Raw genomic sequence first — 55,973 nt, 5'->3', positions numbered from 1 at the left:
TCAAAGCCGGCACCGTCGGACGGAGCAGCAGCCGTGTTGCGGCGCCCCGGCCGGGGGACGACGCCGTCGGCGTCACCGACCGCGAAGCCGCCGGCGGCAGCGTCCTTGGCCCTGCCGGCGAGTTCGAAACGGTGCCCGAAACGCGCCGCGGCCGCCGGGCCGCAGCCCGGGACTGAGCCCGCTTATCCACATAGCCGGCCCGGATCCGGCCGATTTGCCCGGCTTTGAGACAATGGTCGGGTGACTGTTGTAGCAACGCCTCCCGCCCCCAAGCTGGAACTCCCGCCCCTGAAGCTGGGCCCCCTCACGGTGGACACCCCCGTGATCCTGGCTCCCATGGCGGGCATCACCAACTCCGCCTTCCGCAGGCTCTGCCGCGAATACGGCGGCGGCCTGTACGTCGCGGAGATGGTGACCTCGCGCGCGCTGGTGGAACGCACGCCGGAATCGCTGCGGATCATCGCGCACGACGACGACGAAAAGGTCCGCTCCGTCCAGCTCTACGGCGTGGACCCGGTGACCGTCGGTGCGGCCGTGCGGATGCTCGTCGAGGAGGACCGTGCGGACCACATCGACCTCAACTTCGGCTGCCCCGTTCCCAAGGTGACCCGGCGCGGCGGCGGCTCGGCCCTGCCCTGGAAGACCGACCTCTTCACCTCGATCGTCCGGACCGCGGTCAAGGAAGCCTCCCAGGGCAACATCCCGCTGACCATCAAGATGCGCAAGGGCATCGACGAGGACCACCTGACGTACCTCGACGCCGGCCGGATCGCCCGCGATGCCGGCGTCGCCGCCGTCGCGCTCCACGGCCGCACCGCCGCCCAGTTCTATTCCGGCCAGGCCGACTGGTCCGCCATCGCCCGGCTGCGCGAAGCCCTGCCGGACATCCCGGTGCTCGGCAACGGCGACATCTGGTCCGCGGAGGACGCGGTCCGGATGGTCCGCGAAACCGGGGTGGACGGCGTCGTGGTGGGGCGCGGCTGCCAGGGCCGGCCGTGGCTGTTCGGGGACCTCATGGCGGCGTTCGAAGGCAGCGACGTCCGGCACAAGCCGGACCTCCGCCAGGTGGCCGAGAGCGTCTACCGGCACGCCGAACTCATGGTCGAAACCTTCGGCGACGAGGGCAAGGCCCTGCGCGAGATCCGCAAGCACATCGCCTGGTACTTCAAGGGCTACGTCGTGGGCAGCGAACTGCGGACCAGGCTGGCGCTCGTGACGAGCCTTGAGGTGCTGCGCGGGACGCTGGACCAGCTGGACCTGGATTCGCCGTATCCCGGAGCCGACGCCGAGGGCCCCCGGGGCCGGGCGGGCTCGCCCAAGAAGCCCGCGCTGCCCAAGGACTGGCTGCTGGACCGCACGATGGACGCCGAGCAGTCACGCGAGATCTGCCACGCCGAGCTGGACGTCTCCGGTGGCTGAGACCAGGACCACCGCCCCGGTGCTGGACGGCTACGTGGCCCGCGATTCCGCCCGCTGGGTGGAGGAGCCGCCCAAGTCCACCTACCGCTCGGACTTCGAGCGCGACCGTGCCCGCGTCCTGCACTCCTCGGCCCTGCGCCGGCTCGGAGCCAAGACCCAGGTGGTGGCGCCGGACACCGACGACTTCGTCCGCACCCGGCTCACCCACAGCCTCGAAGTGGCGCAGGTGGGCCGGGAACTCGGCCACGCCCTGGGCTGCGACCCCGACGTCGTGGACACCGCCTGCCTCAGCCATGACCTCGGCCATCCGCCCTTCGGGCACAACGGCGAGTCGGCCCTGAACGAGGTCGCGCACGCGATCGGCGGCTTCGAAGGCAACGCCCAGACCCTGCGCCTGCTCACCCGGCTCGAACCCAAGGTCCTGGCCCCGGACGGGCGCCCGGCCGGGCTGAACCTGACCCGCGCTAGCCTCGACGCCGCCGCGAAGTACCCGTGGACGGCCCAGGACGCCCCCGTCATCAACGGCCGGCGGACCAGCAAGTTCGGCGCCTACGAGGACGATCTGCCGATCTTCGGCTGGATCCGGGAGGGCGCCCCGGAACGCCGGTCCTGCCTCGAAGCGCAGGTCATGGACCTCGCGGACGACATCTCCTATTCCGTGCACGACGTCGAGGACGCCATCGTCGCCGGCCACTTCCAGCTGCGCTGGATGGACAACCCGGACCACCGCGCCCGGGTCGTGGGCTACGCCAAGCAGTGGTACCTGCCGCAGCAGGATCCCGCCGCGATCGACGCCGCCCTGGCCCGGCTGGAGGCCACCAGGGTGTGGGTGCGCGAGGCGGACGGCAGCCGCAAGTCCATGGCCGCGCTGAAGGACATGACCAGCCAGCTCATCGGACGGTTCTGCCAGAGCGCCCTGGAGGCCACCCGCGCCGTCTACGGACCGGAGAACCTCACGCGCTACCACGCGGAGCTGATCGTCCCGGAGGAGACGGTGATGGAAATCGCCGTGATGAAGGGCCTGGCCACCACCTTCGTGATGACCACCGAACACCGGCAGCCCATCTACGAACGCCAGCGCGAGGTCCTGCATGCACTGGTCACCGCCCTGAACGCCACCGGGGACCGCCACCTGGAGCCGATGTTCGCCGCGGACTGGCGGGACGCCGGGGACGACGGCGCGCGGCTGCGCGTCGTGATCGACCAGGTCGCGTCGCTCACCGACGGCTCCGCGCTGGCCCTGTATGAACGGCTTGTCGGCAGCCTGCCGTCGCTCTGGTGACTAGGATGGCACTGTGGCCGGCCTGATCAAACGCGAAGATATCGACGAAGTACGCCAGCGTACGGACATCAAGGAAGTCGTCGACGGCTACGTGACCCTCAAGGGTGCGGGGCTGGGATCCTTCAAGGGCCTGTGTCCCTTCCACGACGAGCGCTCGCCGTCCTTCACGGTCCGCCCGCAGGCGGGCAGGTACCACTGCTTCGGCTGCGGCGAGGACGGCGACGTCATCTCCTTCGTGCAGAAACTGGACCACACCTCGTTCCAGGAGGCGGTGGAAAAACTGGCGTCCAGGATCGGCTTCGAGCTCCGTTACGAGGACGGCGGCTCCGGCCCCAACCGGGACGAGATCGGCCGTCGCCAGCGGCTGCTGGACGCCCACAAGGTGGCCGACGAATTCTTCCGCGCCCAGCTGCTGACCCCGGCGGCCGCGGAGGGCCGCAACTTCCTGCACGGCCGCGGCTTCGACCGCACCGCCTCTGAACAGTTCGGCGTCGGCTACGCCCCGCAGGGCTGGGATTCGCTGCTCAAGCACCTCCGCGGCCGCGGCTACACGGACCCCGAACTGAAGCTGACGGGGATGTTTTCCGAAGGCGGCCGGGGGATTTACGACCGCTTCCGGGGCCGGCTGGTCTGGCCCATCCGGGACATCGCCGGGGACACGATCGGCTTCGGCGCCCGCAAGCTCTACGAGGACGACCAGGGCCCCAAGTACCTGAACACCCCGGAGACCGCGCTCTACAAAAAGTCCCAGGTCCTGTACGGCATCGACCTCGCCAAGCGGAACATCGCCAGGGAACGCCAGCTCGTGGTGGTGGAGGGCTATACCGACGTCATGGCCTGCCACCTGGCCGGTATCACGACGGCGGTCGCGACCTGCGGCACCGCATTCGGCACCGAGCACATCAAGATCGCCCGCCGGCTGCTGTCCGACGACGGTAGCGGCGGAGAGGTCATCTTCACGTTCGACGGCGACGCCGCCGGCCAGAAGGCGGCGCTGCGCGCCTTCGAGGAGGACCAGCGCTTCGTGGCGCAGACCTACGTCGCCGTCGAACCCAACGGCGCCGACCCCTGCGACCTCCGCCAGGCCAAGGGCGATTCCGCCGTCCGGGACCTGATCAGCACCCGCCGCCCGCTGTTTGAATTTGCGATCCGCGCCGCCCTGAAGCGCCACAACCTGGACACCGTCGAGGGCCGGATTGCAGCCCTGCGGGAATCCGCGCCCGTCGTGGCGCAGATCCGCGATGCGGGCATCCGTCCGGGCTACGCCCGCGAGCTGGCCGGGTGGCTGGGAATGCCCGTCGAGGAGGTCAGCCGGGCCGTCGGCGCGGCCGCGAAGCGCGCTGTCCGGCCGGGAGCCGCCGGGCAGGGCCACGGGGGATCCGCACCGGGAGTGGCGCCCTTGCCGCCGTCGCCCGCCCTGCCGTCCTTCAACCGGCCCGATCCGCGGGACCCGGTAGCGGCGATGGAGCGCCAGTCGCTCGAGGTTGCCCTCCAGGAGCCGTCGCTGCTGGAAGGCGAGACATGGGAGCGCTTCTCCGGGGCGCGCTTCTCGACGCCGGCCTACCTCGCCATCCACGAGGCCATCCGGGCCACCGGCCTCGGCTTCGCCGGGAATCCGGTGGGCTGGGTCGAGCAGGTCCTGCAGGAGGTCCCCGAGCCGCTGCGGCCGCTCGTGTCCGAACTCGCCGTCGTGCCCCTGCCGGCCAACACCGCCGAGGGCGTGCTGCGGTACTGCCGGGACATCCTGGCGCGGCTGTTCGAGCTGCAGATCACCAGGGTCAAGGCGGACAAGATGGGCCAGCTGCAGCGGCTGGATGCCTCGGCCGATCCGGAGGAGTTCCAGCGGCTGAACCGGGAGCTGATGCAGCTGGAGATGGAGCGCCGGGCGCTGCGTTCGGATGCCTGAGGATCCGGTTCCGGGTGGTCAATTTCGCTTCCCGGGCGGGTGTTTGCTAGGCTTATAGCCGCTTCATTCCTCCTTAGCTCAATTGGCAGAGCATTCGACTGTTAATCGAAGGGTTGCTGGTTCAAGTCCAGCAGGAGGAGCGCGCAGTCCCCGTTCCGGGTCACCGGGACGGGGACTTTTTTCATACCCTCTGGGGGTATTTGTGGTGTTCCGCCTGAACTCCCCCTGAACGGGGGGCCGCCGATTTCCTATGCGGCGAAACGTTTGCTAATGTCATACCTGCTTCATTCCTCCTTAGCTCAATTGGCAGAGCATTCGACTGTTAATCGAAGGGTTGCTGGTTCAAGTCCAGCAGGAGGAGCGGACAGGTCCCGCAGCCGGTTGTTCACCGGCTGCGGGACCTTTTTTATGCGCTCTTGCGTGTTGGTGCGCGGAAGCTTGCGTGCGGATTCCTCAGGCTCAGGGGACCTCAGACTCAGGAGGCCTCAGACGAAGTCCATCTCGACGTGGAGGAAGCGCTCGGCTTCGGCCACGGCGGCCAGGAACGCTTCATTCTCAGTGGGGGACTGCCGGGGCTCACGCGGATGCCACTCGTGCGGAGCCGAATGCACCCGGGTGAAGCCACCGCCGGGCGGGGCATAGAAAATGCCGAACCGCTGCACGGGCCATTCCGGAGAGGTCTCGGGCGCGACCAGCAGGGCCGAGTCGTGCGCCCGGTTGTGCCACTGGGCGATCGGACGGCGCCGGTCCTCCGTGAACAGGCCTCCCGCATATAAGGCCGCCGACTGCGGGCTGGTCTGGCTGCACAACCGCTCCCACCACAGAGGCAGGATCGCGGAGTCGTAACGCTGCCACGCGGCCGGTAGGGGTGGAGGGTCCCGCCAGGCGGACATACAGCAACTTTATCGCCAGCCGTGGATCGGGAACAGGGCAGCCGGGCCACCGGACGGTGCCCCGGATCTGGACATGTCCCATGCCGGAGCGGACATGTCCCGCGCCGGGGTTGGCGCGAGGACATATTCCCGTTATGCCCGGTCCTCGGCGCGAGGACTGGACATGTCCCCCGGCACGGGGAGGTGCGGCAAGGTCCGGGGAGCCCCGCCGGAAGCAGCCGGGTGCCGGCGAGGCGCGGCTACTGGATCGAGGGGACGGTGCGGGGCCGGACGATGAGCCACAGGGCTGCGGCGGCGACCAGGATGCAGGCGGCCTGGACGGCGCCCATAGGCGTGGCGGATCCGATGCCGAGCCAGCCGACCACGGGCGAGATGAGCCCCGCCATCAGGAACGTCGCCGCGCCGAGCAGGGAGGCCGCGGTCCCGGCCTGGGCGCCGTGCTTGGCCAGGGCCAGCACCTGGACGGTCGGGAACGTGAAGCCGGCGCCCATGATGTAGAACCAGAGCGGCACCAACACCCCCCACAGCCCGAAGCCCAGCCGGTCGAAGATGACAATCAGCACGGCCATCACGAACATCCAGGCCGTGGAGCAGGCCAGGATCCACTGGGGCGGGACGCGCCGGATGAGCCTGGAACTTATCTGGACGCCGGCGACGATGCCGAGCGAGTTGACGCCGAAGAGCAGGCCGTACTGCTGCGGGGTGAAGCCGTAGACGCCCTGGAACAGGAAGGGCGACGCCGAGAGATAGGTGAAGAGTCCGGCGAAGTTCATTCCGCCCAGCAGCAACAGGCCAACGAAGATCCTGTCGGCAAACAGCATCTGGTACCGCTGCCGCGCGGTCATCCCGGTCTTCCCGCGCAGTTCCCGCGGGAGGGTCTCCCGCACGACAAAGACTGCCGCGATAATGACGCACGATCCGTAGCCTGCCAGGAAGACGAAAATGCCGGGCCAGGCCATCCACAGGAGCAGCTGGGACCCGATCACCGGCGCCACGATCGGGGCCAGGCCATTAACCAGGGCCATCCTGGAAAACATCCGCACCATGGCGTAGCCGCTGAACAGGTCCCGGACCATGGCCATCGCCACGACGCCGCCGCCCGCGGCGCCGATGCCCATCAGGACCCGGAACAGGCCCAGCGTGGCGATATCCGTGGACAGGGCAGCGCCCAGGGAAGCTGCGATATGCACCGCCGTCGCCAGGATCAGCGGTGTCCGCCGGCCGAACTTGTCACTCAGCGGGCCCACCACGAGCTGCCCGAGTGCGAAGCCGAGAGTGGTTCCGGTCAGCGTGAGCTGCACGGCCGCCGGGGAGACGCCGAGGCTTGCTTCCAGGGCCGGAAACGCCGGCAGGTAGAGGTCCACGGTGAAGGGTCCGAGCGCGGTCAGGGCGCCGAGCATCAGAATGTACAGGAGCTTGCGGCGGCGGCTCAGGGAATCGCCGGGATTCGCGGGTGTGATCACAGAGGCAATCCTAGGGCCAGGCCGCTCCTCCACCGGGCCGGCACCGGGCCGGTGCCGGGCCGCGCCACACCCCGCCGCCAAAGCCCGGCCCGGACCCTGAATGGTACTTTTGACACCGAGGTGCGTGCGAAACAGCACAGACCCGGCCAATCCGTGGACACGGAATGACAGATGGAACCAGTTAGGCGGGACCGATGAGCGGGCGTCACAGCGGCGGGACAAACGGCAGGCCGCGCATTTCCGCGCTGCCCAGGACCCTGAAACTGATCTTCAGGCTGGCGCCACGGCAACTCAATGACGAGATTGCCCTCGCCAAGATCGAAATCAAGCGCAAGGGCATCCAGCTCGGTGTTGCCGCCGCCTTCTTCGCCGTCGCCCTGGTGTTCATCGCCTTCCTCGTGACCGGTCTCATCGTTGCCGCCATCATGGGTCTGGCCACGATCATGCCGGCGTGGCTCGCGGCCCTCCTGGTCTGCGGCGTGTTCCTCGTCATTGCCCTGATCGTCGCCCTCGTGGGCTACCGGAAGTTCAAGAAGGTCATGCCGCTGGTCCCCGAGGAGACGCTCCGCGGCCTCAAGTACGACCTTGGCATCGCCAAGAAAGGTTCCGCTTTCGACGCCGCCGTCCTGGACCCCGATTCCGCGCAGTACAAGGCCGACAAGGCCGCTAAAGCCGAGGCCGCCGCCAAGGCGAAAGCCGACAAGGCAGCCAAAGCCGCTGCCCGGCCGGAGTTCGGCCCGCCGCCGAGCGAAGCCGAACTCCGGCGCCGCCTGGATCAGCGCCGCACCCACCTCACCGGGGTGCGGGATGAGCTCGATGCGGAGCTCGACGTCAAGCCCCAGGCCCAGGCCCTGCTGGCCGCAGCCCAGGTACGCCTGCAGGACGGCAAGGAACAGCTCAGCGGCAAGGTCGCCGGCTTCCGCAGCACCGCCGCCAGCAAAGCCCGCAGCTCCGCCGGGACGGCAAGTACCGCCGGGACGGCAAGCACCGCCAACCCCGCAGGAATGGCCGAAAAGCTCAGCCGGCGCTGGAAGCCGCTCGCCGCGCTCACCGCCTCGACAGCCGCGCTGGTGTACCTGCTGCGCAGGCTGGTCAAGGGCTAGGCACCCGCTGAGCTGCCGCGCACAATCGTTGTGAACTCCCGCGCTCAATCGTTGCCGGCCATGGAAAGGGGGGACGGATGAAGTTCATCGGCGCTGGTGCCAGACCGGACCAGCCACTGGTGCACCACGACACGGTCTTCACGCTCCCCAACATCCTGACAGTGGTCCGCTTCCTCGGTGTCCCGCTCTTCATCTGGCTGGTCCTGGGGCCGAAGGAATACGGCTACGGCGCCCTGGTCCTGGTCATCATGGCGGGCACCGACTGGGTGGACGGCTACATCGCCCGCCGGTTCAACCAGATGTCCAACCTCGGCCGGGTCATGGATCCGATCGCGGACCGGCTCTCGCTGATCGCCGTCGCCGTGACCCTCGTGATCGCCGGCGTCGTCGCGTGGTGGTACCTGGCCGCACTGCTGGTACCGGACGCCATCCTGCTCGCACTCTCGCTGTACTACTTCCGCGGCCACCCCGACCTGCCGGTGAGCCGCATCGGCAAGATCCGGACGGGGCTGCTGCTGGTCGGAACGCCGCTGCTGGTGCTCTCCAAGCTGCCTGTCCCGGGGACGGAGGCCTACCTCGTGGTCGCCTGGACCTTCCTGGGCCTGGGCCTCGTGGGGCACTGGATCGCGGGCTACAACTATTTCCGGGCCATCATCCGCAAAGGCAAAAAGCTCAAAAATCATAAAGACGACGACGACGGCGGCCTCGGCTGATGGTCTGGCTTGCGGTACTGCTGGCGGTCCTTGGCGCCTTTTTCCTGGCCATCGGAGCCCAGCGCCAGGGCAGCGCGGTCAAGGCCGACACCGGCGGGCTGGCGCTCAGCAGCCACGGCCTGCTGCGGCTGGTCCGCAACCCCCGCTGGGTCCTGGGGCTGCTGCTGCTGGCGGCCGGGATGGCGATGAACGCCGTCGCGCTGGTCACGGCGCCGCTCACCGTGGTCCAGCCGATCGGGGCGATCGCGCTCGTCATCACCACAATCGTCAACGCCAAGGACCAGGGGCTGAGCATCAACCGGGCCACGGTCGTGGCCATCTCCGCCTGCGTCACCGGATCGGCGCTGTTCGTGGTGCTGGCCATCACCGCGACGCAGGAAAACCATCACGTCAGCTACTCGGACGAGCTGACCGTTGTGCTCCTGCTGGCCCTTGCCGTCGGCCTCTTCGGCACGCTCGCCGTGCTCTTCAAGCACCGCGTGAGTGCCTTCATCTACATCCTCGGCGCGGGTGTCCTGTTCGGCTTCGTGGCCGTCCTGACCCGCATTATCGGCAAGCACCTGCTGGATCCGAACGGGCTGGGCCTGCTGAACGTGCAGTGGTATTCGGTGGTCGCCATCGTGGCCGCGGGCGGACTCGGATCGTGGTTCGTCCAGAGCGCCTACTCCGGCGGCCCTCCGGACCTGGTGATTGCCGGGCTGACCGTGATTGACCCGATCGTGGGCATCGCGATCGGCATCACGATCCTCGGCGAACTGCGTCCCGACGTCCACGCCGTGACGGCGGTTGCGATGGGGACGGCCGCAACCCTTGCTATCGTGGGAGTGATAGCCCTTTCCAGACACCACCCCGAGGTCATCAAGCGAAAGAAGGACGCCCGGAAGGCCGCGGGCCGGTTGACCTAGGGCATCAGTTCGGACTTCAGCAGTACAGCAGCAGGCCCGGCGCCTTGCGCCGACGGCCGGCAGGCGACCACAGACCCAGCTGCCCGCATCGTGACTACCAGGAGCTTCCCACGTGACCATGCCTGACAACCAGAAACCGCTGACCATCCTGATTGCCGCGGACACGTACCCGCCCCACCTCAACGGCGCCGCCATGTTCGGCTACCGGCTGGCCGGGGGAATGACCGCCCGCGGACACGACGTGCACGTCCTGGCCTGCCGTCCGGGCAAGGGCCCGAGCTTCAGCGAGTTCCGCGACGAAGCCACGGTGCACCGGATCCGCTCCCACTCAGTGCCGACGCACGAATACTTCCGGATCACTTTTCCGTGGGAGATCAAGAAGGAAATCAGCCTGCTCTTCGACCGGATCCAGCCGGACGTGGTCCACATCCAGAGCCACTACATGATCGGCGAGCACGTCCTGTACGAGGCCGTGAAACGCGGCATCAGGGTCGTGGCCACCAACCACTTCATGCCCGAGAACCTGAACCCCTTCCTGCCCTTCCCGCAGTGGTTCAAGGACATCGTGGGCCGCATTTCCTGGAAGGACATGGGCAAGGTCATGGGCCAGGCCGACGTCGTGACCACCCCCACGCCGCTGGCCGCCAAGGCCATGCACCAGCATGCCTTCCTGCGCAAGGTCCTTCCCCTCTCCAACGGCATCGACGCCGCGGCCTACGAGCCCAGGCCCGGCGAGACGGTTGAGCGGCACGCAAGCCCCACCGTGCTGTTCGTCGGCCGGCTCGCCGAGGAAAAACACGTCGACGTGCTGATCGACGCGGTCTCCAAGACCCCCGCGGACCTGGACATCCACCTCGAGATTATCGGCGGCGGCGAAGTCCGGCCTGCCCTCGAGGCGCGGGTTGCCCGGCTCTGCCTGCAGGACCGGATCAAGTTCCTGGGCCTGGCCAGCGACGCCGAGCTCCGCAGGGCCTACCTCGCGGCGGACCTGTTCTGCATGCCCGGCACGGCCGAACTCCAGTCCCTGGTCACCCTGGAGGCGATGTCCGCCTCCACGCCGGTGCTGCTGGCGGACGCCATGGCCCTGCCGCACCTGGTGCGCGACGGCGAGAACGGCTACCTGTTCACCCCCAACGACAGCGACGACCTGGCCGCCAAAATGGTCCGGGTGCTCACCCTTCCGGCCGGCGAACTCGAGGCCATGGGCAAGGGAAGCCGGGGCATCGTGGAGAGCCACAGCCTCGAACGCACCCTGCAGACCTTCGAGGACATCTACCGCGGCGCCAGCTACGACGACCTCGTCGTCTGACCCTGCCGTTGACCGGGCAGGGTGGTAGCGCCGCCTTGCAAGGCCGCGCGTCACCCGCCGCGCGTCACCCGCCGCGCGGCACGGCCGCGTGCACGTCATGGACGACTACTATTGTTAGAGTGTTTTTGCCCGGAAGCAGTCCGGCCCCGCACGGGCCGCCACGGTTTCCGGGCGCGGGGGGCTATAGCTCAGCTGGTTAGAGCGCGGGACTCATAATCCTAAGGTCCTCGGTTCAAGTCCGAGTAGCCCTACAGCTAGATTCCGGGGGTTTCAGCCTGTTTCAGGGGGAGCCGAAAGAATCTCATGTCACTACGGTGTCACTACCGGTAGTTATCCACAGGTTTCGAACATATATTTGAGCCGGGATTACTATTGACGTGTGAACAGAATTGACATAATGGAGTACGAACGACGGGCACTTGATGGTGACTGGCGAGCAGCGGTAACGATCTTGTCACGAGCGTCATTGAAACCATAGGTTCGAGCAGCACTCCAGTCAGCCAACGCCCATGACGAGGTTAGGTTGGCTCTTGCCATGAGGTCGGATGTGACTCCCGAGGAGCTGGTCTGGTGTGCGCAGACCGAAAACACTTTCATGCTGAATCGCTTGGTGAGTCACCCGAAGACTCCCCTTGCCACCGTCAAAGCCATCAGGGACCGTTCAGCGGGTCGCGGCGGGGAAGTCTGGGAAATGCTCCACGCCTACGCCGAACGGACAGTAGAAGGCATCGTGCGCGAGGCTGGAGGGCTTCACAGTGGACAGTGATGCGGGTGGTCGGGAAGTCGCCCGGTAGCCTGACCCCATGACTGATATTGGGGGAGCGGCTGAGAAAGACCAGCCCAAAAAGAGGAAATCCGGTTGCGGCTTGTTCGCGCTGGCCGTCGTACTGCTGTTTGTCGTCCTTATTGTCGTGAGTTGCGTCAACAATGCCAACACTCCGAAGGCGAACCCGTATCAGTTCACGCCCTCCGCAACGGCTACGGCCCCGTCAGTGGATGCTGCGACGATGAGCAAGGTGAAGTCCGCCTGCGAAGCCCAGCTAAAGGCAGTTGCAGCAAACAGCGGACGAGCGATAGCCAACGTCGCCCCAAAGCCATACAGCATCGTGAGCGTGACCTTCACCGGGGAAGTCAAGCAGGTTGACCTGCCCTACAAGGAAATCGCGTGGGAGGTTCCCGTCACGTGGGTCAGCAAGGTCGCTGACGGCAGCAACCTAACAACCAGCCAGACGTGCCAGTTCCGCAAGTTGCAGGACGACGCCCGGTATCTCCCATGAGCGCTGGGGGAAACTTGTTTGGTTCGGGGATCGTCTGGATGCGCATTGTGGCTATCGCCGTGGTCTTCGCGGCGTGGTCCCAGATCGCTAGCTGCAACGCGAATGCAAAAGCCAAAGATGAGGCTGACTACAACGTCGCCATGGCAACGTCCGATGGGGCGATTGAGTACTGCAAGAAATCGCTCCGATTTCTAGAGGGCGATCGAGAGCGCTTTGAGGTCACCGGTACTAATGCCGTGCGTAGGTCCAGTACCAGCACTGCCTACGATGTCACCCTTGGCTACAAGTACTTGGACGGGTATCGGAGGGCAATGACTACCAGCACGTTCAACTGCGCCACGCTGTACATGGGTAGCGACCGTGGCTGGGAGACTGCCCGAAGGTAGCGACCCCTTAAACAAAAAAGAACCCCCGCTCACCTGTGAAGGTAAACGGGGGTTCTTTAGATACATCCGATGCTTTTAGGTCGGATGGTGTCAGCCTACTTTTCTCCGGAGTGCCGGAGCGAGTCACGGCGCGAAGGCTCGAATGAAAGCATCGACCGCCGGGAGAGCCATCACGCGGGTGATAGCTAGGTGCCGGGGCAGTTTCCTACGCGGCTTAGAACGCTCTCAGGTGGTTAGTCGTCGCAGTTCTGCAAGACCCAGTTCTGAGCGCGCCAGATGACGTTGTAGAGGTTGTAGGGCGCTACATCATAGGTGTCCCACTTCTGGCCGACGCGAGCGGTCCAGTTGGGAATGTGGCCACAGCAGACACGGTGTCCGAAGATATAGAACAGTGCATGTGGCAGAGCGCGCTTCATCATGGAAGGCCTTTCCATTGTCGCTGGCCCCCGATTGGGGCTAGCGTAGCTGCGCGCTCATAGCGTTCATGGTAGCTGACCATCGCCCTATCGTTTGCCCGTGAACATCGCGGACACTTCCCCCAGGGACGCGGCTGCGGTGAGGTCGGCGGCAAGCGGGAGCGCGTCGGCCGCCCCCATGTTTGAGTCGTCCTCATACCAGCGGTCACCGAAGATGCGCTCCAGGTCCGCCAGGAGCTCCGGAGCCGTCATGCCCAGCTGTTCGGCCATGTCTCCGAGCCCTCGCACGGGAGCGTGACCCGGACGCCGCGGTTGGTGGGTCCGGGAGCGGGAAGAACGCCGCCGAGAACTGGCCCCTGACCCCGATCCGGGACCCGCAGCCACGGGAGCCGTGGCCGATGTCCGACGTCGGCCCGGCTCCTTCTGTCTGCCCGCCCCCTTCCCGCCCCGGTCAGCTGCTTCCGCGTCCCTTCCCGCCCCTTCACCGGACGTCCCGTCACTTGCGGGGCCCAGCACCCTGCGGTAAGTTACTCATCAGTAACATCAGGCCGGCGCGAGGCCTACGTCCTTTTGGTCGCCGCTGAGCACGAGTGAAGGAATCCCATGTCCAAAGCTGAAATCGATATTAACAACCTCCCGTACGCCGATGGTGACTTCTTCGCCTTCGAGCAGCTGCTCAGCGGTAAGGAGCAGGACCGTCTGGCGGAAGTCCGGGAGTTCCTGGCCCGCGAGGTCAAGCCGATCGCCGTCGACTGCTGGAACCGCGGGGAATTCCCGATGGAGCTCATCCCGATGCTGGCCGAGATCGACCTGGTCAGCCCGGTCAGGAGGCAGGGCTATTCCAACCTCTTCGCCGGAATCCTGCACGCCGAAGCAACCCGCGCGGACACCTCGATCGCCACCTTCATGGGTGTCCACGACGGACTCTTCACGGGCTCGATCGAGGCCCTCGCCTCCCAGGAGCAGCAGGAGGCCTGGCTGCCGGACATCTACTCGCTGAAGAAGATCGGCGCCTTCGGCCTGACCGAACCCCTCGGCGGCTCCGACGTCGCGGGCGGAACCCGGACCACCGCGCGCCGTGAGGGCGGCAACTGGATCCTCAACGGCGCCAAGCGCTGGATCGGCAACGCCACCTTCTCCGACTGGGTGGTCATCTACGCCCGGGACCTGGCCGACAACCAGGTCAAGGGTTTTCTCGTGGACACCAGGACCGAGGGGTACAGCGCCACCAAAATCGAGAACAAGATCTCGCTGCGCACCGTGCAGAACGCCGACATCACGCTGGACAACGTCCTGGTGCCGGACTTCTTCAAGCTCGCCCATGCCAACAGCTTCCGGGACACCAACAAGGTCCTCAAGGTCACCCGGCTCGCGGTCGCCTGGCAGGCCGTGGGCCAGCAGCTCGCCGCTTTCGACGTCGCCCGCCGCTACGCCGTCGAGCGCAGCCAGTTCGGACGCCCCATCGCCTCCTTCCAGCTGGTCCAGCACCAGCTGGTGCAGATCCTCGGCAACGCCGTCAGCTCCATGGGCATGATGGTCCGCCTGTCCCAGCTGGAGGACGCCGGCCAGGCCAAGGACGAGCAGTCCGCCCTGGCCAAGGCCTTCACCACCGCCCGGATGCGGGAGAGCGTGGCCCTGGGCCGCGGCATCCTCGGCGGCAACGGGATCGTGACGGACTACGAGATGGCCAAGGTCTTCGCCGACGCGGAAGCCATCTACTCCTACGAGGGCACGCACGAGATCAACACCCTCGTCACCGGACGGGCCATCACCGGCATCTCCGCCATCGTCTGACCGGCCGCTGTCCGCGCTCCGGGGGCGGGGCGTCCGCAGGCGCAGGAGCCGGCCCGCACGGGTGCACCGTCAGCCCGGACCGGGCTCGAGGGGGAGCAGCACCGAAGGCCGCAGGTCCATCACGAACGCCAGCGGATTGAGGTACTCCCCGCCGCGGCGCACGCCCCAGTGGATGCAGGGAACCGGGCCGCAGTGTCCGGGGCGCGACGACCCCAGGACGCCGCCCTTCGAGACGGCCGCGCCGGGAAGGAGTTCGCTCTGGACGGGTTCGAAACTGCTCCTCAGTCCGTTGCCGTGATCGATGGTGATGACGGGCCGGTCGACGACGACGCCGACGAAGCTCACGGTGCCGGCCGCCGGCGAGGTGACGGGGGCGCCGTCGTGCGCTGCCCGCAGGTCCACGCCCCGGTGGCCGCTCAGCCACGGCTTGGCCGGCGGATGGAAGGCGCGCAGCACATCGGGCCTGGGATCCAGCGGCCAGCTCCATCCCGCCGGGGCGGGAATTGCCGTCCGTGCCAGCGCAACTCCGGCCACCGCTGCGGCCGTAGCCGCCCCTGCCGGCGCAACTCCGCCCGCCGGTCCGGCCGCGCCTGCCGCGGCGGGGGATAGTGCCAGGAACAGGACCGCGAGGAGCGCCGGGATCTTCATCCGGCCAGCCTGCCGCCCGACGCCTGCCGGGCGGAAGCAGCGGCACGCGCCATGTGGAAAAGGTCCGGGATGCGGCCGCCGCCGGCACACCGGCAGCGCCCGCGGCAGCACGCCCGGCCGAACACGCACCGGTCCGCATGGCGGAACCCGGAGCCTGCCGAAAGCGGTCCGGCGGGCGGGCCCCCTGTAGTACACTTGGTGGAGCAGTTTGCTGTGCCCTCACGCTCGTTCGATCTAGGTTCAATTTAGGTTCAATCTAGATTGTCAAAGCCGGTACGTCTCATTCAGAGGTGCGGGGGAGCAGTGGCTGACTACGCGTATCCAGCCCTCCTCATTCGAAGCTTCAACTCTTCAATGTGTGGAGGACTGCGCTTCCTGCGGTCCGGACCTCCTGGTCCGGATAGGGAGTGCGGTGGATGCCAGGAGCAGCGCCCGCCTGGGTGTTGCTGAACAACCGTCAACTATTGGCAGGGTAAGACAGCCTGAGGGCTCTCTCATGAATGACCTGCCGGAAGGAGCGCCGGCATGCCCGTCGTAACTATGCGCCAGCTGCTTGACAGCGGCGTCCACTTTGGACACCAGACCCGCCGTTGGAACCCGAAGATGAAGCGGTTCATCTTCACGGAGCGCAACGGTATCTACATCATTGACCTGCAGCAGTCGCTGTCCTACATCGACCGCGCCTACGAGTTCGTGAAGGCCACCGTTGCTCACGGCGGCACCGTGCTCTTCGTCGGCACCAAGAAGCAGGCCCAGGAATCAATCGCCGAGCAGGCCACCCGTGTTGGCCAGCCGTACGTCAACCAGCGTTGGCTCGGCGGCATGCTGACCAACTTCCAGACGGTCTCCAAGCGCATCCAGCGCATGAAGGAACTCGAAGAGATCGACTTCGACGACGTCGCCGGTTCCGCTTACACCAAGAAGGAACTGCTGCTCCTTCGCCGCGAACTCACCAAGCTGGCCACCAACCTCGGTGGTATCCGCAACCTCACGAAGGCGCCCTCCGCCCTGTGGATCGTTGACACCAAGAAGGAACACCTTGCTGTCGACGAAGCCAAGAAGCTGAACATCCCGGTTGTTGCCATCCTGGACACCAACTGCGATCCCGACGAAGTCGACTTCCCGATCCCGGGCAACGACGACGCCATCCGCTCCGTCAACCTGCTGACCCGCGTTGTTGCCGACGCCGTTGCCGAGGGCCTCATCGCCCGCCACAACCGCGCCACCGGCACCACGGAAGCTCCGGAAGAGCCGATGGCCGAGTGGGAGCGCGAGCTCCTCGAAGGCGGCAAGGCCGAAGCGGCTGCTGCTCCCGCCGCCGCTGAAGAGGCACCCGCTGCGGCTGACGCCGCTGCTGCTGCCGAAGCTCCCGCCGAGGAAGCTCCCGCTGCTGCTGCAGAGGAAGCCCCGGCAGCTGCCGAGGCAACCGAAGTTGCTGACGACGCCGCCGGCGAAGCCAAGTAACGAAGCCAAGTAACTAAGCACAAGTAAATCCGGATCTCCCCCACACGCCGTCCGCGGCGCAGGGGGTACTGACAGGATGGCCGCTCACTCGGTGAGCAGCCGTCCTGTCGGTCCGTACACCACATAAAATTTCTAGACAGAGGGGTTCACATGGCGAACTACACTGCCGCTGATATCAAGGCTCTGCGCGAGCGCACCGGCGCCGGCATGATGGATGTCAAGAAGGCTCTTGACGAAGCCAACGGCGACGCCGAGAAGGCCATCGAAATCATCCGCATCAAGGGCCTGAAGGGCGCTACCAAGCGCGAAGGCCGCTCCACCGCGGAAGGCCTGGTCGCGGCCAAGGTCGACGGCGGCGTCGGCGTGATGATCGAAGTCAACTGCGAGACCGACTTCGTCGCGAAGGCTGATAAGTTCATCCAGCTCGCCGACAAGGTCCTGGCCGTTGCTGTCGAGTCCGGCGCTGCCGACCTCGAGACCCTGCTGGCCACCGAGGTCGACGGCAAGCCGCTGTCCGAGGTCGTCGTCGAAGAGGGCGCCGTCCTGGGCGAGAAGGTTGTGGTCCGCCGCATCTCCCGCATCGAGGGCGCCACGGTCGACGCTTACCTGCACAAGACCTCCAAGGACCTCCCGGCCCAGGTCGGCGTGCTGTTCGCCGTTGACGGCGAAGGCGAAGGGGCCGCTACGGCAGCCCACGACGTCGCCGTCCACATCGCCGCGATGTCACCGAACTACCTCTCCCGCGAGGATGTTCCGGCCGAGCTCGTCGAGTCCGAGCGCCGCATCGCCGGGGAAACCGCCAAGGCTGAAGGCAAGCCCGAGGCGGCAATGACCAAGATTGTGGAAGGCCGTGTCACGGGCTTCTACAAGGGCGAGGTCCTCCTCGACCAGTCGTTCGCCAAGGACGCCAAGAAGTCCGTCGCACAGGTCCTCGAAGAGGCCGGCGTCAAGGGAACCGCCTTCGCGCGTTTCCGCGTCGGTTCCTGATCAGGGCGTAGCCGGACACCAGTCAGGCATCAGCCAGACACGCTAAGGGGGTGGTCACCGTGGTGGCCACCCCTTTTGCATGCACCCGCGACAGCCACCGCTGGCAGCATGCGTCCGCCCGGGCGGAATCACGCCCCGGCCCCCCAGCACGATAATCTAGCCCAGAGTCCACCAACGGGAAGGCACCATGGAAACCGTCACTTCAGCCCAGCCAAGAAAGTCCCGGCGCCGCGTTCTCTTGAAGCTGTCCGGCGAGGTCTTCGGCGGCGGCAAGCTCGGCGTTGACCCGGATACCGTCCGCGGCGTGGCCAAGCAGATCGCAGCCGCAGTCCCCGACGTCGAGGTCGCCATCGTCGTCGGCGGCGGGAACTTCTTCCGCGGCGCCGAACTGTCCCAGAGCGGCATGGACCGCTCACGCGCCGACTACATGGGCATGCTCGGCACCGTCATGAACTGCCTGGCGCTCCAGGACTTCCTGGAACAGGCGGGCGTGGAAACCCGCGTGCAGAGCGCCATCACCATGGGCCAGGTCGCCGAGGCCTACATCCCGCGCCGCGCCATCCGCCACATGGAAAAGGGCCGCGTCGTCATCTTCGGCGCCGGGGCCGGCCTGCCGTACTTCTCCACCGACACCGTGGCGGCCCAGCGGGCCCTGGAGGTCCACGCCGACGTCGTCCTGATGGCCAAGAGCGGCGTCGACGGCGTCTACACCGCCGACCCCAAGAAGGACCCCTCGGCCGAGAAACTCCACCACCTCAGCTACGACGAGGCCCTGCGCCGCGACATCCGCGTGATGGACCAGACCGCCATGACCATGTGCAAGGACAACAACCTGACCATGGTCGTGTTCGGGATGGAAGGCGAAGGCAACGTCACCCGGGCCATCCGCGGCGAGGAGCTGGGCACCGTCGTCACCCCGTAGCAGCGGCTAGGATGTCTTGAGGACGAAGACCGTGCAGCGTCCCGGCCCGCCGGGACGCACCAATTTTTGAGGAGAGATCGTGATCGAAGAAACCTTGCTCGAAGCCGGGGACAAGATGGACAAGGCGGTAGAGGTAGCCAAGGAAGACTTCGCCTCGATCCGTACGGGCCGGGCCACGCCGGGCCTGTACAACCGGGTGCTGGTGGAATACTACGGTTCGCCGACGCCGCTGCAGCAGCTGGCCTCCTTCGCCGTTCCGGACGCGCGCACCATCCTCATCACGCCGTTCGACAAGACGGCCCTGCGCGACATCGAACGCGCCCTGAGCGACTCCGAGGTCGGCGCCAACCCCTCCAACGACGGCAACGTCATCCGGATCACCATCCCGGAGCTGACCCAGGAACGCCGCAAGGAATACGTCAAGATCGTCAAGTCCAAGGGCGAGGACGCCAAGATCTCCATCCGCAACATCCGCCGCAAGGCCAAGGAAACCCTGGACAAGCTGGTCAAGGACGGCGACGCCGGCGAGGACGAGGGCAGCCGGGGCGAAAAGGAACTCGATGCCATGACCAAGGCACACGTCGACGGGATTGACGAGCTGCTCAAGCGCAAGGAAGCTGAGCTGCTCGAGGTCTGATGGGGCAGGCACAACAGGCCCCCGGGCCGGGCGTCCGGGGGCGGGGGAAACGCAGCAACCCGACGCCCAAGGCAGGTCGGAACCTTCCCGCGGCCATCGTGGTGGGCCTCGGCATGCTTTTGGCTGTCCTGGCCGGCCTGCTGTTCCTCCCGTTGGGCTTCGTCCTGATCGTCACCGCCTTCGCCGTTTTCGGCGTCTGGGAGATCTTCCGGGCCCTGGAGGCGGCAGGCACCCGGCTTCCCATCGTCCCGGTCCTGACCGGGACGGTCGCGATGCCCGTGGCCGCCTATTTCGGCGGCCTGGAAAGCCTGCTCTTCGCCATGCTGGCCAGCAGCGTGGCCGTGCTGCTGTGGCGCTCCCTGGAAGGCGCGGCCGGTTCGGCGCGCGGCATCTTCGCCGGTGTCTTCACCATGGCGTGGGTGCCGTTCCTGGTCAGCTTCGCCGTGCTGCCGCTGCACACCGCGGCCGGCCTGGCGCCGGTGGGCCTCTGGCCCGGCGGCGTGGTGCCGCCCGGCGCCTGGCAGGTCGCCTTGCTGCTGCTGCTGGTGGTCTCCAATGACACCTTCGGCTACCTCGTGGGCGCCTTCCTGGGCAAGCATCCGATGGCGCCCAAAATCAGCCCGAAGAAGACCTGGGAAGGCTTCGCGGGCTCCATCGGCGGGGCCATGGTCATCGGCGTGCTGGGCAATACCTTCCTGCTGGGCAGGCCCTGGTGGCTCGGAGCGGTGCTCGCCGTGGGCATGGTGGCGGCGGCCACCGCCGGGGACCTTGCCGAGTCCATGGTGAAACGCGAACTGGGCATCAAGGACATGAGCAGCATCCTGCCCGGCCACGGGGGAGTGATGGACCGGCTGGACTCGATCGTGTTCGCGTCGCCGGTGGCCTTCATCCTCTTCGCCGCCGCCGGCGGGTAGGCCCGCCCGGACGACCACTTCCGGCCCCTAGAATGGTGCCGGACAACCCAGCCGAACGGCACCGAAGGAAACATAGTTACAGTGGACATTCAACGGCAGATTCCTGCGTCCTTTGACCGCGTGCAGCGGAACCAGTATGGCTACAACGCCAAGCAGGTCGATCAGTTCCTGCTGCGTGCACGGGTGGCGTTTGAGACGCCCAACGCGGCGGACCGCCAGGTCAAGAGTGCCGACGTCCGGGCCGTCTCCTTCGACCCGGTCAAGGGCGGTTATGCCGCCGCCGGCGTCGACGCCGCCCTGGACCGCCTCGAAGACGCCCTGGCGCGGCGCGAACGCGACGAACTGGTCGCCGAAGGCGGCGAGGAAGCGTGGCTGCGCGAAATCGGCAGGCTTGCCGGTGTGCTCCGCGGCCGCCTGCACCGCCCGGACGGCCGGCGCTTCCGGCGCCCCACCAAGGCCAAGGCCCGCAGCTACAACACCACCGACGTCGACGACCTGTGCCACGAGCTGATCGGCTATCTCGAAGCAGACCAGCCGCTGAGCGTGGACAACATCCGCCGCGCGGTCTTCCGCCCGGCGATCGGCCGGGACGGCTACGAGGAAAGCCAGGTCGACGCCTTCCTGGAGCGCGCCGTCGAACTGATGGCCTCGATCGACTGACGTCCGCCCCCCGGTCTCAGCGCTCGGTCGCCAGCGGCCGTTCCGGGCTGTGCAGCCGGGTCATCAGCCGCGTGATCGTCCGCGGCACCCGGCTCTTCGTGGCCCGGGACACCAGAATGACGACGGCGAACGCGGCGGGGACCGTCCACGCGGCGGGCTGCGCGAGCCACGGCGGCGTCCCGGCGGCACCCAGCAGCGAGCCGGCCACCATGGCCCCGCCGCAGAGCACACCGCCGGTCACCATGCCGGCAATCGCGCCCGCGTCCGTCAGCCCCCGCCACCAGATGCCCAGCAGGAGCACGGGGCAGATGGCGGACGCGGTGAACGCGAACACGAGCCCCACGGTTCCGGCCAGCGCCATGGACTCTGTCATGACGGCGAACCCCAGCGGCACGATCGCGGAGACCAGCGCCGCCAGCCGGAAGCCCCGCACGCTGCCGCCGAGCACATCCTGGCTGATCACGCCCGCGAGCGAGACCACGAGTCCCGAGGTCGTGGAGAGGAACGCGGCGAACGCCCCGGCCACGACGAGGGCGGACAACAGGTCGCCGGCCGTCCCGCCGATGATCCGGCCCGGCAGCAGCAGCACGAGGGCATCCGCGTGGCCGCTCCGGGCCAGTTCCGGCGCGAACATGCGCCCGGTCAGGCCGTACGCCGTCGGAAACAGGTAGAAGACCGAGAGCAGGCCCAGCACAATCAGGGTGGTCCGGCGCGCCGACTGGCCGTCCGGATTCGTATAGAACCGCACCAGGACATGCGGCAGCCCGAGCGTGCCGAACAGCAGGGCCACGAACAGGGAGATGCTCTGGTACGGTCCGGCCGGGGACACCCCGGTGGGATTCACGGCGGCGTCCGCCACGGCAGGGGCGCCGGTGCCGGCGAGCACAAAGAAGATGAACAGGAGCGGGACGGCCAGCGCCGTGAGTTTCAGCCAGTACTGGAACGCCTGGACGAAGGTGATGGAACGCATCCCGCCCGCCACCACGGTGACGCAGACGACGGCGACCACCGCCACCTGCCCGACCCAGGCCGGCAGTCCCGTGGTGATCCGGATGGCCAGGCCCGCCCCGTGAAGCTGCGGGACAATGTAGAGCCACCCGACGAGCACCACCACGACGCTCGTGACCCGGCGGACCGCCCGCGACTCGAGCCGGGCCTCGGTGAAGTCCGGAATGGTGTAGGCGCCGGAACGCCGCAGCGGAGCGGCCACGAACAGGAGCAGCATCAGGTAGCCGGCGGTGAAGCCCACCGGGAACCACAGGGCATCGGTGCCGGAGAGCAGGACCAGCCCGGCCACGCCCAGGAAGCTGGCGGCGGAGAGGTATTCCCCGCCGATCGCCGAGGCGTTCCACCAGGGCCGGACGGTCCGCGAGGCCACATAGAAGTCCCCGGTGGTCCGGGAGATCCGCAACCCGTAGAAGCCGATGACGACGGTGGCCAGCGAGACGGCGGCGAACGCCGCAAGGCCGAGGGCCGGGTTCATGCCCCGCTCATTTGTCCCCCGCCAGCTCCCGGTACCGGGCCTCGTTCCGTGCCGCCGTCCGCACGTACAGCCAGGCGCCGAGTCCGATCACGGGATAGATTCCGGCGCCGAGCAGGACCCAGTCGAAGGGAAGGCCGGCAATCTTCGATGCAGCCAGTCCCGGGACCAGCCCGAGCATGAGCCGGAAGCCGAGCAGGATCAGCAGGAAGCCCCCGGCCACCACGAGGCCCAGCCGCAGCTGCGACCGGATCAGCGACCGGACAAACACCTGCCCGGCGTCGGATTCCTCCGCGGCTTCGCGCGAATCGGCGGCCGACCGCGCAGCGGGAAGCGCCGCGCTGCCCTGGGCGCTGACGCGCTGTACTTTGGCGCGCGGGGCGGTGACGCGGACCCGGGTCATGACTGCGGCCGGACCCGGGTCGACTGGAGCTTCTCCCGCACGGCCGGCAGGTGCCGGCGGCTGATGGGCAGTTCGGCCCCGGCCACGGTCACGCTGGGGCTTGCCGCGGCGAGTTTCAGGTGGCTGACGTGGTTCAGCGCGATCAGGTAGGAGCGGTGGGTGCGGATGAACCCGGCGTCGGCCCATTGCTGTTCGAGATCCGCGAGCGGCACCCGGATGAGGTAGCTCGCGTCCGCGGTGTGGAGCCTGGCGTAGTCGCCCTGCGCCTGCACGTAGGTGACGTCGTCGCGCCGGATCATCCGGGTGGTGCCGCCCAGGTCCACCGTGATCATCTCCGGCGCCGGGGCGCCGTCCTTCAGCAGTTCGCTGATGCGCCCGACGGACTTCGCCAGCCGTTCGGCGCGCACGGGCTTGAGCAGGTAATCCACGGCGGCAAGCTCGAACGCCTCCAGCGCGCAGTCCTCGTCCGCGGTGACGAAGACGACGGCGGGCGGGTGGGCGCTGCGGGCGATGACCCGGGCGATGTCGAGTCCGGAGACGGCGGGCATGTGGATGTCGAGGAAGACGGCGTCGACGTCCCCGGCTTCCAGGGCGCGCAGGGCCTCGGCGCCGGAGGAGGCCCGGTGGATGGTGCCGATCCGGTCATCACGGCCGAGCAGGAAGGCCAGTTCCTCGACGGCGGGCAGCTCGTCGTCGGCGACGAGGACGTTAATCATGGTCCCAGCCTACTGCCGGGGCGTTTTGTCCCGCGCCGGTTTGCTGGTTCGATCAGGCGTCGTGACGGGGCTGCGACTTGGGGACACGCATGGTGACCAGGGTGCCCTCGCCGGGGGCGGTCTCGATGACCAGCCCGTTGTCCTCGCCGTAGACCTGCCGCAACCGGGCATCGACGTTGCGCAGCCCCACGTGGTCGCCTTCGCTGTGGCCGGCGAGCAGGGAGCGCAGCTGTTCCGGATCCATGCCCACGCCGTCATCCTCGATTTTCAGCTCGGCGAAGGCGCCGGAGTCATTCGCCGTGATGGAGATGTGCCCGGGGCCCTCCTTGGCCTCCAGGCCGTGCCGCACCGCGTTTTCCACGAGGGGCTGCAGGCTCAGGAAGGGGATCACGGTGCTGAGCACCTCGGGGGCGATCCGCAGGCTCACCTGGACGCGGTCACCGAACCGGGCCCGCTCCAGGAGCAGGTAGCGGTCGATGCAGCGCAGCTCCTCGGCGAGCGTCGTGAAGTCGCCGTGCCGGCGGAAGGAATAGCGGGTGAAGTCGGCGAACTCGACGACGAGTTCCCGTGCCCGCACCGGGTCGGTGTTGATGAAGGACGCGATCGCGTTCAGCGAGTTGTAGATGAAGTGCGGGCTGATCTGGGCCCGGAGCGCGCGTAGCTCGGCTTCCATCAGGAGGGTGCGCGAGGCGTCGAGCTCTGCCAGCTCCACCTGCGCCGCCACCCAGTCGGCCACCTCGCTCGTGGCCCGGACCAGGCCCGCGCCGGCCGCCGGGGCGAAGGCCGCCACGACGCCCACCACCCGGGTGCCGGCCCTGATCGGGGCGATCACCGCGGCGCGCTGCAGGTCCGCCCCGGCCGGGATCACGGCGGTAGGGCCGCCGTCGAGCACCCCGGCCGCCAGGCCCATCAGCAGCGGCCTGAGCTCTTCGCCGGCGCCGTCCCATGCCAGCACGCCCGTCGTGTCGGTGATTGCCAGCGCGTCGCAGCCGAGCAGGCCGCGCAGCTGCCGGCTGGCCTTGGCCGCACCGGCCGGATTCAGGCCGGTCCGCAGGTGCTGCCCCGCCCGGGACGCCGCGTGCAGCGTCCTGTAGGTGGCCCGTTCCGCATCGGTGCCCAGCTCCCGGAACGAACGGAGGACCTTCAGCCCGACGGCGGCGACGACGGCGATCGCCATGGCGATCACGGCGACCGCGGCGGCGGTAAGCAGGGGAGAGTCCGGCATGGTGCCAGCGTACCGCCGGTGCCGCTGGGCGCAGCATCCCGGCCGCTGGGCGACCCAGGGCGCGGAGGGTATGGATTGTGCGCCGGTCACTGTGCACAGTGATTGTAGTCACATTGGCGGACTGTGCAGCCGGTGTGGACTCACCCGTCTCAATGAGGAGGAACGATGGGTCACGACGCCCACGAAACGGACGCAGCGGCGGCCGTGGACTTCAAGGAAGTCCAGTCGACGGAGCGGTTCCAGCAACTGCGCAAACGTCACCGCAGCTTTGTCTTTCCCATGGCCATAGCATTCCTGCTCTGGTACTTCGCCTACGTGCTGCTGGCCGACTACGCCGTCGGCTTCATGTCCACCAAGGTCTGGGGCAACATCAACATCGGCCTGATCCTGGGCCTGCTGCAGTTCGTGTCCACGTTCGCCATCACCGGCTGGTACGTCAGCTACTCGAACCGGAAACTTGACCCCATTGCCGCCGAGATCCGCCACGAGATCGAAGGCCACGAGTTCGACCAGCACGGCAATCCAGTGATTGGGACAGCAAAATGACACTCATGGTTCCCGCAGTTAACGTCGCGGATCTCAAGGACACCACCCTGCTGAACATGGGCATCTTCGCCCTGTTCGTCGCCATCACCATGGTGATTGTGATCAGGGCCAGCCGCAACAACAAGACCGCGGCGGACTACTACGCGGCCGGGCGTTCCTTCACCGGCCCGCAGAACGGCACGGCCATCGCCGGCGACTACCTCTCGGCGGCCTCCTTCCTGGGCATCACCGGCGCCATCGCCATCAACGGCTACGACGGCTTCATGTACTCCATCGGCTTCCTCGTCGCCTGGCTCGTCGCCCTGCTGCTCGTCGCCGAGCTGCTGCGCAACACCGGCAAGTTCACCATGGCCGACGTGCTCTCGTTCCGCCTCAAGCAGCGCCCGGTGCGCATCGCGGCGGCCATCTCCACGCTCGCCGTCTGTTTCTTCTATCTGCTCGCGCAGATGGCCGGCGCGGGCAGTCTGATCTCCCTGCTCCTGGGCATCAGCGACTGGGGCGGCCAGGCGCTGGTGATCGTCGTCGTCGGCGCGCTGATGATCATGTACGTGCTGATCGGCGGCATGAAGGGCACCACCTGGGTCCAGATCATCAAGGCGATGCTCCTGATTGCCGGGGCCGCGGTCATGACCTTCTGGGTGCTGGCAATCTACGGCTTCAACCTCTCCGACCTGCTGGGCGGTGCGGTGGAAACCTCCAAGAACCCCAACATGCTCAATCCGGGCCTGCAGTACGGCAAGACCGAGACCTCCAAGCTGGACTTCATGTCCCTGGGCCTGGCCTTGGTATTGGGCACCGCCGCCCTGCCGCACGTGCTGATGCGCTTCTACACGGTCCCCACCGCCAAGGAAGCCCGCAAGTCGGTGGTGTGGTCCATCTGGCTGATCGGCATTTTCTACATCTTCACGCTCGTCCTGGGCTACGGCGCAGCGGCGCTCGTGGGCGCCGACACGATCAAGGCCGCTCCGGGCGGCGTCAACTCCGCGGCACCGCTGCTCGCCTTCCACCTGGGCGGACCGCTGCTGCTCGGCTTCATCTCGGCGGTGGCCTTCGCCACCATCCTGGCCGTGGTTGCCGGCCTCACCATCACCGCGGCGGCATCCTTTGCGCACGACATCTACGCCAACGTCATCGCCAAAGGCAAGGCCGGCAAGGGCAAAGCCGACGCCGAGACCGAGGTCAAGGTTGCCCGCCGCACCGTCGTCGTGATCGGCATCCTGGCGATCATCGGCGGCATCTTCGCCAACGGCCAGAACGTCGCGTTCCTCGTGGCGCTCGCGTTCGCCGTGGCCGCCTCGGCAAACCTGCCCACCATTGTCTACTCCCTGTTCTGGCGCAGATTCACCACTCAGGGCGCGCTGTGGAGCATGTACGGCGGGCTTGGCTCGGCCATCATCCTGATCGCACTGTCCCCGGTGGTCTCCGGTGCCAAGACCTCGATGATCCCGGCGGCCAACTTCGCGATCTTCCCGCTCAGCAACCCCGGCATCGTCTCCATCCCGCTGGCGTTCCTGCTGGGCTGGCTGGGCACGGTGCTGGACAAGAAGCTCGAAGACACCACCAAGCAGGCCGAAATGGAAGTCCGCTCCCTCACCGGGGTGGGCGCCGAAAAAGCCGTCAACCACTGACGCTGCCAGCTGGCGTCGATTGAACAGCAGGAGCTCCCGTGCCGCGGCACGGGAGCTCCTGCGCTTGCCCCGTCAGCCGGACGCGTCGGCCTTGTGCCCGCTCAGCCCTCGGCGGAGGCCCGTTCCAGCAGCGGCTGGACCCGGAAGGGAATGAGTTCGCCCATCGCCAGGGCCGTATCCGTCCGGTCCACCCCGTCACAGGCCAGGATCTTGCCGTTGACCCGGAAAAGGTCCTCGGCGTCGAGGGCAACAACGCGGAGCAGGAGGTCGGCAGAGCCGGTCAGGCCGTACCCCTCGAGGATTTCCGGGATGCCCGCCAGCTCCACCGCCAGCTTGCCCAGCTTCTGCTGCTGGACGTGCACGGAGATGAACGCCATCAGCGGGTAGCCCAGCGAGGCGGGGTTGATGCGGCGTTCGAAGGAGAGGAAGACGTGCTTCTTCTCCAGCTGGGCCATCCGCGCCTGCACCGTGTTCCGGGACAGGCCCAGCTTCTGGGCCAGGGCCACGACGGTCCGCCGGGGATCACGGGCCATGGCCGAAAGCAGCCGGGTGTCGGTGCCATCCAAGGGTTGCATAATGCGCAAGATTAGCACGGTGGCGGGCCTCCGGACAGGGCATAATGCTCAACTTATCGGCGGGTGGTTGTACCCGATGAGCATTGTGAGTAGGGTCACAATTATCCGGGGCAACGGCGCCCGGGCGGCGGGCGTGAACCGGGATCACGAGTCCTGGCAGCGCCGGTCAGACGACGTCAGAAGGTTGCGGACAACTGTGATTACGGACGAAACGGGCAGGGGCGGCGCTGCCGCCGGCGGCCCGGGAAACAGTGCAGGATCCACCAGCCGGACGGGCGGGGACCTCGTCCAGCTCATCACCCCGGCGGGTGAACGCGTCAGCCATCCCGAGTTCGACCCCTGGGTCCAGGATGTCAGCGATGAACAGCTCTGCTCGCTCTACGAAGACATGGTGGTCATCCGCCGGATCGATACCGAGGCCACCGCTCTTCAGCGCCAGGGCGAACTCGCCCTGTGGCCGCCGCTGCTGGGACAGGAAGCGTCCCAGATCGGCTCGGCACGGGCCCTCCGCGAGGACGACTTCGTCTTCCCCAGCTACCGCGATAACGGCGTCGCCTATTGCCGCGGGGTGGACCTGGCGGACATTGTGCGCGTCTGGCGCGGCAACGCCTTCGCCGGCTGGGACCCGTACACCGTGAACATGGCAACGACGCAGATCGTGATCGGCGCGCAGACGCTGCATGCCACCGGTTATGCCATGGGTATCCAGAACGACGGCGCCGACTCGGCCGCCGTCGCCTACTTCGGCGACGGTGCCACGAGCGAGGGCGACACCAACGAGGCCATGGTCTTCGCGGCCAGCTTCCAGGCACCGGTGGTCTTCTTCTGCCAGAACAACCACTGGGCGATCTCGGAGCCGGTCCGGCTGCAGTCCCACGTCCAGCTCGCGGACCGGGCCTCTGGCTTCGGCATCCCCAGCATGCGGGTGGACGGCAACGACGTCCTGGCCGTGATGGCCGCAACCCGCATCGCCCTCGACCGGGCACGCCGGGGCAGCGGCCCCACGTTCATCGAGGCCGTTACCTACCGGATGGGCCCGCACACGACGGCGGACGATCCCACCCGTTACCGGGACGCCAACGAGCTCGAGGACTGGGCCGCGAAGGACCCGATCGCGCGGCTGAAATCACTGCTTGACCGCAAGGGCCTGCTCGGCGCTGAACTCGAAACCGCCGTCGCGGCGAAGGCGGACGCCGTGGCCAAGGAACTGAGGGCAGGCTGCATCAACATGCCCGAGCCGGCGCCGCTGGACATCTTCAAGCACGTCTACAGCACGCCCAACTCCTGGCTCGACCGCCAGCAGGACCACTATTCCCGCTACCTGGCTTCCTTCGGCGACCCCGCGGAAGCCGCTTCTGAAGAAGGTGCACGCTGATGACGCAGATGACCTTTGCCCGAGCCATCAACTCGGGCCTGCGCAAGTCCCTGGAAAACGATCCCAAAGTGATCCTGATGGGGGAGGACATCGGCACCCTCGGCGGCGTCTTCCGCGTCACCGACGGGCTGCAGAAAGACTTCGGCAGGCACCGCGTCGTGGACACCCCGCTCGCCGAATCCGGGATCGTGGGCACCGCCGTGGGCCTGGCCTACCGCGGCTACCGCCCGGTGGTGGAGATCCAGTTCGACGGCTTCATCTATGCGGCCTTCGACCAGATTGTCTGCCAGGTGGCCAAGATGCACTACCGCACGCAGGGCGCCGTGAAGATGCCCATCACCATCCGCGTCCCCTTCGGCGGCGGCATCGGCTCCCCGGAATTCCACTCCGAATCACCCGAGGCGTACTTCACGCACACCTCGGGGCTGCGCGTCGTCAGCGTCTCCAACCCGCAGGACGCCCACATCATGATCCAGCAGGCCATCGCCTCGGATGATCCGGTGCTCTTCTTCGAACCGAAGCGCCGCTACCACGACAAGGGCGAGGTGGACGAGTCGCTCGACCTCAGCGCCGCCCTCTCCCTGGAGAAGGCCCGCGTGGTCACCGAAGGCAGGGACGTGACCCTCGTGGCGTACGGGCCGCTCGTCAGGACAGCCCGCGACGCCGCCACCGCGGCCGCCGACGAGGGCATCTCGATCGAGGTGATCGACCTGCGCTCGCTGGCCCCGGTCGACTTCGCGACCCTGGAAGCCTCGGTCCGGAAGACCGGACGCCTGGTCATCACCCATGAGGCAGGCAAGTCCGGCGGCGTGGGCGCCGAGCTGGCCGCCAGCATCACCGAACGCTGCTTCCACCATCTCGAAGCCGCCCCGGTCAGGGTGACCGGCTTCGACGTCCCGTACCCGTATTCCAAGCTTGAAATGCACCACCTGCCCGGCCTGGACCGGATCCTTGACGGCGTCGACCGTGCCCTTGGCCGCCCCAACTCCCTGAGCGGGCTGGAAGGTTGAGCGCCACCATGATCAAGGATTTCAGGCTGCCGGACCTCGGCGAAGGGCTGACCGAATCTGAAATCGTCAGCTGGAAGGTCGGGGTGGGGGACACGGTCTCCCTCAACCAGATCATTGCGGAGGTGGAAACGGCCAAGGCCGTCGTCGAACTTCCCTCGCCCTACGCCGGAGTGGTCACCGCGCTCCTTGAACAGCCGGGCACGGTGGTGGAGGTGGGGAAACCGATCGTTTCGTTCGAAATCCAGAATGATGCCCACGACGACGGCGCCCCCGGCGCCGGCGCCCCCGCCGGCGCTGCGGGCAGTGGTGCCGGCGGGGCCGCGGCTGCCAAGCGGGAGCCCAACCTCGTCGGCTACGGCGCCGTGCTGGAAAGCTCCGGCCGTCCCGCCCGCCGGGCCCGCACGTTTGCATCGCCGGCGGCCGCTTCGGTCGCCGCGGCGGCCCCGGTGGTTGAGCCTATCGAAACCGCGCCGGTGGTTCCGGTGGCAGGGTCCGTCTCGGCCCAGCCCGCCGTCAGCACGTCCCGCCCGGCGGAGCGCCCGAGGTCCACGCCGCCGGTGCGCAAAATGGCCAAGGACCTCGGGGTGGACCTCGAAGCCGTGACCGGCACCGGGGAGCACGGGCTCATCACCCGCGAGGATGTGCTGGCCTTCGTCGGAGGCGGGGACCTGCCGGTGGCAGCCCAGGGGCCGGCGGCGGTTCAGGCCGCGGCCTCAGCGCCCGGCGTGCGGGAGACACGGACCCCGATCAAGGGCGTCCGCAAGTTCACCGCCGCCGCCATGGTGGCGAGTGCCTTCACGGCGCCGCACGCCACGGAATTCCTGACCATCGACGTCACCGCCACCATGGATCTGCTGGCCAGGCTCAAGTCCAGCCGTGCGTTCGCCGGCTACAAGCTCACGCCGCTGACCCTGGCAGCGAAGGCGGTGCTGATCGCCCTGCGGAACCACCCGGCGCTGAACACCCGCTGGGACGAGGCCAACCAGGAGATAGTCCAGTTCAACTATGTGAATCTGGGCATCGCGGCCGCGACTCCGCGGGGGCTGACCGTGCCGAACATCAAGGACGCGGACCGCATGTCCCTCGCCGAACTGTCCACGGCGCTGACCGCCCTGACGGACACGGCACGGGAAGGCAAAACCGGCACGGCGGATCTCGCCGGCGGCACCATCTCCATCACGAACATCGGCGTCTTCGGCATCGACGCAGGCACGCCCATCCTGAATCCGGGGGAGGCCGCGATCCTGGCCCTCGGTGCCGTCCGGAAGATGCCATGGGAGTACAAGGACGAGGTGGCTTTGCGCCAGGTCATGACGTTGAGCCTGTCCTTCGACCACCGGCTGGTCGACGGCGAACAGGGGTCCCGCTTCCTGCAGGACCTGGGCACGATCCTGGCCGATCCGGGCATGGCGCTGGCCATGGTCTAGCCACCCCAGTCAATGAAGCCGCCGGCCGTCCCATTCGAAAGAAAGGGGCGGCCGGCGGCTTTGTTGTGCCCGAGGTAGCCGTCCGGGGGCACTTTGGGGCTGGATCCGACGTCGGGCGCTGCATTTACCGGCGTGTCCGCGCCAAAGTCCCCCCGGACCGCCGTGGTAGGTGCGGGGAAGGGGCCAGGCGATGGTGTCCAGGTCTCCAACGTGGGTGCCGGTGTCGGGTGTCGTGACTGCGGCTATAAAGCGGCGCAAGGGAGCGCCAATTTGGATCAGGGTTAGACAGGCCTTGGGTGGGCAGACGGTAACCGTAGCCGGGACGCGGCCGCGGAGCTCGTCATCCCCGGGTGTCGCAGGACGAATCCAAGAACTTAAACAGCTACTACGGGCCATCGTGCTGGACCATCGGCGAAAGGGGCGATCCCACCGGGTGGGGCCTACTTCCTCAAGGTATCCCCAAGCGGCGCGGTCCACAGTTCAGTCGGGACGGCCTGCCTGCCTGCCCAATTGCTTTGAGGAAGAAGATGAGATTATGTCTGATGAAACAAGCACCGTCAGCTTGTCAAAGAGGCTGAGCCGGCATTTGCGCCCACGGACCCGGCTGGCTCGATTACGTCTCGATCGAACACCCCTCCCCGGTTTCATTGCGATCACCGACAGGGTGCATGCCCTGGACCAAGTGATGGCGGAGTCACTGCGGCCGGTCACGTTGCACGCCCTGCGCTTGCTGCTCGGGGTCCTGTTCGTGTGGTTTGGTGGGCTTAAGGTCATCGGACATTCTCCGGTGGCTGGCCTCATCGCGCAAACACTGCCATTCGGCCATGACCATCTCGTGCTGGTGCTACTGGGAACTGCAGAGTTGGGGCTTGGCGCCCTCCTACTCAGCGGGGCATTCCTTCGCCTCGCATTGTTGGCAGTGGGCCTGCACCTGGCAGGAACTTTCTCCACCTTCGCAATGGCACCCGCATTGATGTTCAGCGACAGCAACCCTTTACTGCTGACGGCCGATGGCGAATTCGTGGCGAAAAACAGCGTGCTCATCGCTGCCGCCCTGGTTCTCATTACCCACGCGAGCCCGGGTACGGCCAATTCGTCCGTCCCGATGCCCGAAAATCCGATCGAAGCGCCGGAGACACAGGCGCCCCTTGAACGCCGGCTTCCGGAAGACTGAATTGGTACCGCGGGTGCGTTTTTGCTGATCCCGGCGTCGGCGAGGTTGTTGCCTGCGGCTAATCCCGGGGAACTGCCGGAACCATCAGCGCGGCCAGTGCCATACTCTCGAGCAACGGCCTGGCCCGCCTGATCGCCAGCCGCCGGCCATGGCTGCGCACCGAATGCGGGGTGGAGTTGATCAGGCCGAAGGTCGCGTGCGCCCGTACCCGCAGTTCGGCGGCCTCGGTGCCGGCATGCAGCTCCGACAGGACCTCCACCCACAGCTCCACGTAGCTGCGCTGCAGAGTGCGGACCTCCGCCTGGTCCTCGTCGGTGAGGCTGCTGAAATCCTGGTCCTGCACCCGGATGACGTCGGGCTTGCTCAGGGCGAAGTCCACCTGGAACGCCACCAGCCCGGCCAGGGCCTCCGCGGCGCCGTCCGACTCCGCCACGACGCGGCGGCCGCCGTCGAGCAGGTCCTGGCTGACGCTCAACAGCAGGGCGCCGAGCACGGCCTGCTTCCCGGCGAAGTGGCGGTAGACCGCCGGGCCGCTGACTCCGGCCGCGGCCCCGAGGTCCTCCAGGGAGACGCGGTTGAAACCCTCGACGGCGAACAGCGCCGCGGCCGCGGACAACAGGGCCTGCCGGCGGTTCTCCTTGGCCTGGCTGCGCTGGGTCGTCTGGCTGGGCTCGGTCACCGCACCTCCCTCGTTTCACGTGTCTATGTTGGACATCACAGTTAATAGAGACTAACCTAAAACTGAGTTATTCGATACTAACCGGGATGGCGGGGCCGCCACCCGGGCGCACCGCCCATCCGGCCAAGGGCAGGGAACGGAAGCAGTCAATGGAGACAATCGCCAGCCAGCTGGACGCCACGGGTGCCGCCTACGCCGCGAACCGCGACGCCCAGCTGGGGCTTGCCCGCGAGCTGAAGGAACGGCTCGCGGCCACGGCGCTGGGCGGGCCGGAGAAATCCCGGGAGCGGCACGTCGCCCGCGGCAAGCTCCTGCCGCGGGAGCGTATCGACCGGCTGCTCGACGACGGCGGCCCCTTCCTGGAAATCGCCCCGCTGGCCGCCAACGGCATGTACAACGACGATTCCCCCGGCGCCGGACTCATCGCCGGGATCGGCCTCGTGCACGGCCGCCAGGTCCTCGTGATCTCCAACGACGCCACCGTCAAGGGCGGCACGTACTATCCCATGACGGTGAAGAAGCACCTCCGGGCCCAGGAAATCGCGCTGGAGAACAGGCTGCCCTGCATCTATCTGGTCGACTCCGGCGGCGCGTTCCTGCCCAGGCAGGACGAGGTCTTCCCGGACAAGGAGCACTTCGGCCGGATCTTCTTCAACCAGGCGAGGATGTCCGCGGCCAGGATCCCGCAGATCGCCTCCGTGATGGGCTCGTGCACCGCCGGCGGCGCCTACGTCCCGGCGATGAGCGACGAGACGGTGATCGTCCGCAACCAGGGCACCATCTTCCTGGGCGGCCCGCCGCTCGTGAAGGCCGCGATCGGCGAGATCGTCACGGCGGAGGAGCTCGGCGGCGGCGATGTGCACGCCAGGATCTCCGGCGTCACCGACCACCTGGCCGAGAACGATGAGCATGCCCTCCAGATCGTCCGCGACATCGTCTCCACCCTGCCGAAGCCGGCCGCGCCTGCGTGGGACGTGGACCCCGCCGTCGAACCGCTGGCGGACGAGAGCGAGCTTTACGGCGCCGTCCCCACGGACGTCAACGCCCAGTACGACGTCCGCGAGGTCATCGCCCGGCTGGTGGACGGCAGCCGCTTCCACGAATTCAAGAAGAACTACGGCACCACCCTGGTCACCGGCTTCGCGAGGCTGCACGGCCACCCGGTCGGGATCGTGGCCAACAACGGGGTGCTGTTCAGCGAATCCGCGCTCAAGGGCGCCCACTTCATCGAGCTCTGCGACCAGCGCGGCATCCCGCTGGTCTTCCTGCAGAACCTCTCCGGCTTCATGGTGGGCAAGGACTACGAACAGGGGGGCATCGCCAAGAACGGCGCCAAGATGGTCACCGCCGTCGCCACCGCCCGGGTGCCCAAGCTGACCGTGGTGATCGGCGGCTCCTTCGGGGCGGGCAACTATTCCATGTGCGGGCGGGCCTACTCGCCGCGTTTCCTGTGGATGTGGCCGGCGTCCCGGATCTCCGTGATGGGCGGCAGCCAGGCCGCCAGCGTGCTCGCCACCGTCAAGCGGGACCAGTACGAGGCCCGCGGCGAGGACTGGTCCGCCGCGGACGAGGAAGCCTTCAAGGCCCCGATCAAGGCCCAGTACGAGGACCAGGGCAGCCCCTACTACTCCACCGCCCGGCTCTGGGACGACGGCGTGATCGACCCCGCGGACACCCGCACCGTCCTGGGACTGGCGCTCGACGTCGTCTCCCGCACCCCGCTGCCGGAGACCTCCTTCGGCCTGTTCCGGATGTGAGCCAGCTGTGACTACTCCTCTTTCAACACCCAAGAAGCCCCTGTTCGGCACCGTGCTGGTGGCCAACCGCGGCGAGATCGCCTGCCGCGTGATCCGGACCCTGCGCGCCCTGGGCATCCGTTCGGTCGCCGTCTATTCCGACGCCGACGCCGGCGCCCGCCACGTGCGCGAGGCCGACGTCGCCGTGCGGATCGGCCCGGCCGCCGCGACCGAGAGCTACCTGAAGATCGAGGCCATCATCCGGGCCTGCCGCGACACCGGCGCCGAGGCCGTGCACCCGGGCTACGGCTTCCTGAGCGAGAACGCCGACTTCGCCCGCGCCCTGGAAACCGCCGGCATCACGTTCATCGGCCCCGGCGTCGAATCCCTGAACGTCATGGGGGACAAGATCCGCTCCAAGAACCATGTCGCCGGCTACGGCGTGCCCGTGGTGCCGGGCATCGCCGAGCCCGGCATGAGCGACGCGCAGCTGATCGAGGCCGCGGCCGTCGTCGGCTTCCCGCTGCTGATCAAGCCGTCCGCCGGCGGCGGCGGCAAGGGCATGCACATCGTCGAGCGCCCGGAAGACCTGGAGGCCACCCTGGCCACCGCCCGCCGCGTCGCCGCCAGCGCCTTCGGCGACGACACCCTGTTCCTCGAGCGGCTCGTCCCCGCCCCGCGGCACATCGAGGTGCAGGTCCTGGCGGACAACCACGGCAACGTCATCCACCTGGGGGAGCGCGAATGCTCGCTTCAGCGCCGCCACCAGAAGGTCATCGAGGAAGCGCCCTCGCCGCTGCTGGAGGGCATGGACGACGGCGGCGCCACCCGCGCCCGGATCGGCGAGGCCGCCTGCAACGCCGCGCGCAGCGTCAACTACACCGGTGCCGGCACGGTGGAGTTCCTCGTCTCGGACAACGCCCCGGACGAGTTCTTCTTCATGGAGATGAACACCCGCCTGCAGGTGGAGCACCCCGTCACCGAGATGGTCACCGGGATCGACCTTGTCGAATGGCAGGTGCGCATCGCAGCCGGCGAGGTGCTCACCGTCGCCCAGGACGACGTCGTGCTCAGCGGGCACGCCGTGGAGGGCCGCGTCTATGCCGAGATTCCGGAGCGGAACTTCCTGCCGTCGACGGGAACGGTGGTCCTGCTGGACGAAGTGTCGGGTGACGCAGATGGCAGGGTCCGGGTGGACTCTGCCCTGCTGGAGGGCCTCGAGATCTCGTCCAGCTATGACCCGATGATTTCCAAGGTCATCGCGTGGGGGGAGGACCGCACCGCGGCGCTGGACACCCTGGATGGGGCGCTCGCCGGGTTCACGGCGCTGGGCATCGACACGAACGTTGAGTACCTGCGGCTGCTGATCAACGACGCCGACGTCCGCGCAGGCCGGCTCGACACCGGCCTGATCGAGCGGAAGATGCCGGACTTACGGTTCCGCCAGGTGGGCGACTTCGAGGTGGTTGCTGCCGCCCTATACGCCGCTGCCATGGAGGAGCATGACGCGCAGGAAGCTGTGGGAGGCCCGTGGACCCGCAGGGACGGGTGGAGGCTTGGTGCCCGCGCTCCGCGGCGGATCAGCCTGGGAACCCCCGACGGCGGTGTCGCCACGGTCGAGGTGTCCGGCAGCCTCGCCGCGGGCGAGGTTTTTGTGGCGGTGGACGGCGGGCCGCAGCGGACCGCATCCCTGGCGTTCACCGCGCGCCATCACCCGGTGCTCACGCTCGACGGCGAAACCCGCGACTACGCGCTGGCCCCGGTATGGTCCGGCCCGGCCGGCCGCAGCTGGCGGGACCCCGAGCCGGGGCCGCCGTCGGAGCTGTACCTCGGCAGCGGGGGCTGGTCCTGCCGGCTGGAGGTCCTCAGCCGCGAAGCGAAGCTGGCCCGGGTGCTGGCGGGGATCGAACGCGAGGAGGGCGCCGCGGACCCCGCGGTGCGCTCGCCGATGCCCGGCACCGTCGTGTCCGTCTCCGTCAGCAACGGGGACGCCGTCGTCGCCGGCCAGGTGCTGCTCTCGGTGGAGGCCATGAAGATGGAGCACCAGCTCGTCGCGCCCCTGGACGGCACGGTGCACCTCAGCATCACGTCGGGCGACCTCGTCAAGGCGGACCAGGTGCTCGCCACCATCCACGCCGGTGACCACCCTCCAGCGCCCTCCAAAGCCGAGGACACGATTCAAGAAGCTGCCATCGCCATGGGCGCGGCAGAGTAATCCGACCAAGACAGCCACACCAGACACAGGAGTCACCGATGGCAGATTTTGAACTCACCGAGGAATACCAGGACCTCAGCGACACCGTCCGCGAATTCGCCGACGAGGTGGTGGCCCCGGTCTCCGCCAGGCACGACGAGGAACACAGCTTCCCCTACGAAGTCGTCTCCCAGATGGCCGACATGGGCCTGTTCGGCCTGCCCTTCCCGGAGGAGTCCGGCGGCATGGGCGGGGACTACTTCGCCCTGGCCCTGGCCCTCGAGCAGCTGGGCCGCGTGGACCAGTCCGTCGCGATCACCCTCGAGGCCGGCGTCTCCCTCGGCGCCATGCCCGTCCACCGCTTCGGCAGCGAGGCGCAGAAGGAGGAGTGGCTGCCGCTGCTGGCCTCCGGCAAGGCGCTCGCAGGCTTCGGCCTGACCGAGCCCGAGGCCGGCTCCGATGCCGGCGGGACCAAGACCACGGCCCGGCTGGAGGTCGTCGGAGACAAGAACGAATGGGTCATCAACGGCAACAAGGAGTTCATCACCAACTCCGGCACCGACATCACCCGCCTCGTCACGGTCACTGCCGTCACCGGCGAGGAGGAACGCCCGGACGGCAGCATGAGGAAGGAAATCTCCACCATCCTGGTGCCCACCGACACGCCGGGGTTCAAGGCGGAGAAGGCCTACAACAAGGTCGGCTGGAACGCCTCGGACACGCATCCGCTCACCCTCGACAACGTCTGCGTCCCGGAGGCCAACCTGCTCGGCATCCGGGGCCGCGGCTACGCCAACTTCCTGTCCATCCTGGACGAGGGCCGGATCGCCATCGCCGCGCTGGCCACCGGCGCGGCGCAGGGCTGCGTGGACCTCTCGGTGAAATACGCCAAGGAACGCAGCGCCTTCGGGCAGAACATCGGCAAGTACCAGGGCATCTCCTTCAAGATTGCCCGCATGGAGGCACGCGCCTACACGGCCCGCCTGGCGTACTACGACGCGGCCGCCCGGATGCTCGCCGGCAAGCCATTCAAGACGCAGGCGGCCATCGCTAAGATGGTCGCAGGCGAGGCTGCCATGGACAACGCGCGGGACGCCACCCAGGTGTTCGGCGGCTATGGCTTCATCAACGAATTCACCGTGGCACGCCACTACCGCGACTCCAAGATCCTTGAGGTCGGGGAGGGCACCACGGAGGTCCAGCTGATGCTGATCGCCCGCGAACTGGGGCTCTAACCGGCCCGCTGGCCGCAACTTTCCACCCGGTGGTCGAGCTTGTCGAGACCCCTGAAAGGACCACGATGATCAACAAAGTTGTTGCCAGCGCCGCCGAGGCCGTGGCGGACATTTCCGACGGCGCCTCCCTCGCCGTCGGCGGGTTCGGGCTCTGCGGCATCCCCGTGGCCCTGATCGATGCCCTGCACGAGCACGGCACCTCCAACCTGGAAACCGTCAGCAACAACTGCGGCGTCGATGACTGGGGATTGGGGATCCTGCTCAAGGACGGCCGGATCCGTCGCACCATCAGCTCCTATGTGGGGGAAAACAAGGAGTTCGCCCGGCAGTACCTCGCCGGCGAACTCGAGGTGGTCCTCACCCCGCAGGGGACCCTGGCCGAGAAGCTGCGCGCCGGCGGGGCCGGCATCCCCGCGTTCTACACGCCGGCGGGCGTCGGCACCCAGGTGTCCGAGGGCGGACTGCCGCAAAAGTACGACGCCGGGGGCAGCATCGAGATCGCCTCCGCCCCGAAGGAAGTCCGCACGTTCAACGGCGCCGAATATGTCCTGGAAGAGTCACTGACGCCGGACTTCGGCCTGGTCCATGCCTGGAAGGGCGACCGCCACGGCAACCTCGTCTTCCACGCCACCGCCATGAACTTCAACCCCCTGTGCGCGATGGCAGGGAGGATCACCATCGCGGAGGTCGAGGAACTCGTGGAGCCGGGGGAGCTGGATCCGGAGCATGTCCACGTTCCCGGCATCTTCGTGCAGCGCGTGGTGCTCGTGCCCGGGGTCGAGAAGCGGATCGAAAAGCGGACCGTCGCGGCGCCGCCAGCCGGCACCACCTCCCGGACCACCTCCGGCACCACCCCCGAGACCACCTCCGGCACCACCGATCAGGCAGGAGCGTAGCCGTGGAAACCCTCAGCCCGCAGGGCGAACCTCCCCGTCCCGAAGCCGTCCGGCACGAATACCGGCCGGCCGCCGTCGAGCACGCTGCCGGTAATGAGAGCAAGGGGTGGACGCGCAATGAACTGGCCGCCCGGGTGGCGCAGGAACTGCGGAACGGCCAGTACGTCAACCTTGGCATCGGCATGCCTACGCTGATCCCCAATTACATTCCCGCCGGCATCGAGGTGGTCCTGCATTCGGAGAACGGCATCCTGGGCGTCGGCCCGTATCCGGGAGAGGATGAGGTCGATCCGGACCTGATCAACGCGGGCAAGGAAACCGTCACCGTGAACAAGGGCGCAGCGTTCTTCGATTCCGCGGCCTCCTTCGGGATGATCCGGGGCGGGCACGTGGATGTGGCAGTGCTTGGCGCCATGGAAGTCGCCGTCAACGGGGACCTGGCCAACTGGATGGTTCCGGGCAAGATGGTCAAGGGCATGGGCGGCGCCATGGACCTGGTCTTCGGTGCCAAAAAGGTGATCGTGATGATGGAGCACGTGGACCGGAACGGCAAACCGAAGATCGTGGAACGCTGCACGCTGCCCCTGACGGGCAGGGCCTGCGTGGACCGGATCATCACGGACCTCGCCGTCATCGACGTCGTGTCCGACGGCGGGACGTCCCGGCTGGTGCTGCGGGAACTGGCACCCAACGTGTCGGTGGAGGACGTCGCCGCGGCAACCGGCGCCGACCTCTTCGAGGAAGACCAGGAACTGACCGTATGAGCGACGCAGCCGGGGTTTCGGCAAGCTCAACCACCGGTAGCCCCCGGGTGGTTGAGCAGCGCGGGCTCTACTTCGACGAGCTAGAGGAAGACGTGGTCTACGCCCACCGGCCCGGCCGGACCGTCACCGAGACGGACAACGTCCTGTTCACCACCATGACCATGAACACCCAGGCGCTGCACCTCGACGCGGCCTGGAGCGCGGACCAGCCGTTCGGCCAACGGCTGGTGAACTCGATGTTCACGCTCGCCACCGTGGTGGGCCAGTCCGTTCCCCAGCTCACGCAGGGCACCATCATCGCCCAGCTGGGCCTGACGGATGTGTCCTTCCCGCACCCGATGTACCACGGGGACACCCTCTACACGGAGACGGTGGTGACGGGGAAGCGGCTCTCCGCCTCACGCCCGGGCCAGGGCATCGTGACCCTGAAGCACACCGGCCGGAACCAGCACGGCGACGTGGTGGCGCTCGCCACCCGCAGCGCCCTGATGTGGACGCGCGCGGCGCACGCGGAAGCGCAGGCACGGACGGCGTAACGGGGGACAATGGATACATGAGCTTCCTGATGGGCCCCGCCCTGCTGTTCTGCCCCGCCGACCGTCCCGAGCGCTACCAGAAGGCCGCCGAACGCTCCGACGGCGTGATCGTAGACCTGGAGGACGCCGTCGCTCCTGCCGACAAGCAGCGGGCCCGCGGCGCCATCCTCGCCCAGCTCGGCTCCGAAGGCGACGTCCCGGAACTGGACCCGAGCCGCACCATCATCCGGATCAACCCCGCCGGCACGGAGGAGTTCGAGAAGGACCTGCACTGCCTCAAGCACACCCCGTACCGGCACGTCATGCTCGCGAAGGCCGAAAGCGCGGACCAGCTCAAGAAGCTTGGGGGATTCAGCGTGATTGCCCTCTGCGAGACGGCGGCGGGCATCCTGAACGCCGCCGCGATCGCCGCGGAGCCCAACGTGGTGGGCCTGATGTGGGGCGCCGAGGACCTGCTCGCCTCCCTCGGCGGGACCTCCAGCAGGACCGACGACGGCGCCTACCGCGCCGTCGCGCTGCACGCCCGCTCCACGGTGCTCCTCGCCGCGGGCGCCTTCGGCAAGGAAGCCATCGACGCGGTCTACGTCAACATCCCGGACCTGGACGGGCTGGCCGCGGAAGCCCGCGACGCCGTCGCCTCCGGTTTCGGCTCCAAGGCCTGCATCCACCCGAGCCAGGTCGCCGCGGTCCGGGCCGCGTATGCGCCCTCCGACGCCGAGCTCGCCGTGGCGGCCGAACTCCTGGCTGCCGCTGCGGCCGCCGGAAGCGGCGTGTTCGCGTTCAACGGCAAGATGGTCGACGGGCCCATCCTCAAGCACGCGGAATCCACCCTGCGGCGTGCCGGGCGCTAGCTCCGCTCGCCATCGAAAAGGCCCGGACGGGGCGCGTTTCCCGCTGATCGCCGGTCCCATCCCCGGATATCAGGGCCTCGCATTTCGCCGACACGGCCCCCTTTTTCGGCCTTCCTATTGCGCCGGGGCCACCGATCATCCAGACTGGCTACAGATCCGCAGGAAAATGCTTCCGCCGATCCAGCCCGCCGGATACTACGGCCGGTCACGCCCCATCAGAGAATGCCGGGCAACCCCTCTCCTGCCACCGCTTTCCGCCTCCCCGGGTGCGCCCGGCGCTGGAAGCCTGTGTCGCTGGGAGCCCCGGCATATCCCGCCGAGAAAAGAGACCACGATGATCAAGCGCCACTCGGACATTGTCCTGGAAATCACCGCCCACGACCCGGACACCGTTGAAACCGACCTGAACACCGCCGTGGAAATCGCCCGCGAACACGCCCTGAAGGAATGCCGCCACGGCATCCTGGTCACGCAACACGGCTACACCAGCTACACCGTCGCCGTCAGCCGCGATGTCCCCTACGGGCAGACGTATGAACAGCGCCAACAATCGGTGAACTCCCAGACCGAGGCCGGCCTGGGCCGCTGAGCTTCGCCGGACCCGCCCGTTACGCCAGGCCGACGTATCCCGCCCAAATCATGCCGTGAAAACGCCGCAGGCCGGAAGCTGATGCTTCCGGCCTGCGGGCTGCTCGATGGGTGCTTCCGTTCGGCCGGCTAGTGCGCCGGTGCCGCCTTGACGGCGAGAATCGGGCAGTCCGCTTCGAGGAGGATCTGCTGTGCCGTGCTGCCCATGATCAGTTTCCCCACCGGCGTGCGTTTCCGCAGGCCAATGACGATCAGATCGGCACGGTACTCCTCGGCCGCTTCCAGGACCTCATTTGCCGCATCGTTGCCGCGGACCGGCTGCAGGATGAGGTGCTCAATTCCCTCCTTCCCGAGGCGCGCTTCGATGGTGCTGATGTCCTCTCCCTGGACGTAGCGTTTGTCGACGATGGCATCACCCCGGGAAGAGTTGATCACTACCAGGAGCGTGCTGTTCCTTCGTGCCTCTGAGATGGCACGTTCCAGTGCCGCTTCCCCTTCGGGAGTGGGCACGTATCCGACGATGATGCTCACAGTTTCTCCTGTCCTGCTCGGGTATGGCCGGCGTCGACGGTGCTGTCGGCATGTTCTGAAGCCTGGGTGCCGTCGGCTGCGGGCGCCTCGGACACTGCATTTTCCGGCCTCAGGTCCGTCCCGCCAGTAGCGGCGGGTGCGGTGGCGGGCCTGGATTTGCGCCACAGCTTGAGCAGCAGCGGCCAGACGAGGATGATCGCCACGATGACGTAGATTCCGACAGCGATGGGTTCGCTCCAGAGACCGGCGGGGTTGCCGGCGCTGAGCTGCAGGGTCTGGCGCAGCTGGCCCTCGAGACGCGGCCCCAGGATCACGCCGAGGATGAGTGGGAGCACGGGGAGTCCGAAGCGCCGCATCATGAACCCGAGCGCGCCGAGCACCAGCAGGAGCACCAGGTCGAACGCCTGCAGGTTCACCGAGTAGGCGCCCAGCGTGGCGAAGAACAGGATTCCCGCATACAGGTAGGGACGCGGCAGCTGCAGGAGTTTGGCCCACAGGGGTGCCAAGGGCAGGTTGATGATCAGGAGCAGGAAGTTGCCGATGAAGAGGCTGGCAATCAGTGCCCACACCAGGGGCCCCTGGTCCGCGAACAGCTGAGGTCCGGGCTGGATGCCGTACCCGGTGAACGCTGCCAGCATCACCGCCGCGGTGGCGTTGGTAGGTAGCCCCATCGCCAGCAGCGGGGTCAGTGTGCCGGCCGCGGATGCGTTGTTCGCGGCTTCCGGCCCGGCAACACCCTCGATGGCGCCATGTCCGAACTCCTCGGGGTGCTTGCTGAAGCGCTTTTCCGTGACGTAGGACAGGAAGGTGGGGATCTCGGCGCCGCCGGCCGGAAGCGCACCGAACGGGAAGCCGAAGGCGGTTCCCCGCAGCCAGGGCTTCCAGGACCGCTTCCAGTCCTGCTTGCCCATCCAGGGCTTCCCCACCGGGATGACGTTAAGGGGGGTCCGGCGCAGGTGGGCGGCCACCCACAGGGCTTCACCCACGGCGAAGATGGCGACGGCCACCACCACAATGTCCAGGCCGTCGGTGAGCAGCGGTTGGCCGAAGGTGAGCCGCCGCTGTCCCGTGACAGAGTCCATCCCGATCAGGCCGATCGCCAGGCCCAGGCCCAGCGAGGCAAAGCCGCGGAGCCGGGAGGACCCCAGCACGGCAGTAACGGCAAGGAGTGAAAGGACCATGATGGCGAAGTAGCTGGGGGAACCCAGGCTGACCGCGAATTTGACCACGATAGGTGCACAGACGGCCAGCAGTGCGGTGCCGATGGTGCCGGCCACGAACGAGCCGATGGCTGCCGTCGCCAGCGCCTGGGCGGCCCTGCCGGCCTTGGCCATCTTGTGGCCCTCGATGGCCGTGACCACCGAGGAAGACTCACCGGGCGTGTTGAGCAGGATGGAGGTGGTGGATCCGCCGTACATGCCGCCGTAGTAGATGCCGGCGAACATGATGAAAGCGCTCGTGGGCTCCAGTACAGACGTCACGGGAAGCAGCAGGGCCACGGTCATCGCCGGGCCCAGTCCCGGCAGGACGCCGACGGCGGTGCCCAGGATAACGCCGATCACGGCGTAGAGGAGGTTCATGGGTGTCAGGGCGGTGGCGAAGCCGTCCATGAGGGAGGTGAAGACGTCCATTTAGAGAATCCCTTCCAGCAGCCCGGCGGGGAGCGAGATGCCGAGGCCGAGGTAGAAGCCGTAGAAGGTCAGGAGGGACAAGGCTACGGAGATGAGGCCGTCGCGGACATAGCGCCGGCTGCCCAGGGCCAGGACGCTGCCCCAAAAGAGGACGGTCCCGGAAATGACCCAGCCGGCCCAATCGATCAGCAGGATGTTGGCGATGAAGGCGCCAGCCAGGGGAAGGACCGTTTTCCAGTCGGCAGGGTGGGTCAGGTCGACGTCTTCGCCGCCTTCCGCTTCGCCGTGGCCGCCACGGAGAACGTTGATGGCCAGCATTACCGCGCAGACGATCAGGAGGCCCGCGACGATATAGGGAACGGTTTTGGGTCCGACAGGGTCCGACTTGGAGTACGGGGTGACAAGGCCGGCGGCGTCCCACAGGACGAGCCCGCCGGCCGCCCCGAGCAGGAGGGCGACCCCCAGCTCGGAGCGGCCTTTGAGTTTGGTGGCTAAGGAACTCACGCCAGCCCAAGCTTGGTCAGTACGTCGGCCACCCGCTTGTCCTGCTCGGTCAGGAAGGTCTTGAACGCATCCCCGGTGAGGAACGCGTCGGTCCAGCCCCGCGTCTTGAGGACGTCCTTCCAGGACTGGCTTCCGTGCATCTTCTCCAGGGCGGCGATCAGGGATGCCTTGTCCGCATCGCTGATGCCGGGAGGCGCCACGATGCCGCGCCAGTTGCTGAAGACCAGGTCAATGCCCGATTCCTTCAGGGTCGGCGCATCGACGCCGTCGAGTCGCTTGTCGCCGCTGGTGGCCAGGACGCGGACGTCGCCGGACTCGATCTGCTTGAGGTACTCACCGGCCCCCGACGCGGCGAAGCCCAGCTTGTTTCCCAGGATGGCCGGAAGCAGAGCGCCGCCGCCGTCGTAAGAGACGAAGTTGACCTTTGTCGCATCGATGCCAACGGCTCCGGCCAGCTGCATCGGCAGCAGGTGGTCCGGGCCGCCGGGGGAGGAACCGCCGCCTACGCTGATGGAGCCGGGATCCGCCTTCCATGCTTTGACGAGGTCGCCGATGGTCTTGTAGGGCGAATCCTTGCCGACCATGATCGCGCCCGGCTCTTCGATGAGCTTGGCCAGCGGGGTGGTGTCCGTCAGCTTGGATTCGGTCTTGTTCGTGTAGCTCGCGCCCACCACGCCAAGGCCCATCAGCATGGCCAGGTCGCCGTTGCCCTTCTCATTGACCACGCGGGCCAGCCCCACGGTGCCGCCGGCGCCGGCGAGGTTGAACACCTCGGTGTTCGTGGCAATCTTCTCGTCGTCGAGAACCTTCGCCGCCGCCCGGGCGGTGGTGTCGTAACCGCCGCCGGCGGTGTTGGGGACCAGGATCTTCAGCCCGGTAACGGGGCCTGCAGCGGCGCCGGAGCTGGCGGGACTGGTGGAGCTCTTGGTGGTCGCACCGCAGCCGGTGGCCATCAGGGCGATGCCGGCAGCGACGGCGGCAATTCGCAATGCGCGGATCTGGCGCATGGTGTTCCTCTTCTCACTAAAACTGATCAGCCATATCTGGCTGGTGTTCCGATGCTAGGGGCGGAAGTGACAGGCATCACCCTTGTGTAACCAGAGAAAGTTAAGTTCATTGCGTTCATATTTCCGGTTTCCAACAGCTGCCAAACATATCGCGGGGCCGGTGCTGCAACGGTGGGGTGACCTGTTGAACGTTTAACGCGTTTGGGTACATTTTGGAGCGATTAAGTGCGGGATGCGTGGCATCGTGATGCTATGCGTTTGAACGGCCGGGCCCTTTCGCCGGGTATCCACCCGCAGACGGCCTACAAATGGTTCAGGGACGGGACACTGCCCGCCCCGGCGCGCCGTGTCGGGCCCAGGCCCATCATGGTCAACCCGGACGGCAGCGCCGGGGCTGCCGTGGGAGGCGTTGACACGCCCGGGTGTCCTCTCATGACCAGAAGCAGCACCTTGAGCGGCAAATGGCGCGCCTGCAGGCCTGGGCCGACACCACAGGGCCGACGGTCGTACGTGCTGAATCCGAAGTCGCGTCAGGAATGAACGGTGCGCGGTCCAGGATCCGCCGCCTGCTGGCGGACCAGGCACCCGGATACGGCTTCGCCAACGCCGCCGGTCCCGCCCGGATTTCGGCGGGCCGGCCCCGCCGGGGCTCCACCGGCGACGGCTGGTTCCTGACCCCCGACGGCGGGGTCATCGCCCGGGGGTGAGCACGCGGGGGATGCCGTGTGCTTTGGCTGCGCCCGGGAGGTTTTCCACATAGCCCGGACGGGCTCTGGTCCGTGCGCACCCTTGGCTTGTAGCGTCGGATCATGATGATTCACGCTGGTTTCGACGTCGGAATTCTTGGCCGCCGCAAGGATGCCGGCGCGTGACAGCATCGCGCAGCGCCTCAGGGCTCCGGGTCATTGCCCCGGCGTTCCTTGCCGCCGCGCCCGCGGGGGTGCGGATCCGCACCCGCCTTCACCCCACGCCCGGGGAGGAAACCACCCTGCTGGCGGTCGGCACGCACCTGGGATCCCTGTACCGGAAAGACCTGGCCGCCCGCATCCGGACGGGGAAGGTCCCCGCGGCCGCGCGCGGCCGGACGGAGCGTAAGCGCGGCCTCACCGCCCTGTCATCCTCGCGGTGGGCCGGGAGCATTACCCGCGCCACGAAGGACCAGTACCAGCTGGGCATGCGTGCCCTCGCCGCGGAGGTCAGCACGCTGCGGGCCGCCTGCGCCGCCATCGAGAAGCGGGCCGCCGTGCCCTGCGGCACCGTCTCCGACCGGGTCAGAGGCTACAAAACACCCGCAGAGCGGCACCAGAAGACCCGACGCCTGGTCGCACTTCGACAGCGGCTCAATCTGGCCGCCGACAGGCTCGTGGCCGGCCGGCCCGCCGTGGTCGTCGGCGGAGGACGATTGTGGAGCACCCGCAACAACCTGCAGGCGGCCGGGCTGACGCCAGATGAGTGGGATGCCCGGTGGGATGCCTCCCGGATGTTCCTGACCGCCGACGGCGAATCCGGGAAGCGGTGGGGCAACGAAACCATCCGCATCGACACCGGCGGGCACCTGTCGCTCAAAGTCCCGGGAGTGATGGCTGCCCGGTTCGGCGCACAACTGCACCTCGCGGCACCCGCAATTTTCAGCCACCGCGCGGATGAGTGGCATGACCGCGCCGCGTCCGACAGGAATATCCGCTACGACATCAGCCACGACCCCGGGACCGGGCGCTGGTACGTGGACGCGTCCTGGGGATACCGGGATCTGCCGGCCCCGTCCCTTCACAGCCTGCGAGGCTCGTCCGGGCTCGGCGTTGACCTGAACGCCGGCCATCTGGCCGGCTGTGTCATCGACCCCTCCGGGAACCCCGCCGGGGCGCCCCTGAGCATCCCGCTGGACCTGAAAGACCTCCCGGCAACCACCCGGGACGGCAGGCTCCGGGCGGCGGTCACCGCGCTGCTGGACGCCGCCCGGGACGCGGGCTGCGCGGCCGTCGCCATCGAGAACCTGAATTTCCAGGACGCCCGCGCCACCGGCCGCGAAACCATGGGCCGCGGCACCCGCGGCAAAACCTTCCGCCGCACCGTCGCGGGCATCCCCACCGCAAGATTCCGGGACCGGCTCGTGTCCATGGCCGCCAACCGCGGCCTCCACATCATCGTCGTTGACCCGGCGTACACCTCACAGTGGGGCGCCCGGCACTGGCGCCAACCACTCCAACAAACCACCGACAGCACCGTCACCCGCCATCACGGCGCGGCCGTCGCTATCGGACGACGTGCCGGCGGATTCCGTATCAGGCGACGGGAGGACGGACCCCGCACCCGACAGAGGACGAGCGCGGGCCAGCCCAGTCCCAGGCCCGGTGCGGGACCGCCCGGCACGGCACCCCTCACAGGCCTGCCTCGCCCGACGGTCACGAACCGTTCCGGCCCGCCAGGAACCGGAAGGTGTGCGGCTCCCAGGACCGTCCGGGGAGCAAGTACGAATCCAATTCGTACTAACTAGGAACGGTATAGTTCATCCCACCGCGGCGGATTGGGATCCAGGACGCGCCCCGGCTCCCTCTCCAAGAAGCCGGCTGAACCACCACAAGGAAGACAGCACGTGACTCGACGAAGAGGAATGTCCCTTGCCGGGCAATATCTGGTCCTTCAGCTGCTGATTGTCCTGGCCGTCCTGGTGGCCGTTGTCGCGATTTCCCTGGCGCAGTCCGCCGCCGCTTTTGAGCGGATCGAGGGCCGCCGGGCGCTGTCTGCTGCCGAAACGCTGGGCAACAACCCCGCCGTCCGTGCGTTGCTTCCGTCGGCGGAGCCGGGCCGGGGTTCGGCATTGCCCGCGGTGGCGGAGTCGGTCCGGACGGTCTCCGGCTCTTCCCAGGTCGCCTTGGCAAAGCTGGACCGGACGGTGGTGGCATCATCGGACCCCGGGCTGTCTGGGCGCCCGCTGGAGCTGGGAGCAAGCCGGGTCATGGAGGGCCGTGCCTGGACCGGAGTGGTCGGCGGATCCGCCACGCCATTGCTCTCCGCTCACGTTCCGGTGCTGGACGATACCGGAGCCATGATCGGTGTAGCCTACATCAGCCGGAACTACCCGTCCACCTGGGAGCGGCTGGGCGACGCCGTGCCCGATCTGCTCATCTACCTGGGCGTGGCCAGCGTGCTCGGTGTCGCCGGATCCCTGCTCCTCGCGCGCCGGGTCAAGCGGCAGACCCTGGGCATGGAGCCCAAGGAAATCACAGGCCTGGTGGAGAACCGCGAGGCCATGCTGCACGGGCTGAAAGAGGGCGTGGTGGCCCTGGATCCGCATGAGCGAATCACGGTTGTGAACGAAAGCGCCCGGCAGCTGCTGAATCTGTCGCCGGACTGCGTGGGCAAAAACCTCAACAGCCTGGCGGTGGAGCCGGCGCTGCGGGAGGTCCTCACACAGGACCAGCCGGGCCCGGACAGGCTGGTCCTGGTGGGCGAGCGGCTGGTTGTCCTCAACCGCATGCCCATGGTTTCCCGCGGCCGGACCATCGGCTCCGTGACCACCCTTCGTGACCGCACGGAGCTCTCATCGCTGGAGCGGGAACTGGGGACGACGCGCACCGCGACCGATACCCTCCGCGCCCAGGCCCACGAATTCGCCAACCAGCTGCACGTCATCTCCGGCCTGATCCAGATCGGGGAGTACGATTCCGTCGTGCAGTTCGTGAACGGCGCAACCGTGGACCGGACCCGGCTCAACGACGAAGTTACCGGCAGGATCGAGGACCCTGCCTTGGCGGCACTGCTCATTGCGAAGTCGAGCCTGGCGGCCGAGCGGGGAGTGTCACTGCAGCTTTCCGCGGAGTCGCATCTGGGCCGCGTGGATGAGGACTTGTCCAGGGATCTGACGACGGTCGTCGGGAATCTGGTGGACAACGCCCTCGATGCCGTGACCGGCGCGCCGGACGCCGCTGTTGAGGTCCTGGTCGACGACGGCGGGGACCAGTTGCGGGTCGTCGTCCGGGACTCCGGCCCCGGTGTCCTGCCGGAAGACATGGAGGCAATCTTCCGGCAGGGATTCACCACTAAACGGCCCACCACCGAAGGTGGCAGGGGCTATGGCCTGGCGCTGACACGCGTTGTGTGCAAACGCCGGGGCGGGCAGCTATCGGTGCACAACGATGGCGGCGCTGTCTTTACCGCCCGTTTCGTCGAGAGGAAGGTCCAGCCATGATCAGGGTCCTGATCGTCGACGACGACTTCATGGTTGCCAAGGTCCACGCCGGTTTTATCCAGAACACGCCAGGCTTCGCCGTGGTGGGGGCGGCCCACACGGGTGCGGAGGCCCTCGTGAAGACCCGGGAGCTGCGGCCCGACCTTGTGTTGCTGGACATCCATCTCCCCGACGCCAACGGGCTCGATCTGATGCTGCAGTTGCGCGAGGTCGCCCCCGACCTGGATGTGCTGGTGATCAGTGCAGCACGGGAGGTTGAGACAGTGCGGCGGGCCCTCCGCGGCGGCATTGTCCACTACCTCATCAAGCCGTTCTCACAGGCAGACCTGCAGGAACGGCTGGAGCATTACCTGAGCGCATACCAGGGCCTGGATTCTTCCAAGCACGTGGCCGAGCAGTCCGATGTAAACCGCGTGTTCGGTGTTGACCCGACGGAGCGACCGCTGCCCAAAGGATGCAGCGCCGAGACGCTGAGACTGGTGGAACAGGTTCTTCATTCCGCCGACGCAGACGTGGCGGCAGCCGAGGTAGCGGACCTGCTGGGCATGTCCAGGGTCAGTGCACGCCGCTATCTCGAATATCTCCACGATGAGGCCAGGGTGGACGTGCGGCTCAAGTACGGCGCCGGGCGGCCCGAACGCCGCTATGCGCTGAAGCCGGTTTGACCCCCGCCGCCTGGCGTCACACGTCCGGCGGCAGCGACAGCGGCGGGATCGGCTCGTGCAGCGGGATCCGGATCCAGCGCTGGCCCGTCGCCTTGAATTCGGCCCGGGTGGAGAAGCGGTACAGGTAGCTGCGGGCCCGCACCCAGCGGGGGCGTTCGCCGTCGAACGGGTCATGGCGCAGGAGGCGCAGGGTGGTCCGGTCGGCCTCCAGCAGCCTGGCCAGGAAGGCATAGAACCACTCCTCGTGCACGGTGCGCAGCGGCAGGAACCACATCAGCCAGTCCAGCCGCAGGTGGTAGGGGGCCCATTGGCGCGGGAGGCGTCGGACGTCGCCGGGCTTGCCCTTGAAGCCGTACTCGCGCCAGCCCGCCTCGTCGTCGGGCTCCACGGAAAGGGTGCCCTCCACGACGATCTCAATCCGCCGCTTCGTGACCGTGCCGAACGCACCATAGGTGTTGACCAGCTGCCAGCGGTTGAAGCTGGCATTCATCAGCTGGTCGCGGGAGAACAGATTCCGGACCGGCCAGTAGCTGAGCACCACCAGCAGCAGGCTGGCCGCAAGGACCACCGCCAGCCACCACGCGGGGGACATGCCCGAAGCCGCAGCGGCGTGCCAGTCCAGCGGGATGACGGGCAGCACCGCGTGGGCCGCCGGGTCGCTGACCGCCGCGAAGGCCAGCACGATCGCCATCCAGTTCAGCCAGGCGAAGTTCCCGCTGGCCACCAGCCAGAGCTGGGTGAAGATGATGATCCCCGCCGCGGCGCCGGCCAGCGGCTGCGGGGCGAAGAGGAAGAACGGGACCACCAGCTGGGCGAAATGGTTGCCCAGGACCTCCAGCCGGTGGAACGGCCTGGGCAGCAGATGGGCCTGCCGGCTCAGCGGCCCGGGCATCGGCTGGGTCTCGTGGTGGTAGTACAGCGCCGTCAGGTCCCGCCACTCGCGCCCGCCGCGGATCTTGATCATGCCCGCGCCGAACTCCAGGCGGAACACCAGCCAGGCCAGCAGGATCAGGATCGTCCTGGGCGGGGGAGTCTGGTCGGAGCCGAGGAAGGCCACGGTGAACCCCGCCTCGAGCAGCAGCATCTCCCAGCCGAAGCCATAGAACGTCTGCCCCACGTTGACGATCGACATGTACAGCAGCCACAGGGCCAGGAAGGCGAGCAGCGGAAGCCAGGGCGGCCCGAGCTGCGGCAGCCCCGCAACGAGGGCGGCGGCAATGGCCAGCCCGGCCCAGCAGACCGCCCGGAGCAGCCGGTCCGAGTAGCGCCAGCGGAACAGGGTGGGCCTGGGTAGGCGCCGGAAGAACGCGAGGAATTCCGGCACCGGCAGCAGCCCGCGCTCGCCGAGCAGGGCCGGGAACTGGTTGAGCGAGGAGAGGAAGGCCACGAAGTAGAGCGAGGCGATGCCGCGCTGCAACACCTGCCGGGCGAACTCGTACTCCGGCGCGTCGAACCACGCGGCCCACTCCACTTTCCCCACGTTACGCCTGGCGCGCCCCACGCTCCACAGCACCCGTCCAGCGCTCGTCCGGGCCCGCCCAGCCTCGTCCGGGCCCGCCCAGCCTCGTCCGGGCCCGCCCAGCCTCGTCCGGGCCCGCCCAGCCTCGTCCGGGCCCGCCGGTTTGCCGCAAACGGCCGGAATGGGGTGCCCATGGCGGCCTTTTGCGGCAAACCGGTGGTGCGGGCCGGAGCGGCTGGGATCGGGTGGCCCGGCACAGGGTTGAGCCACGCGGAAAGGTGTGTGTTAAGCGGGACGGGGCAGCGCCATGAAGTCGTTGGGCTCCAGGATGCAGCTGGCGTCAAGGCTGCCGATGAGGGGGAACCATGCCGGGGCGTGCCCGAAGTTGAACACCCGGACCAGGTGGTAGCTGTCTGCGCGGTCTTTGGAGACTTTCAGTTCGTTGCGGCTGACGAAGAAGGGTGTTTCCGCCCGCGACCGGGTGGTCTTGACCTCGATCAGCTTCTCCTTCCCGCTCTCCTCAAAGGACAGAATGTCGTAGCCATGCCCGTCCCCCTCGGTCCGGCTGACGTGGTCAATCCTGCCGGCGAGCCGGGCCTTTCCGGCCTTCATGAGGCGCCGGTACTCCAGATCGGCCACGGCAAGTTCCCCCGCCAGGCCGAGGGCCCGGTTCCGTGCCTCGATCGCGGCATAGTCGGGGCGGCCGATTCCGGCGTGGGGTGATCCCGCATGTTCAGGAAAGATCATCACGGGGGTGCCGGCGCCGGCGAAATCCAGTGGGCCGGTGGTTGTCGCATCGGGCGGCTGCAGGGCTTCGGCCAGGACCAGTTCAACAAGCGAAGGACTCAAGGACAGCTGCCGCTGAACCTCCGGGATCAGCGACTGCTGGTAGTTCCGGGCGGGTTGGTAGCCCTGGATGGGACGGAGACCGAGCTTCATGAGAACCGCGGAGACGTTCTGGTACTTGAACTCGACGGCGGACTCGGACCGGTTGGACAGCAACGGCACGAGTGCCTTCCTGAACTGACTCTTGACGTATGGCTCGCCCGAGACTTCCAGCCGCAGCATCTCCAGGTAGCTGCGCACCGTGGCAGCCACCTCGGCCTCGGACCACGCCGATGGTTTCCCTGCCACTTCCGCCCCCAGTTCCTCATTGTCACGCTCTGGGCCCAGGCTACAACACGCTGTCGGGCATTGGGCCAGGCCCTGGCCGGGCGCCGCGCTCCACAGCACCCGGCCAGGCCGCCGGTTTGCCGCAGATGGCCGGAATGCCGCCCCCATAGCGGCCATTTGCGGCAAACGGGTGGTCCGTCCGGTGCGGACTGTGCCCGGTGGCGCTGCCGGGATGGCGCGGGAGTGAGCCGAGCCGGTCCCGGAGCCGGCGCCCCCGCCGGTACGGGATACTTAAGCCATGCAGCCGCGCAAGATCGTCATCCTCGGGTCCACCGGTTCCATCGGCACGCAGGCGATTGACGTCGTCGACGGCGCCCCCCACCTTTTTGAGGTCGTGGCGCTCAGCGCCGGCGGCGGGAACCTCGAACTCCTCGCCCGGCAGGCAGTGCACACCCGGGCCAGGGCGGTGGGCGTCGCCAGCGGGGACGCCGCCGCCCTCCAAAAGCTGATCGACGACGCCGCCCGCGCGGCCGGGCTGGCCGGGTACCGGCCCGAGATCCTCACCGGCCCGGACGCCTCCACCCGGATCGCGGAGGTCGCGGCCGACGTCGTGCTCAACGGCATCACCGGCTCCATCGGCCTGGCCCCCACCCTGGCCGCGCTCAGGTCCGGGGCAACGCTGGCCCTGGCCAACAAGGAATCGCTCATCGTCGGCGGCGCCCTCGTCAAGGCCGCGGCCCGGGAAGGCCAGATCGTCCCGGTGGATTCGGAGCACTCCGCGATCGCCCAGTGCCTGCGCTCGGGCTCCGCGGGGGAGGTGGACCGGCTGATCCTCACCGCCTCCGGCGGCCCGTTCCGCGGCAGGACCCGGGACGAACTGCACGACGTCTCCCCGCAGGGCGCCCTCGCCCACCCCACCTGGGACATGGGCCTCATGGTCACCACCAACTCCGCCAGCCTGGTCAACAAGGGCCTGGAGGTGATCGAGGCGCACCTGCTCTTCGACATCCCGCTGGACCGGATCGACGTCGTGGTCCATCCGCAGTCCGTGGTCCACTCCATGGTCCAGTTCACCGACGGCTCCACGATCGCCCAGGCGTCCCCGCCGGACATGCGCCTGCCCATCGCGCTGGGCCTGGGCTGGCCGGACCGCGTGCCTGGCGCCGCGCGGGCCTGCGACTGGACCAAGGCCACCAGCTGGACCTTCGAGCCGCTGGACACCGTGGCGTTCCCCGCCGTCGGCCTCGCGAAGGACGCCGCCCGGCAGGGGAGCACCTACCCGGCCGTCTTCAACGCCGCGAACGAGGAGGCCGTGATGGCCTTCCACGCCGGCCGGATCCGCTTCACCGACATCGTGGATACCATCGAAGCAGTACTCGGCGAACACACAGGCTCCTCCGGGCTGACGGTGGAGTCGGTGCTGGATGCTGAAGCGTGGGCACGCGCGCGGGCCCACGAACGTTTGGCCGTTAGAAGTCGCTAGGGAACGTGCCCAAGTGAAGTGTCTAAGTAGCACAGAATCCAGGAAGCAGCAGATCAACGCATGAGCCCCGTCCTCCTCTTTATCCTCGGTGTCGTCTTCGTGGCGATCGGCGTCGCCGCGTCCATCGCCCTGCACGAGGTGGGGCACCTGCTTCCCGCCAAGCTGTTCAAGGTCCGCGTCACCAAGTACATGATCGGCTTCGGGCCCACGCTCTGGTCCAAGAAAAAGGGCGAGACCGAATACGGCTTCAAGGCCATCCCGCTGGGCGGCTACGTCTCCATGATCGGCATGTACCCGCCGAACAAGGACGACGGCACCGTCCGCCCCTCCAGCACCGGCATGTTCCAGTCCCTCGCCTCCGATGCCCGCTCCCTGGCGCACGAGGAAGTCGGGCCGGAAGATGAGAACCGCGTCTTCTATCGGCTCCCGGTCTGGAAGAAAGTCATCGTCATGCTCGGCGGCCCGGCGATGAACCTGCTGATCGGCCTCGTGCTGACGGCCGTGCTGCTGATGGGATTCGGCACCGCGGCGCAGACCACCACCATCGCCGACGTCTCCAAATGCCAGGTCAAGGCCGGCGAGACCGTGGACCCGGATTCCGCCGGCTGCAGGCCCACCCCGGCGGCGGCGGCGGGGCTCAAGCCCAACGACGTCATCACCTCCTTCGACGGCAAGGCCGTCACCCGCTGGGATGAGCTCACCGGCTGGATCCGCGCCTCGGCGGACCGGCAGGTCAGCATCACCGTGCAGCGCGACGGCGCCCCGGTCACCACCACCGTCACCCCGGTGCTCTCGTCCCGCCCGGTGGTCGGCGACGACGGCCGGCAGGCCAAGGACGCCGCCGGCAAGCTCTTGTACCAGGACGTCGGGTTCCTCGGCATCGGCGCGCAGACCGCGCTGGTACAGCAGCCGGCGTCGGCCGTTCTCCCGATGGCGGGCGAGAACATCAGGCAGATCGCCGGCGTCATCCTGAACCTGCCGGCGCGCGTGGCCGGCGTGGCGAAGGCGGCCTTCAGCGAGGAGCCCCGCGATCCCAACGGGCCCATCAGCGTGGTGGGCGTGGGCCGCGTGGCCGGCGAGGTGGCCGCGATGGAACAGGTTCCGCTGCAGTCCCGCCTGGCCGCCCTCGTCGGACTGCTGGCCGGCCTCAACTTCGCCCTGGCCGTCTTCAACCTCGTTCCGCTGTTGCCGCTCGACGGCGGCCATGTCGCCGGGGCCCTGTATGAGGGGGCCCGGCGCCGCATAGCCAGGCTGT

The 55,973-nt window shown here is 67.8% G+C and carries 54 protein-coding genes and 3 tRNA genes (2 of these 57 only partly in view); 40 read left to right on the top strand and 17 right to left on the bottom strand.

Annotation, left to right across the window (positions count from 1 at the left end; all coding sequences use genetic code 11):
- From ACQCSZ_RS12895 to ACQCSZ_RS12870, 6 genes are all read left to right on the top strand, one after another.
- Window positions 1–176, top strand: partial view of a YibE/F family protein gene (locus ACQCSZ_RS12895; protein ID WP_427004173.1) — the 3' portion only. Its footprint begins 1,276 nt before the window's first position; only the last 176 of its 1,452 coding nucleotides appear in the window; its start codon lies beyond the left edge, outside the window; it ends in the stop codon at window positions 174–176.
- A gap of 64 nt (window positions 177–240) precedes the next feature.
- Window positions 241–1,419, top strand: coding sequence for a tRNA dihydrouridine synthase DusB (gene dusB, locus ACQCSZ_RS12890; protein WP_427004172.1), 1,179 nt, complete (start codon window positions 241–243; stop codon window positions 1,417–1,419).
- On the top strand, window positions 1,412–2,701 hold the full coding sequence (locus ACQCSZ_RS12885; RefSeq protein ID WP_427004171.1) for a deoxyguanosinetriphosphate triphosphohydrolase: 1,290 nt from the start codon (window positions 1,412–1,414) through the stop codon (window positions 2,699–2,701). The genes dusB and ACQCSZ_RS12885 overlap by 8 nt, the downstream gene beginning before the upstream one ends.
- Window positions 2,702–2,714: 13 nt before the next feature.
- Window positions 2,715–4,607 (top strand): DNA primase, encoded by a 1,893-nt coding sequence (gene dnaG / locus ACQCSZ_RS12880; protein ID WP_427004170.1) that lies wholly within the window; start codon window positions 2,715–2,717, stop codon window positions 4,605–4,607.
- Window positions 4,608–4,674: 67 nt separating this feature from the next.
- Window positions 4,675–4,747, top strand: a tRNA-Asn gene (locus tag ACQCSZ_RS12875).
- A gap of 148 nt (window positions 4,748–4,895) precedes the next feature.
- A tRNA-Asn gene (locus tag ACQCSZ_RS12870) sits at window positions 4,896–4,968 on the top strand.
- Window positions 4,969–5,092: 124 nt separating this feature from the next.
- Here ACQCSZ_RS12870 and ACQCSZ_RS12865 read toward each other — a convergent pair.
- On the bottom strand, window positions 5,093–5,500 hold the full coding sequence (locus ACQCSZ_RS12865; protein ID WP_211877982.1) for a hypothetical protein: 408 nt from the start codon (window positions 5,498–5,500) through the stop codon (window positions 5,093–5,095).
- 239 nt (window positions 5,501–5,739) lie between these two features.
- The gene (locus tag ACQCSZ_RS12860) at window positions 5,740–6,963 is read right to left on the bottom strand and encodes a multidrug effflux MFS transporter (RefSeq protein WP_427004169.1); all 1,224 of its coding nucleotides are present in this window, start codon (window positions 6,961–6,963) and stop codon (window positions 5,740–5,742) included.
- Between the two features lie 194 nt (window positions 6,964–7,157).
- On the opposite strand from ACQCSZ_RS12860, the gene ACQCSZ_RS12855 reads away from it, so the two are divergent.
- From ACQCSZ_RS12855 to ACQCSZ_RS12825, 7 genes are all read left to right on the top strand, one after another.
- Window positions 7,158–8,066, top strand: coding sequence for a phage holin family protein (locus ACQCSZ_RS12855; RefSeq protein WP_427004168.1), 909 nt, complete (start codon window positions 7,158–7,160; stop codon window positions 8,064–8,066).
- Between the two features lie 77 nt (window positions 8,067–8,143).
- Window positions 8,144–8,779 (top strand): CDP-alcohol phosphatidyltransferase family protein, encoded by a 636-nt coding sequence (locus tag ACQCSZ_RS12850; protein WP_427004167.1) that lies wholly within the window; start codon window positions 8,144–8,146, stop codon window positions 8,777–8,779.
- On the top strand, window positions 8,779–9,684 hold the full coding sequence (locus tag ACQCSZ_RS12845) for a DMT family transporter (protein WP_427004166.1): 906 nt from the start codon (window positions 8,779–8,781) through the stop codon (window positions 9,682–9,684). Before ACQCSZ_RS12850 ends, ACQCSZ_RS12845 begins: the two co-directional genes overlap by 1 nt.
- A gap of 112 nt (window positions 9,685–9,796) precedes the next feature.
- Complete coding sequence (locus tag ACQCSZ_RS12840; RefSeq protein ID WP_427004165.1) at window positions 9,797–10,993, top strand: glycosyltransferase; 1,197 nt, start codon at window positions 9,797–9,799, stop codon at window positions 10,991–10,993.
- Between the two features lie 177 nt (window positions 10,994–11,170).
- Window positions 11,171–11,244: transfer RNA gene (locus ACQCSZ_RS12835), tRNA-Ile, on the top strand.
- Between the two features lie 552 nt (window positions 11,245–11,796).
- The gene (locus ACQCSZ_RS12830; protein ID WP_427004164.1) at window positions 11,797–12,270 is read left to right on the top strand and encodes a hypothetical protein; all 474 of its coding nucleotides are present in this window, start codon (window positions 11,797–11,799) and stop codon (window positions 12,268–12,270) included.
- 47 nt (window positions 12,271–12,317) lie between these two features.
- Window positions 12,318–12,656: a hypothetical protein gene (locus tag ACQCSZ_RS12825; RefSeq protein ID WP_427004163.1), complete on the top strand. Its 339-nt coding sequence runs from the start codon at window positions 12,318–12,320 to the stop codon at window positions 12,654–12,656.
- Window positions 12,657–12,889: 233 nt separating this feature from the next.
- Here the strand turns inward: ACQCSZ_RS12825 and ACQCSZ_RS12820 are convergent, their stop codons facing one another.
- Both ACQCSZ_RS12820 and ACQCSZ_RS12815 read right to left on the bottom strand, forming a co-directional pair.
- On the bottom strand, window positions 12,890–13,075 hold the full coding sequence (locus tag ACQCSZ_RS12820) for a hypothetical protein (RefSeq protein WP_427004162.1): 186 nt from the start codon (window positions 13,073–13,075) through the stop codon (window positions 12,890–12,892).
- Between the two features lie 84 nt (window positions 13,076–13,159).
- Window positions 13,160–13,342: a hypothetical protein gene (locus ACQCSZ_RS12815; RefSeq protein WP_427004161.1), complete on the bottom strand. Its 183-nt coding sequence runs from the start codon at window positions 13,340–13,342 to the stop codon at window positions 13,160–13,162.
- Window positions 13,343–13,675: 333 nt separating this feature from the next.
- Here ACQCSZ_RS12815 and ACQCSZ_RS12810 point away from each other — a divergent pair, with 333 nt between their 5' ends.
- Window positions 13,676–14,866 (top strand): acyl-CoA dehydrogenase family protein, encoded by a 1,191-nt coding sequence (locus ACQCSZ_RS12810; protein WP_427004160.1) that lies wholly within the window; start codon window positions 13,676–13,678, stop codon window positions 14,864–14,866.
- A gap of 69 nt (window positions 14,867–14,935) precedes the next feature.
- On the opposite strand, the gene ACQCSZ_RS12805 is transcribed toward ACQCSZ_RS12810, so the two are convergent.
- Complete coding sequence (locus ACQCSZ_RS12805) at window positions 14,936–15,514, bottom strand: M23 family metallopeptidase (protein ID WP_427004159.1); 579 nt, start codon at window positions 15,512–15,514, stop codon at window positions 14,936–14,938.
- A 525-nt stretch (window positions 15,515–16,039) separates the two neighbouring features.
- On the opposite strand from ACQCSZ_RS12805, the gene rpsB reads away from it, so the two are divergent.
- The 6 genes from rpsB to ACQCSZ_RS12775 all read left to right on the top strand — a co-directional run bounded on the left by rpsB (window position 16,040) and on the right by ACQCSZ_RS12775 (window position 21,098).
- Window positions 16,040–16,978, top strand: coding sequence for a 30S ribosomal protein S2 (gene rpsB / locus ACQCSZ_RS12800; RefSeq protein ID WP_427004158.1), 939 nt, complete (start codon window positions 16,040–16,042; stop codon window positions 16,976–16,978).
- Window positions 16,979–17,128: 150 nt separating this feature from the next.
- Window positions 17,129–17,965 carry a translation elongation factor Ts gene (gene tsf / locus ACQCSZ_RS12795; protein WP_211877973.1) on the top strand — a complete coding sequence of 279 codons (837 nt, stop codon included), beginning with the start codon at window positions 17,129–17,131 and terminating at the stop codon, window positions 17,963–17,965.
- A gap of 187 nt (window positions 17,966–18,152) precedes the next feature.
- On the top strand, window positions 18,153–18,887 hold the full coding sequence (gene pyrH / locus ACQCSZ_RS12790; RefSeq protein ID WP_427004157.1) for a UMP kinase: 735 nt from the start codon (window positions 18,153–18,155) through the stop codon (window positions 18,885–18,887).
- A 79-nt stretch (window positions 18,888–18,966) separates the two neighbouring features.
- The gene (gene frr / locus ACQCSZ_RS12785) at window positions 18,967–19,524 is read left to right on the top strand and encodes a ribosome recycling factor (protein ID WP_211877970.1); all 558 of its coding nucleotides are present in this window, start codon (window positions 18,967–18,969) and stop codon (window positions 19,522–19,524) included.
- The gene (locus tag ACQCSZ_RS12780) at window positions 19,524–20,438 is read left to right on the top strand and encodes a phosphatidate cytidylyltransferase (protein ID WP_427004156.1); all 915 of its coding nucleotides are present in this window, start codon (window positions 19,524–19,526) and stop codon (window positions 20,436–20,438) included. The genes frr and ACQCSZ_RS12780 overlap by 1 nt, the downstream gene beginning before the upstream one ends.
- An 81-nt stretch (window positions 20,439–20,519) precedes the next feature.
- On the top strand, window positions 20,520–21,098 hold the full coding sequence (locus tag ACQCSZ_RS12775) for a DivIVA domain-containing protein (RefSeq protein WP_427004155.1): 579 nt from the start codon (window positions 20,520–20,522) through the stop codon (window positions 21,096–21,098).
- A gap of 16 nt (window positions 21,099–21,114) precedes the next feature.
- Here ACQCSZ_RS12775 and ACQCSZ_RS12770 read toward each other — a convergent pair whose 3' ends face one another.
- The 4 genes from ACQCSZ_RS12770 to ACQCSZ_RS12755 are packed head-to-tail and all read right to left on the bottom strand — an operon-like array spanning window position 21,115 to window position 24,922.
- Complete coding sequence (locus ACQCSZ_RS12770) at window positions 21,115–22,581, bottom strand: cation acetate symporter (RefSeq protein WP_427004154.1); 1,467 nt, start codon at window positions 22,579–22,581, stop codon at window positions 21,115–21,117.
- A gap of 7 nt (window positions 22,582–22,588) precedes the next feature.
- On the bottom strand, window positions 22,589–22,981 hold the full coding sequence (locus ACQCSZ_RS12765; RefSeq protein WP_427004153.1) for a hypothetical protein: 393 nt from the start codon (window positions 22,979–22,981) through the stop codon (window positions 22,589–22,591).
- Window positions 22,978–23,697, bottom strand: coding sequence for a LytR/AlgR family response regulator transcription factor (locus ACQCSZ_RS12760; RefSeq protein WP_427004152.1), 720 nt, complete (start codon window positions 23,695–23,697; stop codon window positions 22,978–22,980). Before ACQCSZ_RS12760 ends, ACQCSZ_RS12765 begins: the two co-directional genes overlap by 4 nt.
- A gap of 52 nt (window positions 23,698–23,749) precedes the next feature.
- The gene (locus ACQCSZ_RS12755; protein ID WP_427004151.1) at window positions 23,750–24,922 is read right to left on the bottom strand and encodes a sensor histidine kinase; all 1,173 of its coding nucleotides are present in this window, start codon (window positions 24,920–24,922) and stop codon (window positions 23,750–23,752) included.
- Window positions 24,923–25,087: 165 nt separating this feature from the next.
- Here ACQCSZ_RS12755 and ACQCSZ_RS12750 point away from each other — a divergent pair, with 165 nt between their 5' ends.
- Entirely contained in the window at window positions 25,088–25,468 is a 381-nt protein-coding gene (locus tag ACQCSZ_RS12750) for a DUF485 domain-containing protein (RefSeq protein WP_427004150.1), read from the top strand.
- A complete protein-coding gene (locus tag ACQCSZ_RS12745; RefSeq protein ID WP_427004149.1) occupies window positions 25,465–27,096 on the top strand; it encodes a solute symporter family protein in 1,632 nt (543 codons plus the stop codon). The genes ACQCSZ_RS12750 and ACQCSZ_RS12745 overlap by 4 nt, the downstream gene beginning before the upstream one ends.
- A 101-nt stretch (window positions 27,097–27,197) precedes the next feature.
- On the opposite strand, the gene ACQCSZ_RS12740 is transcribed toward ACQCSZ_RS12745, so the two are convergent.
- Window positions 27,198–27,671, bottom strand: a complete 474-nt coding sequence (locus ACQCSZ_RS12740) for an Lrp/AsnC family transcriptional regulator (protein ID WP_427004148.1) — start codon at window positions 27,669–27,671, stop codon at window positions 27,198–27,200.
- 196 nt (window positions 27,672–27,867) lie between these two features.
- Here ACQCSZ_RS12740 and pdhA point away from each other — a divergent pair, with 196 nt between their 5' ends.
- The 4 genes from pdhA to ACQCSZ_RS12720 all read left to right on the top strand — a co-directional run bounded on the left by pdhA (window position 27,868) and on the right by ACQCSZ_RS12720 (window position 32,657).
- Window positions 27,868–29,046: a pyruvate dehydrogenase (acetyl-transferring) E1 component subunit alpha gene (gene pdhA / locus ACQCSZ_RS12735; protein WP_427004147.1), complete on the top strand. Its 1,179-nt coding sequence runs from the start codon at window positions 27,868–27,870 to the stop codon at window positions 29,044–29,046.
- Window positions 29,046–30,056 (top strand): alpha-ketoacid dehydrogenase subunit beta, encoded by a 1,011-nt coding sequence (locus tag ACQCSZ_RS12730; RefSeq protein WP_427004146.1) that lies wholly within the window; start codon window positions 29,046–29,048, stop codon window positions 30,054–30,056. The genes pdhA and ACQCSZ_RS12730 overlap by 1 nt, the downstream gene beginning before the upstream one ends.
- Before the next feature lie 8 nt (window positions 30,057–30,064).
- Complete coding sequence (locus ACQCSZ_RS12725) at window positions 30,065–31,483, top strand: dihydrolipoamide acetyltransferase family protein (protein WP_427004145.1); 1,419 nt, start codon at window positions 30,065–30,067, stop codon at window positions 31,481–31,483.
- A 535-nt stretch (window positions 31,484–32,018) separates the two neighbouring features.
- Window positions 32,019–32,657: a hypothetical protein gene (locus tag ACQCSZ_RS12720; protein WP_427004144.1), complete on the top strand. Its 639-nt coding sequence runs from the start codon at window positions 32,019–32,021 to the stop codon at window positions 32,655–32,657.
- A gap of 58 nt (window positions 32,658–32,715) precedes the next feature.
- Here the strand turns inward: ACQCSZ_RS12720 and ACQCSZ_RS12715 are convergent, their stop codons facing one another.
- Entirely contained in the window at window positions 32,716–33,336 is a 621-nt protein-coding gene (locus ACQCSZ_RS12715; RefSeq protein ID WP_427004143.1) for a TetR/AcrR family transcriptional regulator, read from the bottom strand.
- A 149-nt stretch (window positions 33,337–33,485) separates the two neighbouring features.
- On the opposite strand from ACQCSZ_RS12715, the gene ACQCSZ_RS12710 reads away from it, so the two are divergent.
- The 8 genes from ACQCSZ_RS12710 to ACQCSZ_RS12675 all read left to right on the top strand — a co-directional run bounded on the left by ACQCSZ_RS12710 (window position 33,486) and on the right by ACQCSZ_RS12675 (window position 42,137).
- Window positions 33,486–35,093 (top strand): carboxyl transferase domain-containing protein, encoded by a 1,608-nt coding sequence (locus tag ACQCSZ_RS12710; protein ID WP_427004142.1) that lies wholly within the window; start codon window positions 33,486–33,488, stop codon window positions 35,091–35,093.
- A gap of 7 nt (window positions 35,094–35,100) precedes the next feature.
- Window positions 35,101–37,287, top strand: a complete 2,187-nt coding sequence (locus ACQCSZ_RS12705) for a biotin carboxylase N-terminal domain-containing protein (protein WP_427004141.1) — start codon at window positions 35,101–35,103, stop codon at window positions 37,285–37,287.
- Window positions 37,288–37,325: 38 nt separating this feature from the next.
- The gene (locus tag ACQCSZ_RS12700; protein WP_427004140.1) at window positions 37,326–38,501 is read left to right on the top strand and encodes an acyl-CoA dehydrogenase family protein; all 1,176 of its coding nucleotides are present in this window, start codon (window positions 37,326–37,328) and stop codon (window positions 38,499–38,501) included.
- A gap of 65 nt (window positions 38,502–38,566) precedes the next feature.
- Window positions 38,567–39,397, top strand: coding sequence for a CoA transferase subunit A (locus tag ACQCSZ_RS12695; protein ID WP_427004139.1), 831 nt, complete (start codon window positions 38,567–38,569; stop codon window positions 39,395–39,397).
- Between the two features lie 2 nt (window positions 39,398–39,399).
- Window positions 39,400–40,161, top strand: coding sequence for a CoA transferase subunit B (locus ACQCSZ_RS12690; protein WP_427004138.1), 762 nt, complete (start codon window positions 39,400–39,402; stop codon window positions 40,159–40,161).
- Window positions 40,158–40,697, top strand: a complete 540-nt coding sequence (locus ACQCSZ_RS12685; RefSeq protein WP_427004137.1) for a MaoC family dehydratase — start codon at window positions 40,158–40,160, stop codon at window positions 40,695–40,697. Before ACQCSZ_RS12690 ends, ACQCSZ_RS12685 begins: the two co-directional genes overlap by 4 nt.
- Window positions 40,698–40,714: 17 nt before the next feature.
- The gene (locus ACQCSZ_RS12680; protein WP_427004136.1) at window positions 40,715–41,548 is read left to right on the top strand and encodes an HpcH/HpaI aldolase/citrate lyase family protein; all 834 of its coding nucleotides are present in this window, start codon (window positions 40,715–40,717) and stop codon (window positions 41,546–41,548) included.
- A 334-nt stretch (window positions 41,549–41,882) separates the two neighbouring features.
- Window positions 41,883–42,137 (top strand): hypothetical protein, encoded by a 255-nt coding sequence (locus ACQCSZ_RS12675; protein ID WP_427004135.1) that lies wholly within the window; start codon window positions 41,883–41,885, stop codon window positions 42,135–42,137.
- Window positions 42,138–42,265: 128 nt separating this feature from the next.
- On the opposite strand, the gene ACQCSZ_RS12670 is transcribed toward ACQCSZ_RS12675, so the two are convergent.
- The 4 genes from ACQCSZ_RS12670 to ACQCSZ_RS12655 are packed head-to-tail and all read right to left on the bottom strand — an operon-like array spanning window position 42,266 to window position 45,809.
- Window positions 42,266–42,667 (bottom strand): universal stress protein, encoded by a 402-nt coding sequence (locus ACQCSZ_RS12670; protein ID WP_427004134.1) that lies wholly within the window; start codon window positions 42,665–42,667, stop codon window positions 42,266–42,268.
- Complete coding sequence (locus tag ACQCSZ_RS12665; protein WP_427004133.1) at window positions 42,664–44,298, bottom strand: tripartite tricarboxylate transporter permease; 1,635 nt, start codon at window positions 44,296–44,298, stop codon at window positions 42,664–42,666. The genes ACQCSZ_RS12670 and ACQCSZ_RS12665 overlap by 4 nt, the downstream gene beginning before the upstream one ends.
- Window positions 44,299–44,802, bottom strand: a complete 504-nt coding sequence (locus ACQCSZ_RS12660) for a tripartite tricarboxylate transporter TctB family protein (protein ID WP_427004132.1) — start codon at window positions 44,800–44,802, stop codon at window positions 44,299–44,301.
- Entirely contained in the window at window positions 44,799–45,809 is a 1,011-nt protein-coding gene (locus ACQCSZ_RS12655; RefSeq protein ID WP_427004131.1) for a Bug family tripartite tricarboxylate transporter substrate binding protein, read from the bottom strand. Before ACQCSZ_RS12655 ends, ACQCSZ_RS12660 begins: the two co-directional genes overlap by 4 nt.
- A 422-nt stretch (window positions 45,810–46,231) precedes the next feature.
- Here ACQCSZ_RS12655 and ACQCSZ_RS12650 point away from each other — a divergent pair, with 422 nt between their 5' ends.
- The 4 genes from ACQCSZ_RS12650 (at window position 46,232) to ACQCSZ_RS12635 (ending at window position 50,663) form a co-directional block, all read left to right on the top strand.
- Entirely contained in the window at window positions 46,232–46,516 is a 285-nt protein-coding gene (locus ACQCSZ_RS12650) for a recombinase family protein (RefSeq protein ID WP_427004130.1), read from the top strand.
- A gap of 161 nt (window positions 46,517–46,677) precedes the next feature.
- Window positions 46,678–48,303, top strand: a complete 1,626-nt coding sequence (locus ACQCSZ_RS12645) for a hypothetical protein (protein ID WP_427004129.1) — start codon at window positions 46,678–46,680, stop codon at window positions 48,301–48,303.
- Between the two features lie 117 nt (window positions 48,304–48,420).
- A complete protein-coding gene (locus ACQCSZ_RS12640) occupies window positions 48,421–49,998 on the top strand; it encodes a sensor histidine kinase (RefSeq protein ID WP_427008329.1) in 1,578 nt (525 codons plus the stop codon).
- Window positions 49,995–50,663, top strand: coding sequence for a response regulator (locus ACQCSZ_RS12635; RefSeq protein WP_427004128.1), 669 nt, complete (start codon window positions 49,995–49,997; stop codon window positions 50,661–50,663). The genes ACQCSZ_RS12640 and ACQCSZ_RS12635 overlap by 4 nt, the downstream gene beginning before the upstream one ends.
- A 16-nt stretch (window positions 50,664–50,679) precedes the next feature.
- On the opposite strand, the gene ACQCSZ_RS12630 is transcribed toward ACQCSZ_RS12635, so the two are convergent.
- Window positions 50,680–52,134: a lipase maturation factor family protein gene (locus ACQCSZ_RS12630; RefSeq protein WP_427004127.1), complete on the bottom strand. Its 1,455-nt coding sequence runs from the start codon at window positions 52,132–52,134 to the stop codon at window positions 50,680–50,682.
- Between the two features lie 273 nt (window positions 52,135–52,407).
- Complete coding sequence (locus ACQCSZ_RS12625) at window positions 52,408–53,256, bottom strand: DUF3883 domain-containing protein (RefSeq protein ID WP_427004126.1); 849 nt, start codon at window positions 53,254–53,256, stop codon at window positions 52,408–52,410.
- Window positions 53,257–53,533: 277 nt separating this feature from the next.
- Between ACQCSZ_RS12625 and dxr the strand changes: the two genes are divergently transcribed.
- Both dxr and ACQCSZ_RS12615 read left to right on the top strand, forming a co-directional pair.
- Complete coding sequence (gene dxr, locus ACQCSZ_RS12620) at window positions 53,534–54,718, top strand: 1-deoxy-D-xylulose-5-phosphate reductoisomerase (RefSeq protein WP_427004125.1); 1,185 nt, start codon at window positions 53,534–53,536, stop codon at window positions 54,716–54,718.
- A 60-nt stretch (window positions 54,719–54,778) separates the two neighbouring features.
- Window positions 54,779–55,973, top strand: the 5' portion of a protein-coding gene (locus tag ACQCSZ_RS12615) for a M50 family metallopeptidase (protein ID WP_427004124.1). It continues 137 nt past the right edge of the window; only the first 1,195 of its 1,332 coding nucleotides appear in the window; its start codon is at window positions 54,779–54,781; its stop codon lies beyond the right edge, outside the window.

It is taken from the genome of Pseudarthrobacter sp. H2, assembly GCF_050157045.1.
Taxonomy (GTDB): domain Bacteria; phylum Actinomycetota; class Actinomycetes; order Actinomycetales; family Micrococcaceae; genus Arthrobacter.
The sequence above is the reverse complement of the archived record's forward strand: the minus strand, read 5'-3'. Positions and strand labels throughout refer to the sequence as shown.

Bases quoted from the DNA above. Each gene is read 5' to 3' on its own strand.
- ACQCSZ_RS12640 (WP_427008329.1), top strand. From the start codon at position 48,421: ATGTCCCTTGCCGGGCAATATCTGGTCCTTCAGCTGCTGATTGTCCTG.
- rpsB (WP_427004158.1), top strand. From the start codon at position 16,040: ATGCCCGTCGTAACTATGCGCCAGCTGCTTGACAGCGGCGTCCACTTT.
- ACQCSZ_RS12755 (WP_427004151.1), bottom strand. From the start codon at position 24,922: ATGCCGGACTCTCCCCTGCTTACCGCCGCCGCGGTCGCCGTGATCGCC.
- ACQCSZ_RS12680 (WP_427004136.1), top strand. From the start codon at position 40,715: ATGAGCTTCCTGATGGGCCCCGCCCTGCTGTTCTGCCCCGCCGACCGT.
- tsf (WP_211877973.1), top strand. From the start codon at position 17,129: ATGGCGAACTACACTGCCGCTGATATCAAGGCTCTGCGCGAGCGCACC.
- ACQCSZ_RS12815 (WP_427004161.1), bottom strand. From the start codon at position 13,342: ATGGCCGAACAGCTGGGCATGACGGCTCCGGAGCTCCTGGCGGACCTG.
- ACQCSZ_RS12720 (WP_427004144.1), top strand. From the start codon at position 32,019: ATGTCTGATGAAACAAGCACCGTCAGCTTGTCAAAGAGGCTGAGCCGG.
- dxr (WP_427004125.1), top strand. From the start codon at position 53,534: ATGCAGCCGCGCAAGATCGTCATCCTCGGGTCCACCGGTTCCATCGGC.
- ACQCSZ_RS12845 (WP_427004166.1), top strand. From the start codon at position 8,779: ATGGTCTGGCTTGCGGTACTGCTGGCGGTCCTTGGCGCCTTTTTCCTG.
- ACQCSZ_RS12675 (WP_427004135.1), top strand. From the start codon at position 41,883: ATGATCAAGCGCCACTCGGACATTGTCCTGGAAATCACCGCCCACGAC.
- ACQCSZ_RS12765 (WP_427004153.1), bottom strand. From the start codon at position 22,981: ATGACCCGGGTCCGCGTCACCGCCCCGCGCGCCAAAGTACAGCGCGTC.
- ACQCSZ_RS12740 (WP_427004148.1), bottom strand. From the start codon at position 27,671: ATGCAACCCTTGGATGGCACCGACACCCGGCTGCTTTCGGCCATGGCC.
- ACQCSZ_RS12700 (WP_427004140.1), top strand. From the start codon at position 37,326: ATGGCAGATTTTGAACTCACCGAGGAATACCAGGACCTCAGCGACACC.
- ACQCSZ_RS12770 (WP_427004154.1), bottom strand. From the start codon at position 22,581: ATGAACCCGGCCCTCGGCCTTGCGGCGTTCGCCGCCGTCTCGCTGGCC.
- ACQCSZ_RS12685 (WP_427004137.1), top strand. From the start codon at position 40,158: ATGAGCGACGCAGCCGGGGTTTCGGCAAGCTCAACCACCGGTAGCCCC.
- ACQCSZ_RS12635 (WP_427004128.1), top strand. From the start codon at position 49,995: ATGATCAGGGTCCTGATCGTCGACGACGACTTCATGGTTGCCAAGGTC.
- ACQCSZ_RS12865 (WP_211877982.1), bottom strand. From the start codon at position 5,500: ATGTCCGCCTGGCGGGACCCTCCACCCCTACCGGCCGCGTGGCAGCGT.
- ACQCSZ_RS12655 (WP_427004131.1), bottom strand. From the start codon at position 45,809: ATGCGCCAGATCCGCGCATTGCGAATTGCCGCCGTCGCTGCCGGCATC.
- ACQCSZ_RS12760 (WP_427004152.1), bottom strand. From the start codon at position 23,697: ATGATTAACGTCCTCGTCGCCGACGACGAGCTGCCCGCCGTCGAGGAA.
- ACQCSZ_RS12850 (WP_427004167.1), top strand. From the start codon at position 8,144: ATGAAGTTCATCGGCGCTGGTGCCAGACCGGACCAGCCACTGGTGCAC.
- pyrH (WP_427004157.1), top strand. From the start codon at position 18,153: ATGGAAACCGTCACTTCAGCCCAGCCAAGAAAGTCCCGGCGCCGCGTT.
- ACQCSZ_RS12855 (WP_427004168.1), top strand. From the start codon at position 7,158: ATGAGCGGGCGTCACAGCGGCGGGACAAACGGCAGGCCGCGCATTTCC.
- ACQCSZ_RS12695 (WP_427004139.1), top strand. From the start codon at position 38,567: ATGATCAACAAAGTTGTTGCCAGCGCCGCCGAGGCCGTGGCGGACATT.
- ACQCSZ_RS12710 (WP_427004142.1), top strand. From the start codon at position 33,486: ATGGAGACAATCGCCAGCCAGCTGGACGCCACGGGTGCCGCCTACGCC.
- ACQCSZ_RS12810 (WP_427004160.1), top strand. From the start codon at position 13,676: ATGTCCAAAGCTGAAATCGATATTAACAACCTCCCGTACGCCGATGGT.
- ACQCSZ_RS12730 (WP_427004146.1), top strand. From the start codon at position 29,046: ATGACGCAGATGACCTTTGCCCGAGCCATCAACTCGGGCCTGCGCAAG.
- ACQCSZ_RS12805 (WP_427004159.1), bottom strand. From the start codon at position 15,514: ATGAAGATCCCGGCGCTCCTCGCGGTCCTGTTCCTGGCACTATCCCCC.
- ACQCSZ_RS12820 (WP_427004162.1), bottom strand. From the start codon at position 13,075: ATGATGAAGCGCGCTCTGCCACATGCACTGTTCTATATCTTCGGACAC.
- ACQCSZ_RS12665 (WP_427004133.1), bottom strand. From the start codon at position 44,298: ATGGACGTCTTCACCTCCCTCATGGACGGCTTCGCCACCGCCCTGACA.
- ACQCSZ_RS12745 (WP_427004149.1), top strand. From the start codon at position 25,465: ATGACACTCATGGTTCCCGCAGTTAACGTCGCGGATCTCAAGGACACC.
- ACQCSZ_RS12725 (WP_427004145.1), top strand. From the start codon at position 30,065: ATGATCAAGGATTTCAGGCTGCCGGACCTCGGCGAAGGGCTGACCGAA.
- ACQCSZ_RS12750 (WP_427004150.1), top strand. From the start codon at position 25,088: ATGGGTCACGACGCCCACGAAACGGACGCAGCGGCGGCCGTGGACTTC.
- ACQCSZ_RS12780 (WP_427004156.1), top strand. From the start codon at position 19,524: ATGGGGCAGGCACAACAGGCCCCCGGGCCGGGCGTCCGGGGGCGGGGG.
- ACQCSZ_RS12830 (WP_427004164.1), top strand. From the start codon at position 11,797: ATGACTGATATTGGGGGAGCGGCTGAGAAAGACCAGCCCAAAAAGAGG.